This window comes from Octadecabacter sp. B2R22 (genome assembly GCF_018861045.1).
Taxonomy (GTDB): domain Bacteria; phylum Pseudomonadota; class Alphaproteobacteria; order Rhodobacterales; family Rhodobacteraceae; genus Octadecabacter.
The window spans coordinates 1294402-1350986 of sequence record NZ_JAHKQJ010000007.1 but is presented as its reverse complement, the minus strand read 5'-3'; the positions used below and the strand labels follow the sequence as shown (position 1 = coordinate 1350986).

The following is a 56585-nucleotide window of genomic DNA, read 5'->3' as shown; positions in this document are numbered from 1 at the left end:
ATTTGGCGTCAGACGTTTGATGCCAAACGACATTAACGAAATCTCGCGGAGGAGCGAACCTTGAGTATAGATACAAAGATTGTGGACGATCTGGTGGCGAACGATGTTTCGTTCGTGACGACCGTTCCCTGTAAACAACTTGCGGGCGTCATCGAAGAAGTCGAAGCCCGCGACGAGATTTTCCACATCCCGTCCAACAAAGAAGACGAAGGCATGGGCCTTTGTGCGGGTGCTTGGATGGGCGGTAAACGCCCTGCGATCATCATGCAGAACACCGCGATTGGTGTGACGATCAACACCTTGGCGACTTTGACCCAGTATTACCGGATGCCATTGCCGATGATCATTTCTTACCGTGGTGAGCTGCGCGAACCTGTGGCCTGTCAGGTTGAAATGGCTGTGCACACCAAAGCATTGCTGAACCAGATGCACATCCCGACCTATCATTTCCACAAGGAAAGCGATGCGGATGAGCTCGACGCGATCCTGAAATACACATTCATGTGCAACAAACCTGTGGCGATCCTGACGGATGCGTCTTTCTGGGGAGGCTATGGCGACCAATGATTAGATCCGAAATCCTAAAAGAAATCGCCCCGATCCTGCGTGACGAACTTGTCGTCTGTAACATCGGAATCCCGAGCCAAGAGCTGCACGCCATCGACGATCAGCCGACGAATTTCTACATGCTGGGCACGATGGGTTTGGCATCCAGCATCGGTTTTGGTCTGGCGCTGGCGCAGGATAAACTCGTGATCTCGATTGACGGGGACGGTTCTGTTTTGACCAACCTAGGCACCTTGCCGACGATCGGGAACAACATGCCGTCCAACTACATCCTGATGATCATCGACAACGGGTCTTATGGCTCAACAGGTGATCAACCGACTTATGCAGGCATGCGCACCGATCTGGCTGCCATGGCAAAAGCTGCGGGCTGTGAAAACGTGATCGAAGTGCAGGACGTGGACACAGGCGCCAAGCTGCAAGAGGTCATCGACAGCGGTAAGGGCACCGTGATGGTCGTCAAATGTGACAGCGGCAACGCCAAGATGCCTGTTATCACGATGGACCCAGTGGTCATCCGTGATCGCTTTATGAAAGCGGTTGCTAGCTAAGGCTGAGCGATAACATTCATAAACGGGCGGCGCGGTTGCGTCGCCCTTTTGCGTTTAAGAAAATGACCGTGCGGCCAAGATCATGAACGCCACGCCAAAAGCGATGCATAGAGGCGCGTAGTATGTTTCATCCAAACGGCGAAAGGGTTGTTCTGGCGAATTGCGTTTCCAAAACGGGGCATAAGCAACAGCGGCGCGGACTTGGAACACGAACGCGATGCCCAGAAGCCCCAGTGATTTCAGAGTGCCATCCGCAAACCACGGCCACGCGGCGGCAAACATCAAGGCGACAACAACCAGTGAACAGGCGGCAGCATTTGGCATTTTATCAATGCCTTCGGTGCCAACGACTGTGCGGGCCAATTCGGCCTCGTCTTTGATTGGCCACCAATACCCGAGCGCCCAAAGCAGATGCACTGCCGCAATGACAATCAGCCCTGCCGAGGCAAGCAATGCCAGTGCGGTCATTGCACCGCTTCAATTCTAACCGCTTCATAACGGTCAACGGGATCGCCCTGAATTTGATAACTGTGCAGCAAACCAAGCCCGACGTCAGGCAGGTAATAAAGCCCTTCGTGAACAACATAATCGGTGTTGGTGTAGGTCAGTTTTCCGGGGATCATATCGTAGGTGCAGTCCCCGATGGTAAGCGTGGTCATGGCCCCCCAAGCCTGTGTTTGCGTCTCGGGGTATTCGCTGGTTGGGCTGGTAACCGTCGTCTGATACGACCGAGAACTCGAGGCTTCAGGGACCGGCATTCCAGCGGGCGCAAAGGCATAGGTCATGGTGCGCACAGTATCAGGAATGTCGTTGCCGTTTGTCGTGTCGCTCAGGCCGATCAAATGGGTGCCTTGAGCCAGAAGGTTGCGATAGGTGTATCCGTCGGTCGCGATGCCGTCATTTTGCACGATCCCTTCCTCTATCAGCCTGAAGGTGTTGGTCGTGCCGTCAGATTCAGTGACGCGAATGCCCGTTTCAAGGTCTGCTGCAACGGGGCAGTCTGCGAGTGCGGGGCCGGCAGCCAGAAGGGTGACGATCAGAGAATACTTCATGGGCATGGCCTTTGTAGTGGAACGTTTGCATCAGTTTTGCAGGGCTTGCGACATTTGTCTAATGTCGTGTGTCCCCGCTGCCCACCCGTACCCCTTCCAATAGCTAGACCGCACTTGTTTCCTGCGACTTGTTGCGGATCAATCGGCTGATGAAAGCCGCAATAAACAGCGCAGTCATCACCAAGATCACGGTCGGGCCCGGGTCCGAACCAATCCAGAAGCTAAGGTATACACCCGCCAACAGCGAGGACGTCGAAACCAGCACAGACACCCACAGCATGTGTTTGAACTGTCGCGTCACAAGGAACGCAACCGCCCCCGGTGCGATCAGCAAGCCGATGGCAAGGATCAGGCCAACAGCCTTTAGCGTTGCGACGATTGTCAGCGAAAGGATGACCAGCAACCCGTAGTGCAGCAGGTTCACAGGCAACCCGATAGCGCGGGCTTGGGCGGGGTCAAAGGCATGCAGCAACAGGTCTTTCCAGCCAATCAACAAGGCCGCCGACACCAGTATGCCAATGATACCAGACGTCCAAAGATCGCTCGCGGTGACGCCCAACATGTTGCCAAACAAGATGTGATCCAGATGCACATTGGTTTCGATCTTGGTGTACAAAACCAAACCAAACCCAAACATACCCGAAAAGACCACGCCCATCACAGTGTCCTGTCGCACGCGACTGTTCGCATCAAGGTATCCGGTCAGCAGGGAACATACCATGCCCGCAATGAAGGCCCCGACGATCAACGGTAGCCCGACGATATAAGCGAGAACAACGCCCGGAAGAACGGCGTGGGATACTGCGTCGCCCATCAAAGACCAGCCTTTGAGCACGAGGAAACACGACAGCAACGCTGTCGGTGGTCCGATCAAAAGGGCGATGTAGAACGCACCGTGCATGAAAGGGAATTGGAACGGCAGGAAGAAATCAATCATATCCGTAACGCCTCGGCTGCGCGTCGGCGGTGGGCGATCAAACCGTGTTTAGGCGCAAAGAAGAACGCAGCAAGGAAGATCGCGGTTTGCAGACAGATGATCACGCCGCCCGTAGCACCATTCAAAAAGAAGGACAGGTATGCGCCGAAAAAGCTGGAGAGGGAGCCGATTAGGACAGCAATAATCAAAAGGCGCGGGAAACGGTCGCTGAGAAGATATGCGGTCGCGCCCGGTGTGATGACCATGGCGATCACAAGAAACGCACCCACGGTTTGTAGGGCGGCAACGCAGGCCGCAGACAGCAGAACAAAGAACAAGAACCGCAGACGTTCAGGGCGCAACCCGATGGAGCGCGCGTGGTTTTCGTCAAAAAAGGACACCATCAGGTCTTTCCACTTGGCGATCAGGACCACCAGACAGACCACACCGATCACGGCCAGTTGGATTGTATCGCTGGGCGTGATCGCAAGGATATTGCCAAGGATGATCGTTTGCACATCCACCGCCACAGGGGACACGGACACCATGAACAGCCCCAGCCCGAAAAAGCTGGTGAATATCAGGCCGATTACAGCGTCTTCTTTTAGGCCGGTGCGTTGGTTGAGAAACATCATCGCCGCCGCCGCCAGACCGCCAGACAAGAACGCCCCCAAGGCAAAGGGCAGGCCCAGCATATAGGCCCCAGCGACACCCGGTACGATGGAGTGGGACAAGGCATCACCGATTAAGGACCAGCCTTTAAGCATCAGATAACATGACAGAAACGCGCAAACGGCCCCGACCAACGCCGAGACGAACATCGCATTCAGCATGAAGGTATAGGTGAAGGGTTCCAGCAGCGCCGTCATTCTTTGTCAGCCTGTGTGCGTGTTTGGTCGTCGTAGATAACAAAGGGACGTTCATCGTCGGTGAGGATCGTAACTTTGCGTTCGTCGTCATCGTCATGCAGATCGTCGCCGCCCAGAACAAAGTGGCGCAGCACGCCGCCAAAGGCCGCTTCGAGGTTGTCTTTGGTGAAGACCTCTTCGGTCGGGCCAAAGTTCAAAACAGTTGCTTTGACCAATACGGTTTGATCGCAAAATTCCGGCACCGAGCCGAGGTTGTGGGTGCTGACCAGCATCACACGGCCTTCGTCACGCAGCTCACGCAGCAGTTTAATGATCGCTTCTTCGGTTTGCACATCAACGCCGGTAAAGGGTTCATCCAGTAGAATGACTTGGCCGTTCTGCGCCAAAGCACGGGCGAGGAAGACACGTTTACGTTGCCCGCCTGAAAGTTCGCCAATCTGACGGTCGCGAAAATCTGTCATGCCCACGCGGGCAAGGGCGTCTGTGACGGCTTCGTGGTCGGCGGGTTTGGGGCGGCGCAGCGGACCCATGTGGCCGTAGCGACCCATCATCACCACGTCTTCGACCAACACGGGGAAGGACCAATCGACTTCTTCTGCTTGTGGAACGTAAGCCACGATGCCCGCTTTGATAGCTTGGCGCACAGTTTGTCCAAGCACACCGATTTCACCCGCTGCGGCGGGCAGAAACCCCATGATCGCCTTGAACAACGTCGACTTACCCGCGCCGTTCACCCCTACAAGGGCCGCGATGGTCCCACGGGGGATCGCAAAGCTTGCGTCGCGCAGGGCGGTGACGCCGTTGCGGTAGGTTACCGTTAGGCCATCCGCATAAAGACCCGCATGGTTCTTGCTGGTCTGGTGCGGCGCAGGAGGGGGCAGGTTCATTGGGTCAATCCATCAGCAATTGTTTGTGTCGTGACGCGCAACAGGTCGAGGTAGGTCGGCACGGGGCCACCTTCCAGCGACAGCGAGTCGACATAGAGCACGCCGCCATAAGCCGCGCCAGTTTCGCGCGCCACTTGTTCGGCGGGGTCGGTGTTTACGGTGCTTTCACAGAACACAGCCGGGATGTCATTGGCGATCACTGTGTCGATGACGTTGCGCACCTGTTGTGGGGTGCCGGTCTGATCGGCGTTCATCGGCCACAGGTAGGCTTCCTTGAGGCCGAAATCACGCGCGATATAGCTGAACGCACCTTCGCAAGTGACGAGCCAGCGTTCTTCTTCTGGGATCGCCATGATCTGATCGCGCAGAGGACCGATTGCAGCGGTCAGTTCTTCTTTATAGGCAGCGGCGTTTGCCGCGTAAGTTTCCGCATTTTCAGGGTCATGTTCGCTCATCGCAGCTTCGATGTTGTCGATGTAAATCAGCGCGTTATCCAAGCCCATCCATGCATGCGGGTTTGGCAGGCCTTCATAGGATCCGCTGGAGATCGACAAAGGGGCGATACCGTCAGAAATCGTAGCGGACGGTGTATTCCCGACATTGTCGATGAACTGCTCAAACCAGAGTTCGAGGTTCAATCCATTCCACAAGATCAGATCAGCGCCAGAGGCACGCACCAAATCCTGAGGCGTTGGTTGGTAGCCGTGAATTTCAGCACCCGCCCGCGTAATGGATTCAACGGTTGCAGCGTCACCCGCAACATTGCGGGCCATGTCCGCGATCACGGTAAAGGTCGTGACGACCTTGAACTCGGCTGTTTCGTTTTCTGTGCTGCTGGACGTGACTGTCGTTGAAAAGAACCCCTGCGAGACCACAAGAAATGCGATGAGTACAAGGGCGGCAACGCCGAGCAGGATACGGGTCAGCATGAGAGAGACTCCAAAGAACTGTTACTTGGAGTTATGGACCCGTTTGTTGGGATGTCAATGCAGTTGCGAATTATTCGCAATAAAAGAAATGGGCTTAAAGTTGACCCGCGTTGCGATACCAGCTGCGAATGGCGGCGCGGTCTTCGTTGGACATGTAGGTGATGTTGGCAGGGGGCATGGCGTGGCTGATGCCAGCCTGAACATAGATGGCACGGGCATTGCGCGCGATATCGGCTGGTGTGTCCAACAGAACACCGCGCGGTGCCCAGAGCATGCTGTCCGAATAGCTTGGCTCGCGCGAATGACACATAGAACAGCGGCCCATGACGATATCATGAGCGTCGTCAAACCCGTCGGCTGCGGTGAAGGTTTCTTCATAGGGCGTTAGCGCGCGCGCTTCGGCGTCGTCATAGCTGTCCCACATGTTGGCCGTGGACAGCCAAGCGATGATGATCATCAACAAGGCCGTCGCGACCCATGTCCAGTGCGGTCCAGTTCCCGTCTTGTGCATGGTGTTAAAGTAATGGCGGATTGTGACGCCCGTCAGGAAGATCAGCGAGGCAATGATCCATGAATGGTCCGTCGCAAAGGACAGTGGGTAGTGGTTGGACAACATCAAGAAGATGACGGGCAATGTAAGGTAATTGTTATGGGTGCTGCGCAGTTTTGCGATCTTGCCGTATTTCGCGTCTGGCGTGCGGCCTTCTTGCAGGTCTTTCACCACGATGCGTTGGTTTGGCATGATGATAAAGAACACATTCGCGGTCATGATCGTCGCGGTAAACGCGCCCAGATGCAGCATCGCCGCGCGCCCCGTGAAGACTTGGTTGTAGCCGTAAGACATGATCACAAGGATGACAAACAGCAGCACCATCAGCAGCGTAGGGTTTTCGCCCAGCGCGGATTTACACATGAAATCATAAAGCAGCCAGCCGATGGTGAGAGACAGCGCAGAGATCACGATGCCCTGCCAAAGCGCGATGTCGGCTTTGGCGGCGTCAATCAGGTAAAGCTCTCCGCCGACCCAATATATGATCATTAACAGGGCTGCGCCTGACAGCCACGTCGAGTAGCTTTGCCATTTGTGCCATGTCAGGTGTTCAGGCAATCGGGCAGGGGCGACCATGTATTTGGTTGTGTGATAAAACCCGCCACCGTGGACTTCCCATTCTTCGCCGGACGCTCCATCGGGCATGTCGTCAGCTGGCTTTAGCATCAGGTCGAGCGCGATAAAGTAGAACGACGCCCCGATCCACGCCATTGCCGTAATTACGTGCAGCCAGCGGACCGAGAATGCGAGCCATTCCCATAAAATCACTGCGTCAAACATCTCTCGTCCCCGTTCATTGGTGGTGCTTGTTTCAACACCTATCTTTGGTTGCTTTGTTTTGCTATTCCGAAGTAACGCGTCGCTCTATCAAGAAATGCAAAACAATGTCCTATCTCGATAATATCCGAACCTTCGTCCGCGTCTATGAGTTGGGCAGTATGTCAGCCGCCGGACGGGACCTGCGCATCTCACCTGCAGTCACTTCGTCGCGAATTTCATCACTTGAAGAACATCTCAGCGTTCGATTGTTCCAACGCACGACCCGCAGCCTTACTGCGACGGAACAGGGGCGGGCGTTTTATACGGGCGCGGTTGCGGTGCTGGATGCTGTGGATGTCGCCGAAGGGCAGGTTGCTGGGATCACTGATAATCCGAAGGGCTCGCTTTATGTGGCGGCGCCTCTTGGGGTCGGGCGGCGGTTCTTGGCACCTTTGGTTCCGGAATTTGGGCGCGAATACCCATTGATCGATATTCGGCTGCGTCTTACGGATCGTACGGTTGATCTTACGACCGAAGGGTTGGACATTTCTTTCTTTTTGGGCGAGCCGGCAGACAGCAATTTGCGCATCAAACCTGTCGCAGATTGCGAACGGGTTTTGGTTGCCGCGCCATCCTATATTGAACAGCGCGGACACCCGACAGATGGGCAGGCGCTGATTGTTGAGGGGCATAACTGTTTAAATCTGCGCTACCCCGGCGCGCCCGAGTTCCAATGGCGCCTGCAAACCAAAGATGGCCCGCAGCGGTTCAGGGTGTCTGGGCGGTATGAGTGCGACGACGGTGATGTGCTGACAGAGTGGGCTTTGGCAGGCGAAGGTATCGCGCTCAAACCTGTGTTTGAGGTTGCCGAACACCTGAATTCGGGGGCGTTGGTTCCGGTCGCCGAAAAGACGCCGCCTGTGCCGATCCAAATGGCCTGTCTTTATACGCACCGCCGCAGGCAGGACCCAAAGACACGACTGTTCATGGATTTCATGACGATGCGGGTCGGGGCCGCCATGAAAGCTGCCCAAGCCAGCGTTCAGCTGCCGCGATAGGTGGAATAGCCGTAGGGTGATAGCAGCAGGGGTACATGGTAATGTGCATCTGCGTCGTCCATGCCAAAGCGGATCGGGATTTCACTCAGGAACTTGGTCTCGCCCGTGGCCTGACCTGTCGCCTCGAGGTAATCACCGCAAAAGAAGATCAGCTCATAAGTGCCGGTTTTGAAATCACCGACAGGAAGGATAGGGCTGTCCGTGCGGCCATCATCGTTCGTGACGGTTTCAGCGATCTTGGTGTGGCTATTGCCACTGACACGATAGAGCGCGACCTTGATACCTTCGGCGGGAACGCCGCGTGCGGTGTCTAGGACGTGTGTGGTCAAATATCCGGACATTTTGGTCTCCTTATTTGTGCATCCTATGCGCGGACTGCGTGGTCACAAGGCAAATGCAGCGATGTGGCGGGTCTTCTTGTGAAACAGTCTTTCAAGAATTGTCTGTAAATGCGAAGTCATTTTTTGATTTAGGATGCAACTGAGGGATAAGGGGCACCATGACAAACACCACAGGATACCCACGTGATTTGACGGGTTACGGACCAAAGGCACCAACGGCAAACTGGCCGAACGGGGCCCGCATTGCTGTGCAAATTGTCCTTAATTATGAAGAGGGTGGCGAGAACAACATCCTGCATGGGGATCCCGCCTCAGAGGCGTTCTTGTCGGAGATTGTGGGCGCTGCGGCATGGCCAGATCAGCGCCACGCGAACATGGAATCAATTTACGAATACGGTGCGCGGGCGGGTTTCTGGCGGTTGCACCGTATCCTGAACCACCTACCGGTTACTGTTTACGGGGTCGCGACAGCCCTTGCACGTGCGCCTGAACAACTCAAAGCGATGCAAGAAGCAGGGTGGGAAATTGCGTCCCATGGTCTGAAATGGATCGAACACAAAGACATGCCCGAAGACGAAGAACGTGCGCAGATCGCCGAAGCGGTGCGTTTGCACACCGAAGTCACGGGGTCCGCACCGCGTGGGTGGTATACGGGGCGATCAAGCGAAAACACGATCCGTCTGGCCGCGGAAACGGGGAAGTTCAAATATGTCGCGGATGCTTATGCGGATGATCTTCCTTATTGGTCAGAATTCGGGGACCGTGACCAATTGATCGTGCCCTATACGCTGGATTGCAACGACATGCGGTTCGCCACACCCCAAGGGTTCAACTCCGGCACGCAGTTCTTTGAGTATCTCAAGGCAACCTTTGATGTGCTTTATGCCGAAGGCGCGGACGGTCAGGCCAAGATGATGTCGTTGGGCCTGCATTGCCGCCTTGTTGGCCGTCCCGGACGTGCGCAAGCGTTGCAGCAGTTTATTGGATACGCAAACAGCCATGATGGCGTTTGGTTCGCCACGCGCGAAGAGATCGCCGATCACTGGGCCGCGACGCACCCGCATAAACGCTGGGATCGCCCATCGCAGATGGACCACGGTGAATTCGTCACAGCCTTTGGCGGGATTTTTGAGCACTCAGCTTGGATTGCGGATCGTGCTTTTGGGCTAGATCTGGGTCCGACCCATGACACGGCTGCGGGCGTGCATTCGGCACTGTGCCGGATGTTTCGCAGCGCGACCCGTGATGAACGGCTTAGCGTGTTGGTCGCACACCCCGACCTTGCCGGAAAACTTGCGGCGGCGGGGCGTTTGACTGCCGAAAGCACGGCGGAACAGGCTGGCGCTGGGCTGGACGCTCTCACGGATGAAGAACGCGAGACATTCCAAGCGTTGAACGCGCAATACGTCGCCAAACACGGGTTCCCGTTTATCATTGCCGTGCGCGATCACACCAAAGACAGCATTGCAGCCGCATTCCACGCGCGGATCGAACATGACACCGAGACTGAGTTCGAAATGGCGTGCCGTCAGGTGGAACGCATTGCCGAGCTTCGCCTCGCGGATCATTTCGCATGACTTTAATTTCGCCCCAACCTCTTACGGAGGATGCCTTTGCCCCGTTCGGAGATGTGCTGGACTGCACGGGCGAGCCTGACAAGATGATCAATCAAGGGATGTGCGGACGCTATCATGACCGCGCGGGACTGGACTTTGGTGACGGAACCGCAGGCATCAGCCTGTTCAATGCACAGCCCCGCAGCTTTCCTTACACATTGGATATGATGGAACGTCATCCGCTGGGCAGCCAAGCGTTCATTCCGATGACGCAGCACCCGTTTCTGGTGATCGTCGCCAAAGATCTGGACGGTGCGCCGGATCAACCGCAAGCGTTCCTTACCACCCCAGGACAAGGTGTAAACTATCATCGCAACGTCTGGCACGGGGTCTTAACGCCGCTGCATGCACCGGGGCTGTTTGCTGTCGTTGACCGCATCGGGGCGGGCGACAACCTTCAAGAATACTGGTTCGACGATCCCTGTATCGTCGCGCCGTAAAAAAGCCCGCAAAGACGGGTGTCACAATAAAAATGAATATAAAGGGACAAAGACAATGACGACGACAGACTATTCAAACCCGAACACCACGCCGCCTTTGGCGCAAGCGGTGCCACTCGGGCTTCAACACGTATTGGCGATGTTCGCCTCTAATGTAACGCCATCTATTATTGTTGCCGGGGCCGCAGGTTTGGCCTTTGGTGGACCAGAACAGATCTACTTGATCCAGATGGCCATGCTGTTCGCGGGTATCGCAACATTGTTCCAAACGGTCGGTATCGGTCCAATTGGTGCGCGATTGCCCATCATGCAGGGCACCAGTTTTGCCTTTGTTGGTGTCCTCGCAGGGGTCGCGGCGACAATGGGTCTAAGCGTTGCTTTGACGGCGTGTATCATCGGTGGCGTAGTCCACTTTTGCCTTGGTGCCGTGATCAAGAACCTGCGTTGGTTGTTCCCACCGCTTGTCACGGGCCTCGTGATTTTGGCAATCGGTCTTTACCTCATCCCCGTTGCGATCAAATACGCGGCTGGCGGTGCGGCGGATTTCCAGATGGCGGCTGAAAGCTTTGGCTCTCTCAAACACTGGTCTGTTGCTTTGACTGTGATCGTTGTGTCCTTGCTGGTGAAGTTCTTCACCAAAGGCACATTGTCTGCGTCCGGTATCCTGATCGGCCTGCTGGCGGGTTACGCCTTGGCATTCGCACTTGGCATGGTGAACTTTGCACCTGTTGGTGGCGCGGCTTGGTTCACATCTATTGCGCCACTGCCATATGGGTTTGAATTCAACCTCGGTGCTGTGATTGCAGTCACACTGGTCTCTATCGTGTCTGCGATCGAAACCGTTGGCGATGCGTCCGCAACAGCAAAAGCAGGCGCTGGGCGTGATGCAACGGACGAAGAAATCGCTGGTGCGACATATGCGGATGGCCTGGGCACAGCGATTGCTGGTGTTTTTGGCGGCCTGCCAAACACGTCCTTTAGCCAAAACGTCGGGATCGTCGGCATGACGGGTATCATGTCCCGTCATGTGGTGACGATTGCCGGTATTATCATGATCATCTGTGGTCTGGTCCCGAAAATCGGTGCTGTTATCGCATCCATGCCTTTGCCTGTTCTGGGCGGCGGTGTGATCGTGATGTTCGGCATGGTGGCGTCTGCCGGCTTGAACATGTTGACGGAGGTCAAAATGAACCGCCGCAACATGATCATCATTGCGGTGTCACTTGCCTTTGGTCTGGGTCTGAACCTTGTTCCAACAGCGGTTCAGTACCTGCCTGCCACGCTCAAAGTGTTGGCAACGTCGGCGGTTGCGCCAACTGCGGTTATGGCCGTGATCCTGAACTTGGTCCTGCCACAAGAAGACTAAGTCGCGATTGCGCTAAGACAATAGACAGGCCCCCGCAGCGATGCGGGGGCCTTTTCTGTTGGAGCGTGCCTAATTCGACATCGGTGAACATCTGCGCAAATAGGTTGATGCGTTCGCTTGGGCGGTCGCGGACAGCTGATTGCTCTAAAGCCCGGGGTGACGGTTCACGTCTTTATACAGTAAATATCGGAACGGACCGGGGCCGCCCGTATAGCAGGCCTGCGGGCAGAAGGCGCGTAGCCACATGAAATCGCCAGCCTCAACTTCGACCCAGTCGTTGTTGAGATTATAGACAGCCTTGCCCTGCAACACATAAAGCCCGTGTTCCATGACGTGGGTTTCCAAGAACGGGATCACGCCACCGGGTTGAAAGGTGACAATCGTAACGGCCATGTCATGGCGCATATCTGACGGGTCCACGAACCGCGACGTCCCCCATGCCTCGTTGGTGTCTGGCATGTAGTTGGGTTCGACGTCGGCGTCATTGGTCACAAGAGCAGGGGGGGCGTCGATACCATCCACCCATTCATAGGCCTTGCGAATCCAATGGAACCGGCAGGCCGTGTCGGTGTCGTTCTTGAACGACCACTGCGCCGTGACGGGGATATAGGCGTAGCTACCCTCGCTGAGGGTATGGCTGGTGCCATCAATCGTAAGCGTCGCGCCACCTTCGACAACAAACAAGACTGCCTGCGCCTCGTTGTCTGTGTCGGGGGTGTCGGAGCCACCGCCTGGTGCAACTTCGACGATATACTGGCTGAATGTTTCGGCAAAACCGGACAGGGGGCGTGCCAAAATCCAAGCGCGCGTTTTGTCCCAGAACGGCAGGTTGCTGGTCACGATGTCGCGCATCGTGCCTTTTGGGATGACTGCGTAACTTTCAGTAAACGTCGCGCGGTCGGTCAATAGCTGTGTCTGCGGCGGGTGGCCGCCGCTTGGTGCATAATATGTGGGTTTTGTCATATCTCTAAGATAAGGCCCCATTGGCTGCGGCCAAGGCCCAAACACACCACAACACTCGTTTGAAAAGATTGATAATACGCGGGCGCGGCGTAGCGTTGGATTAGACCCAAAGCACCGCGAGCAAAATCAGGCTTTGCCCACCCCAATAAAGAGCCCAGAGCAGCATCGCTGCGCCGCGCCGCTGAACGCCATGGAAAACAAACAATTCAAACCCGAGAATCGCGTCAGATGCGATAAAGAAAAGCGCACCGATGATTGCCAGACCCAACGGCCACGACACAGGCAGGCCGAGGGCTGACAGGCCCATCAGGATGATAACCCCCGAATAGACCAGCACGGGGCCGCGCAAGGCGCCAAGATGGGGCAGGAGACGCCAGACGATTGTTGCTGCGCTCGCAACCAAGGCCGCACTCGCAAGAAGCCGCCAAGGTTCAGCAAAAAGCGGTGCGATCCCGCCGCCCAACTGCCAAAGCAATACAACATAGGCCAAATGACCGATCAAAAATGCGATAAGGCCGAGTAGGAAGTTACGCTCACCATGACGAGACAAGAACAGATCGCCAAGCGTTCCAAACGCGAGCGCAAGGGTCAGTGCAATCGGGGCCTGTGACAAAAGGCTTATGACGGCCAACGCCCCGACGGCAGGAATTTTGACGCCACTGCGCACCGCACCCACAGGTACATGAACGAAATGCGCCCCATAGGTGAGCGCAGACAAAAGCGAAACAACGCCCAAGATCAGCAAGATATGCATGGGGGATACTTATCTAATTTTCCGGAAAACACCAATGGCAGTCCCTAGGGGAGTCCGTGTCTCCTTTAGTTTCAATGGCTTAATTTGTCCAACCCGTCAAAAGACCCTCGTTGATATCGTTACAGAATTTGAAGGCATGTCCAACCGGCTTTGCCGGGCAATGCTGACGTGCGTGTACGCAACAAAATCTGAATTCCAGCAAATCTGAACTGAGCAACCCTCCTTACGCCGTCCGGGTCCAATCGAATGCGTAAGGGGGGCTGAAATCGCAACCGGCGGATGCAGTCCGCTTGGTTCAGATCATCTGGAACAATAGCTGAATGCAGTTCGCCGTTCAATGAAAGAACGGTCATGAACCTCAACCAAAATAAAGAAAACCAAAGCGTTTCACGAAACGCATCTGCGCATCCGCGTTCGTTTTCATCAAAATTAAGTACTGACCTCTCGTCTGGGTGCCTTGACCAAAAGGAACAATTGCACCGGAATAAAGAAGTACTTGAAAAAAATGAAGAAAATGCATGTGACGATCAGTATCGCGCACGCAGTATGAATCGAAAGCTTGCGTATGAGCTTGGTGCAAGAAGCATCAGTAGGTGTGGTCTTGGAAAAGTATGTCGCACCATCGCGCCACCAAAAAATGGCCCAAGCTCTTCGCATATCCGTGTCTGGGAAGCGAAAGAAATCCAGGTGACAGGTCGGACCTTCGACGGAGAAGTCGTAACATCCAACACCTCTTTGAAATGCAAGAGCCCATCTTTGTGCCCAGTCTGCGCCCCACAGAGAGCTGCGGAACGAGCGGAGGTGCTTCAACCCCAACTTCGAAAGTTCCTACATCCGGTTTCGTATTTCGAAGAGCGAGCTGAAGCTAAACGAGAAAAGGGGCACTTGTACCGCGCTGATCCCGGTGAGGGCTTTGATCCAGTAGAAAGTCATGACATTTTTTTGGTGACAGTAACTTCGCATCACCAGCGTGATGATGACTGTAAGGTTTTACTAGATCTGCAGTCCTTAGCCTGGAGAAAAGCAACAGATAGATTGAAGAAACGCCATAATCGCCAGGGCAAGCGTCCGGTCTCTTATGTTGCAGGTTTGGATGCTACAGATTCCCTGCAGAATGGATTTCACAATCACACGCATGCTGTTCTGATGGTGCCGACAACGCATGAAGACACGCGTGGCGTCGCCGAAGATTTTGTCCGGGCATGGATGCGTGCGTGCGCTGATGTGGGGTTGCGATGCGATCGTACTGGCCAAGACGTTAAGTTGGTCGCAGCTGCACCTAAGCGGGGTGTTGGGCCAGAACAAATGGACTCTCTAGCGAGGTCTGTACGCTATGCGGTTACACCCTCCCTCATTTCGGAAGTCGTCGGTTCAGGGCAAAAAGTGCGGACCAAGAGCTCCGCAAGCATCACGCCAATGACACACCTATTTTTGGCAGCTGAACCGAATGTGTCGGCCCGGGATAGGTATATCCACGGAGCGAGGTGGCAAATCTACATGAGCGCAATGATGGGCCGAAAAGTAGTTAAAGTTACGAGAGGCATCGTGCTTAAGCCCGTTCGGGGCATTGTTCCGCCGGTTGAACGATTGTTTAATCTTCCGGATAGCTTTGCGAACATCATTGATAAGCGAAAGGCATGGGGCGTTCTGGATCTCGCGGTCAAGAGCGCGTACGCGCCGGGGTCACTGTTTGTCGACCAAGAACTCATAATTCAAACGTTGCAGCAAAACGGTATTTCACTGCCACGGCGAGATATTCTTCGGAGTATTAAGATGAGGCTTCGACGGCTGCCGTTTGATATGCCTTTGGATTATGTTCCCGCAAATCCAATCGAGGCTGCGCCTCGGGGGCTTGAGCTGATTGATTTAACTAGAGAGCGTGTCGCAAACTGGTCCGAGTATGCATTGCAATACGGAAGCGGCTGGGATCGCATGGACGTGCGAGAGTGGGTGGATGCGCAAAATGAGCGGCTAGATGAGCAGGAACGAAGACTTCGTATTCATGCTGACGATGCTGAATTTGAGGAAGACGAGTGTGTGGTTGAGCCTTGGTAGTCAAAAGCTATCTTGGGCTACCGGGATGGGGGGTAAGTTCGTCGCAAATGATTGATGGAGATGTACGCATGCAAACGCTTGATGAAATGATGGAAGAACAACGGAATTTCATCGGGCCAAAACTGCCACCACAGCCGCCGAAGATGCAACCGAATCTGACACCAGAACTTGAATCAGCTATGCAGGCTTACGCTGAAGAACTCATCAGAGATCACAAAGAACGGACTCGATTGCTTGACGAGGCGCGCGATCGTGATGCAAGGGTGCAGGGTGATGACTGACGTGAGAAAACACTTTCTGCGCAAAGCGCGAATATCAAGCTTCCGCTGTATGTAAGCGGGAGTGTAGCTCAGGTGGTAAGAGCGGGCACCTTATAAGTGTCGTCAGCGCGGGTTCAAATCCCGCCATTCCTACCAATTTCATTTCATAATCTCAGGTGCCACATGGCAATCTTTTCCCAGTCACGCGCAGACTTGTACGAATGCGCGCTAAAACGTCCACGCGACGACCTCGCCAACCTGGATAATAGCCGCAAATTTTAGCCGGGCGAAAGATACGTTGGTTGCTTTGGGCAAACGAAACTACTTTAATTCGACGTGCTGAAACTGAGGTAAAAAGCGGTGAAACTTTTTAAACGAGTCCCATTGTCGTGACATCTGTGCGGCGCGCGCGATTTCATATCCTAACTCACCTGTCAAACCTGCAGCATCACGATCGAGCAGGCGATCCAAGTAGGACTTTTCTCGAGCTGTGAGTTCGGGAACTTCTAGGTTCTCGATGTCGTTCCAATCAGTGGCCAAATAACAAAAACCATTCGGGGCTGCGGGTTCACCTTGTGCGTTTTGAATGAGAATTGTCACTGTAAACATCGGCGAACTATCTGCATAGTAGGTCTGCAGCATTGGGCGATAAGAAATTTGTCCACTTGGGTGCAATTCGGTAGCTCGATCACAAAGATGCTGAATACAGGCAGACAAATACTTAGACATGTCATTTTGCGACGTTAATGTGAAATTCTCTGGATGGAAGTTTCCGAATTCTCGTCCCAGGAGAGCATTCATTGCTGGAAAATGATGATCCTGGATTTCCTTAGACAATTCAGCTTTTAATTTTTCTGAAGGGAGGGATGCATCCAGCGCGACCCGCGCGATATCTCCAGGTGAAAGTGCCTGTAGAAGGGCTTGAAAATCGGCGAGCTGAGATCCGCGTTCCCTGGCTCCAGTGAAGTCAAACCAAACAATAAACTGATCAATATCTAGGTCGTGACCTATGTCATTAAGTTTTGCTGGTAGCTCAGCGGCAGTATGAGTTTTACATTGTGTGTTCTGTGTGGGAGCGTTGAACTGTTGTCGAAGTACAATGTTGCTTTCCAAGTCAAACGAGTAAAGCTTCGATATCCCGTTGCGCCTATACATAGCAATGTGATCGGTCATCTGCGGCCCACCCATCGAAATGTATGCACACCTCTCAATTTGAGTATTTGAAACTGTACAGCCAACCAAATCGACGAAGAGCTCCCTGTCGACATGTTTGTTCGGTCGGGTCGTATAATTGCTTGGCATCAGTCTATAACTCCAAGCTTTCGGGCCAAGTCAGTCCAAACTTGTTCACCGACTACTCCGGGCTTTTCGCTGGTGCTGAGACCAAGCAGCTCTGCTACACGTTCGATCTCTGCCTTATCTCTGCTGAAAGCTATTCGGCCTATCGGGGCTGTGCGCTTAATCTCTGGAAGGGTGGGAACAACCTTTCTTGCCTTACCGTTTGAATGTCGAACTGCTCTAGCAGAAGAGCTAAGTGATTGGGTTACTTGCGCGATGGAGAGTTTAGGGGCTGATTGAATTGGCGTATCGGTCGCGCTCTCGCGGCCTTTGGTTCGGTTCGTGTAATCTGTATGTGTCTTTATTCCCTCCATAGCAGCGTTAAGTCCAACGACGTAGGCACGGTCATCTAAATCTAAAGCCCCCTTGGTTGTGGATACGGGAAGCGTTCTAGCATCGTCGGACTCGAAGATTATTATGCCGGTGATTGATCGAAACTGTGGGTGGTATCTTGGAACATTCCCCATCCCCCAGCCAGTCACTGATGAGGTGTCTGCATATGTGATCACACGGTCATTGCAAACGACGGTAATCCCAGCCTTAAGGTCTCCTGCTTCTAAACCGTCATTTGAGGATATGGCTTCTTCCCGTTCATCTTCTTTGGTCAACTTCCGGAACAATCCAACAATGACTTTGACGTTGACCTTTTCTGCAACCGCTTCGTAGTAAAAAGGTGAAATCACTGCATCATCGAGTTTAAATTCTACTGGCAATGCCGGTATTTCTTTGTCGTTAACAAAGATCTTAAAACCTTTTGCAATTACATATGCGTAGTATCTCGAGATCTTTCTCGTGAGGTCGTCAAAGAAGCTTTGGGACGCGAACGTTCTCGAGATATTTGGCCAGAGCTTATTTGCGGAAATAGTGACGCCGAGCTCGCCGCCATCCGGTGGCGTTTCTTCCAGGTCTAGCGTCCAGTCAGGGTTTTCAGGGTTCATCCACGTTTCATCATAGTTAACACGGGTCGTGATCGTGTCGCTCTTCGAAACAACGGTTGAGTCAGCGCTAATCTTGAAAATTGATCGCTTCATTCCGATGCCGTACATACCAATCGTCGGCTTGTCGTTGTCAATATTTGGGTCATCTCTACCTAGCTTCAGGGCTGCGTCGATCCTATCAGCGGGTATGCCACCACAGTTATCCGTGATCTGAAATTCAGTTTCGGAAAAGCTGAGTTTGCAATGCAGACCTTTATAGGGCTCGCCGCGACGAAGTCGGATGTCATCAATCCGCTGACGAATTGCTCCATCAAGGCTGTTGTCGATTAGGTCTAGGACCGCATATTCTAGGCTGATATCACGCGGTAACATCTCGACGAAAAATCTTTTTGATGGCCCTGCTTCGATTGTTCTTATTGTCATTGGCCCGCCCTTAAATGTCGGAGAGTGAAATTCATGTTCTTCCTAGGTGTCGTCTGATGTTTTCCGATCGACACTTCTGACTATATATTCTAAGGAGTAACTATGGTAACTGTAATCGATCTCTTTGCTGGCTGTGGCGGCCTCTCACTTGGTGCTGCCCGAGCCGGCTTGTCGCCAAATTTGGCTGTCGAACTGGATGATCATGCTGCTGCCGCTCACTCAAAGAATTTCCCACACTGTAAAACTGCCAAGCTTGACCTGTCAAAAGTTGATTCCGCAGCGATCAACTCGCTCTATAGCGGTAGGCCAGACCTTGTGATTGGCGGACCGCCATGTCAAGGTTTTAGCTACATAGGTAAACGAAATCAAAGTGATCCAAGAAATGACCTTCTTGATCGGTTTTTCCAAATTGTATCTGATCTGAAGCCTCGAGCTTTCATGATGGAAAATGTTCCTGGGCTGCTCAGCAAGTCTAGTTTTCAGCTACTCGAACGAGCTCTGCAACGGGTGCCAAGCAGTTATGTTGTTCTGACGCCTTCTGTTTTGGATGCAGCAGATTTCGGAGCGGCGACGCGTAGAAAACGTGTTCTGGTGATCGGCTACGATCCGACTGATGTTGATCCAATTTCATTTGGAATGATCAATAAAAACCGACGTGCCCCTGCGACAGTGAGCCAAGCATTGGAGGGTTTACCAGAGCCGGGAACTACAGATGTCGCCGAAGTTGGGCTGGTTGATAGTCCATATGTGAGGTTCATCAATCGCAGGTCTGTAGATTTGGGTGACGCTTGCAAACTTAACGCACACTCTGATTGTCGTGTAAGCGGCTTTGAGGCGACGAAGCATTCGCCAGAAGTAGAGAGTCGGTTCTCAGCCACTCCACAAGGTAAAACGGAGAAGGTAAGCCGGTTTTTTCGATTAAACCCCAACGAACCTGCTCGGACGTTACGTGCTGGAACAGGTGTTGATAAAGGTTCTTTTCAATCCGCTCGCCCGATCCATCATGTGTCCCCACGTGTGGTCTCGGTGCGTGAAGCAGCAAGGATTCAGGGGTTTCCTGATTGGTTCGACTTCCACCCCACTAAATGGCACTCGCATCGGATGATTGGAAATAGTGTGAATCCTTTGTTTGCTGAGGCGATCCTGACTTCGATTGCACGCTCACTTGGGGTTCCTGGATGAGAGCGCGAGCGACTTGATCAGCAAAACATAAATGCGGAAAGGCGGATCACTTAGGCGCTGACGTCAGACAATGTATAGCAAACGTCTACTTTCACTGACATCCCCACTTACCCTTCTGCGGCCGCTTCTTTGGGCACGGGTCCGGGTGTCCCGGTCGAACGGCGGTAATAGGGCGCAGCGCTAGCGAGCACTGTTACGACGGATCGAAAGCACATTGCTGAGAGCGCGGTTTCAGCAATGTGCAAAAGTTTTGGATGGCCTTTTTGATAAATGATCATCTCCTCTAAATCTGCAGGGTTGATGGTGCTGCCGATCTCTTCGGAGCAGTTTGGGCTGCATATGACGATCCCGCGAAGGGCTTGTTATAAGCTGGGCTCATCATCCGGCTCGACTGCGTCCAGATCATCAGCAGCGTCGATGAGGATTTTCATGGCCTCAAGTACTCTTGGAACCCCCGCAATTGATACACCAAGCTTATCGGCCACCACATCGAAGATGCGCTGAATTCCATCTTTCACCTTGTCGATTGTCTTTTTGAATTTGGCACGGTCTGCATTCAGCCTTTTGCGATCCTCATTCAATTTCTGGCGATCTCTCGCGATGATTGCGCGATCTTCCTCAATTTCCTTGCGAGCAGCCTCGTTCTCATCTTCGGCATCATCGAGAGTATCAGACTGAGTGCGTAAAGCGCGGGCTTCCAATTCCAGTGCCTTTGTCTCAGTCTGGTTCTTTTCAATGACATCAGCGGTGGCTCTTGCCGCGATCTTCTCAGCTTGCCACCTCGCACGCGTTTTACGGGTTCTTTTAGGGCCATCACGGGTCAAGGCACATGGAGCGCCGACAGCTTCATAGAAGTCATCCTGCCAACCGCTCATAGCCGCCTGATAGCCTTTGTTGGCAACCTTGTTGATCGCTTCGCCTGTCAGGCCCTCGGATTTGGCTTTCTTGGCAGCATCAGCTTTGGCGACTTCCCCAGGGTGGAGCGCATTTGCAAATGCTCCTGGGTCATCGTCTGGAAGAATGTATGCGTGCAGGTGGGGGTATTCCTCGTCGGTGTGTTCGATAACGGTTTTGAGTTTGTCCCCGAAAAGATTTTTCAAATGATTGGTGTTGAGTTTCTTCCATTTCTCATACAACCGGCGTGTCTCACCGGTCCCATCTTTGTCGAGGTCAGCAATGCGGACTGGGAAGGAAGAGATCACTGTCATCAACGTATTCCGGTCTTTTCTGATCGCTCGATAACGTACTTTGCCCTTTATCTTTACTTCGACCTTTCGCTGGTCGAGCATCTCATCATGCAGGGTTTTCAGCGTTGGAAGGTCAACACCATAAATTATGGTGGGTGGCTTTGGATCGTCGATGTGAGTGGAAAATTTGGCTTCACGAATGGCTTCAGCCAGCACTTGTTCGATGCTGTTACCCTGACGGTTAGGCTTGATGCTGAATGCCTGCATATGTGCGAACTGTGGTCCCATAGACCATTAGATACGCGCAAGCTGTGAAAGTGCGAAATGCTACTTCATAACTTTCAGAAATCTGGAAATCATTACTCTATAGTGGACTGACTATAGAGTTGCGATTTGACCCAATGGGGCCACAAATCGGTTTTGCGAGCAAAACTAAACAACTCATCGTTCGGCCATTCCATGGAGGCCCCGTCTGGGGAGCCTGTCTGGCGATCACTCACGTGAAGTGTTGGGCGTCGTTCACACTCCCCAAACCCCTGTGCCCTGGCGGGGCCTTCGCTCCGCCTTTATCTATTACAATCTGAAGCTGTCTGGGACCATCGATGGCGTACACATCACTTCAATCAAGCGCAGAGCGATTGCACGATTTTGCCGATCGAGCGTACGCAGGTCTGACGTCTCGAATGTTCCGGCCTTATTCTCTACGCATGCAACGATACTCGCGCAGATACCGGACACACCCGTGTTTTGCCCCGCCAAATCGCGCATCTTTTGCATGTCATGCTCGAACGTTAGCATTAATTCATCTTGGCGTTTTTCGTTTGCCATTTCTTCGGCATCAATGTCGTACATTTGTTGTCACTTTCTGTTGTTGTACTGATTCAATATGAGGCCGTTTTTGTAAATCAATACCGCCACAGCATTTTTCCGCGCTTATCGACAATAGAACAGTGATCTGAAAAACTCGTGACCGTGGTTTTCTTGAGCACTCACGGCCCTTAGCGGACATTCGCCGTAGGTTCGGTTATTGCGGCGCGGCTTCTCTAAAGCGGACATTGACAGGCTCTTGCAGCATTTTACGCACATGGATGGCCGCAAAGCGGGACGAAGTGACCGTTTTCTGCTCCGGCCTTAACGTCTGCTTACTCGTGTTTTAAGCTTTAGCCGTGACGGTGGTGGATATGGATATCTAAAGATGAAGTTTGCAGTTTTAGCTGATATACACGGAAACTCATTTGCCCTCGAGGCAGTGCTTCAGGACATGGATGCTCTTGGGGTTACAGATGCTGTGAATCTTGGAGATTTCTTTAGTGGGCCCATCGACGCTGCAAAGACTGCGTCTATTCTAATGGAGCGTGATTTTGCATCGGTTCGAGGTAATCATGACAGATACCTCATCGAACAAGACCCAACTAATATGGGGCCTTCGGACCGAGTGGCCCTAGATCAATTGTCGGAACAACACCTGCAATGGATAGCTGATCTTCCAACAACGCGGACTGTCTTTGACGACGTCTTCTTGTGCCATGCAACCCCAAGAAGCGACTCGACCTATTGGCTTGAACGAGTGGAAAATAATGGAGTTGTACGTCCAGCAAGCTTGGCGGAAGTGAAGGCGGAGGCAGATGGCGTGGACGCGAGCCTCATCCTGTGCGCGCACACTCACATTCCGCGATGCGTTCGTTTGCCGGATGGTCGTGTTATCGTGAACCCCGGCAGTGTTGGATGTCCGGCGTACGACGATGACATGCCCGTCTACCATTATATGCAGACGGGCACACCGAACGCTTCTTATGCGTTGCTAGAAAGGCACCATGGTGAATGGAACGTCACTTTCCGTTCTGTTCTCTACGATGCCAAGCAAGCCAGTGATTGCGCTCTCTTAAACGAACGGCGCGATTGGGCACGAGCTTTGCAAACTGGTTGGTTTGAAGAGTAATCTTCTCAATGCACCAAATATTGGCCACACGCTTGGAGAACCTAAGTATTCAAGACGTAAGCCGACATTGGTGCCATACGCAGCATCGGGTACTCTGGGCTCTCCTGACACCTTCGCCGCGTGATCCACTAACGGCTGGTTCAGGATCAAGTGCCTTTCGCTGCACCGCGCATGAACAGTTAAAGTGCGGACGAAGCCGCCGTTAGCGCCTCTTCAAGCCATCAACTAAAACCGAGAGTTCGCTGACTGATAGTTCATTGATTAGGTGGGTTTCGGCACCTAACGCACTTGCGAATGCAATAAGAACGCAATGCGTCAATTCTAACGGTGGAGGAGTATTGCTATCGTCGACCAGTAATACCAGTCGACGCCCGTCTCGGAGGAATGTCAGGTTCTCGACGCGGCACATACCATCGGTGAAACGCTTCTCACTCATCACCTCGAGTTGTTGAGGCGAGATAAACACTCCTTCGGGAGGAACAAACCGACCGTTCTCAACTATTTCTGGCCCCATATAGAAAATGACGCCCTCGGCAACACTTAGACCAGCAGAGGCTTGATCATCCCTCAATGGAATGGGACCAGCTAGAAATCTGTCATAAAGTTCCTCTACGAGAGCGATACGACTTTCATCAACGAAACCTACAATTTCAATCTCAACCGACGCGTGGTTTTCTGAGCGAGCTTCTCCAGCTATGAGAATTGACACAGCCAAGGCGCAGGTCGACAATGTAAGCGGCAAACTAAAAGACTTCATAGGGAAACAGTGATGCGTATTGTCACATACGTCAATGGCCGGTGTGGGCTCACAGCCGACTGTCGCTGCGGTGGAAAGTGCCACGTGTTGCCGAACGTCTGCTTTCTCACACGGTGAGCTAATACTTCGCAACTGCGGCGAACGTCCGGTTTCCGCCCTCCCTGTATTCACCTTACCGCCTGCGGCTCGGACATCCTGGTTGCCAGCCTCACGGAGCGAGCACAGATGAACGCGTCCTGATCGCTGACCCTTGGCTCCAAATTGTGAACCAGCAAGAATGATTTAGAATCTAATGGGGTTGCACCTCCTCCCATTTGCTTTTATATCAAATGGAGAAAAGGAGCGAACATGGCGAATCCAGGTGATCTTGTGAAGTGCATGGCTAACGTCTTGGGCGAGACGGATGTCTTTGTCCGGGCTTTCGACCGTTCGCTTTCTGAAGCGGGGCTTCGGAAAAAGGTCGGAAGAGGCAGCTCTGCCGCCATGATGGACTCTCACGATGCTGCAAATCTGCTGATCGCTATTGCAAGCGGTGGACCTGCAAAAAGTGCTGCTGAATCCTTTAAGAAATACAGTGTCCTCACAAGTCGTGTTCAACGCAACTCAGTACGTCACGGCCGGTCTATGGTAACGGTATTTGACTATCGTGAACCAGCTACCGCAGCCGGGATGGGACTGCCGGCAATCAACAACTTGAGTCTTGATCATTCATTGGTCGATATGATTGATGCACTGATTTTTTCTGCTCAATCTGGCGCGCTGGAGAAAGCTGTAGGCGACCGACGACCTGATAGTTCAATCAACGGGCTTCGGAGTGAAGGGACATGGGAATTGTCGGTCAGGTTGACCGGACCGGAGCCTTCTGCCGAAGTTAGCATTGGTTGCGACGATTTGTTGGAAACAATCATATACGGAACTTCTGAAAAATTTGATCCACCCGGTGATCTCCGGAGGGAATTTACTATCACACACCAAACTATCGTAGGTTTGGGGCAGATTTTGCGGACATGACGATGACAAAGAATTTACAACAGCTAAGAGCAATCCCAGCCGCGCTTCGGCGTGCTGATGCAGCCGTATATTGCGGCGTCAGCGCGACTTATTTCGTTAAGATGGTGGAGAACGGTGTTTTTCCTCAACCGCGTGTGTTGGGGGAGGGTGTCAAGGTATGGCTTCGAAACGACTTGGACGACGCATTGTTTTGCTTACCAGAGGCGGATGAGGTTCAAGCCTATAACCCATGCGATCGGTTGATCGCATGAGAAAGCGTAAGAACCCGTTCCCCGGCGTGACGCGAGTCACAGATAGGCACGGCAAAGTACGATGGCGTTACCGCCGGAAAACACACTCGTGCTACTTACATGGAGACTACGGATCCGTTGAATTTCGCAAGGCATATGAAAATGCTGTTGCGGGCATTGCCAACGAAAAGAAATTGAGAGCTGAGCCTGGCACCATGAATTGGCTGTGCGAGCAGTACTTGATGTCAATTAAATATGGCAACTTAGCTGACTCGTCGAAGAAGGTTCTGAGAGGAGAGCTGGACTGGTTGATGAAAGCAGTTGGTGGTCTGCCTTTCAAATCATTTGAAAAGCGCCATATCGAAGCAGTCATGAAGCGAAAGGAGGGGCCTGCGGCGGCCAACAAGGTCAAAAAGAACTGCAGTCGTCTTTTCAACTTCGCAATTGATGAAGGGTTTGGGCTCGAAATCAACCCTGCCCGCCGTGCCGTAAAGCGTAAAGAAAACAGTCTCGGTTTTTATACCTGGTCTGATGAGGACATTGCTGTTTTTCGTAGAAAACACTCAAGCGGGACCAAACCACGACTCGCGTTGGAGTTGGCGCTGAATACCGGTGCCGCTCGACAGGACTTGGTCCGATTGGGTTGGGGGAACGTCAAGAATAGCACAATCAGCTATGCGCGTGGAAAAACGACCGTAGCAACCACGTTGCCGATCCTTCCAGATTTGCAGAAGGAGCTAGACCTAGTCTCGCGAGATCAGTTCCTGTTTCTGACGCATTCCGGCGGACGTGCTTACAAAGCTGAAAGTTATGGCAACTGGTTTAAAGCTCGGACAGTTGAAGCGGGCTTAAATATTCCGAGTGCAAACTCCCATGGCCTCCGTAAAGCCGGCGCGACCAGGCTCGCTGAGCACGGGGCTACGGAATGGGAAATCGCATCTTACCTGGCTCATTCGGATACGAGTCAGGCTGCAGAATACGTTGTTACGGCGAACCGAGCTAAGATGGCCGCGAGCGGAATGGCGAAGCTATCAAGTACTGAAAATTAACAAGCAATGTCCAACCTTACTAGGTGGTTGGACACCCAGAAAAGAAAGATAAGGAAACTCAATATGTTGAAAGCACCAATGGCAGTCCCTAGGGGAATCGAACCCCTCTTTCCAGGTTGAAAACCTGGCGTCCTAACCGATAGACGAAGGGACCGCTCGTTGGTGAGGGCGTATTTAGGGAAACCTCTTCAGACACGCAAGTAGTTTCTTTGCATTAAATTGCAGAAAATTTCACGAGGCTGGTGCAGCGTCTTCCAGACGCAGTTGTGGGCTCTGTCGGCCCTGCCATGTGTTGATTTCCAAACGACCCGCAAGGTGGAACCGTGCGCCGTTATGGCCTTGTAGCATTGGGCCTATGGGACCATCCATCGCACCAAAGGCGATCGCATCGATGCGTGCGGAAATTCCGTCCCCAAAAGTCACCTTCAAGTGGTTCGCGCCAACAACCTTGGTGAAATTGATGGTGCAGTCGGGAAAGACAAAGCGCGGGGCGGCTGCTCCGGCGCCAAAAGGCCCTGCTTGTTCGATTTGCTCGATAAGTTCCACCGTTGCGGCACCGGGCATGAGCAACCCATCCACCTTGAGGTCAGCTGGCCCGATATCGCCAGCCCCCTGTTTACCAAGCAGTTCCGACAGGCGCTCCATCGCGGCATCAAGTTTATCGCGCGCCACGGTCAGTCCGGCGGCCATTTTATGCCCGCCGCCCTTGATCAAAAGCCCCTCAGCGGCACAACGCTGAATCGCAGCCCCAAGGTCGATACCCGTAACAGATCGGCCAGACCCCTTACCTTCGTCCCCATCCATGCCGATCACAATCGCGGGGCGGTTGGTCGCTTCCTTCAGGCGCGAAGCAACAATGCCGACAACACCGGGGTGCCAGCCTTCTCCGGCAGCCCAAACAAGGGGCCCAGTTTTGCCGCGAGTCTCGATCTGCTCAAGGGCCATGTCACGAACGGCTGATTCGATGTCGCGGCGCTCCGTGTTGAGCTGGTCCAACCTGTCTGCCATGGCTTGGGCTTCGCGAGGATCCGTCGTGGCCAACAGGCGCGCGCCAAGGTCCGCCTTGCCAATGCGACCGCCTGCGTTAACGCGGGGCCCAAGCAAGAACCCAAGGTGATAAGAACTGGGGGCTGTGTCCATTCGTGCCACGTCTGCCAGTGCCGTTATGCCGACCCTTTGACGTCGCGCCATCACCGTAAGTCCCTGACGCACAAAGGCACGGTTTACCCCGACAAGCGGTGCAACGTCCGCCACAGTGCCGAGCGCAACCAGGTCCAGAAGTGACATCAGGTCGGGTGTCTTCTTCCCGGCCTCACGTAGCTGACGGTTTGCTTCTACCAGCGCGAGGAACACAACACCAGCGGCACAAAGATGGGCCAGATCGCCGCTTTCATCTTGTCTGTTCGGGTTCACCACGGCCAACGCATCGGGCAGGGTTTCCCCACCTAAGTGGTGATCGAGAACAAGGACGTCGGCGCCCTTGGCGGCCTCAATCGGGCCATGAGACAGCGTGCCGCAATCGACGCAAATAATAAGGTCGTTGTCTTTGGCGAGGGCGGCCATTGCCTCATCGTTGGGGCCATACCCCTCGTCGATCCGGTCTGGGACATAAAGCGTCGGGCGCAGGTCAAACCCGCGTAACCAGTCGATCAACAATGCGGCAGACGTGCCACCATCAACGTCATAATCTGCAAAGATCGCAATTCTCTGGCGGGCCTGAGCCGCTGCTACAATCCGTGCCGCAGCGGGTTCCATGTCCTTCATGGATCGTGGGTCCGGCATCAAGTCGCGTAAGGTCGGAGCCAAGAATGCAGCCGCCTCGGTCGAGGGCACTCCACGCCGCACTAGTGTGCGGCAAACAGGCAAAGGCAGGCCAGTGTCCTGCACCATGGCTTCGGCCAAACGGTCATCTTCGACGCTGGGGCCAACCCAACAGCGCCCAGAGCTGGACTCGGAAACATCAAGAAATGCGCGGGGGGTACTTGGGCTATCATTCATCGCAGCCAATCCTAAGCTCCTGTTGCCAGATTCGCCACGTCCCATCTTCTTTGGTTCTTAAGTATCCTCGCCGAAGGCTGCCCGAAATTCGTAGAATTTCGGGCCACCCGCCCGCTGCAAGCGCAGATCGTCAGATCTTAAACAGGGTTGCGATATGTCATGCGGCGCACGGAACCCGTTTTGGATCGCATCAGGATCGTTTCGGCCGTCAAGAAACCTGGCTCGCGTTTGATGCCCTGCAATAGGGATCCATCAGTCACGCCCGTAGCTGCAAAAATCACGTCAGACGTCACCATGTCATCACGAGTGTAGACTCGGTCAAAGTTGGTGATGCCAGCCTTCGTTGCGCGACCACGTTCATCGTCATTGCGGAACAAGAGTTTGCCAAACATCTGCCCGCCCATGCATTTCAGTGCCGCAGCCGCCAGAACGCCTTCGGGTGCGCCGCCGCTGCCCATGTACATGTCGATACCTGTCGTGGCAGATTCAGCGCAGTGCATTACGCCAGCAACGTCTCCGTCTGTGATCAGGCGAATGGCAGCGCCAGTGCCGCGCAGTTCGGCGATCATCGCTTCGTGGCGGGGGCGTTCCAAAACGCAGACTGTAATATCATCGGTCGAACACCCTTTAGCCGCTGCAAGTGCTGAAACACGCTCGCTTGGGGACATGTCCATGGTCACGACGCCGTCGCGAAAGCCCGGGCCAATTGCCAGTTTGTCCATATAGACGTCAGGTGCGTGCAACATCGATCCGCGCGGGCCCATGGCGATCACGGTCAATGCGTTTGGCATGTCTTTTGCTGTGAGTGTCGTGCCTTCCAGCGGGTCCAGCGCAATATCAACACCCGGGCCTTTGCCTGATCCGACTTCTTCGCCGATGAACAACATCGGTGCTTCGTCGCGTTCGCCTTCGCCGATGACAACCACGCCCGCAATGTCGAGCTTGTTGAGCTGCTCGCGCATGGCGTTAACTGCCGCTTGGTCGGCGGCTTTTTCGTCACCGCGCCCGATGAGGGTCGCGCTGGCCAAGGCCGCGGCCTCGGAAACACGGGCAAGGCCAAGGGAAAGCATACGGTCATTAAAATCAGCAATTGGCATGAAAAGATCCTTTGTTTGTTCCTGTCGGCTTATCGGGTTGCCTTAGGCAGATGCAACACTGTGAGCGCTAACACCTGGCGGCTATTTCTCTGGCGCCTCAATTTCGATCCTGCGTGCCGACATCGCGAGGCCAGTCAGGGCGATTAGGCCGATCAACACAGCCACGCTGAGGATGGCTCGAATGTCCGCATAGGGCAGTTGCCCTACGTCGTTTGCATTGATCGCACCGATCCATAAAGCGGATGCAAAGGCTAATCTCCCCACGAAACTTTTGAGAGACAGCCAAGTTGCACGACTGTCATCGCTCAGCAGGGGTTGAATGCGACCCAAAATGAACGGGCGCGATAAGGCATCGGGCACCATGCGCAGCATTAAGAACACCAACACGATCGCACTTTCGGTCAAAGCCATGACGCCGGATATCGCGATTTGTAGGCCAAAGGCCGCCAACAAGAGAAGGGGTAGGCCGAACGCACGGCGCAGACGCAGGGCGAACAACGACGCAATGACGGAAATGCCCATCATTAAGGCAGTGATGACCCCGCTGACCAACGGCGCGGATGCTGCGAACCCGATGTCATTGAGTGTCGCAAGGATAAACGGTTGGCCAAACACAAATGGCAAATGGCTGAACCCATACATCAGCACGGTGAGTGCAAAGAACCATAGCAGGACTGGATTACGAAAGTTCGCGCCCAGATGGGACACACGCAGCAGCTCCGCGCCTTCAGCCATGGCCGTTTCGCGCGGTGGCTCAACAAATCGCAACGTGACCCAGATCAGGCCCAGCAGCGCGACTGCGCTGGCTCCGAACGGTAAAGCGGGCGAGATCAACGCCAATACGCCGCCGGTGACCGCAGACACGGCGAGGGCAATGAAAGAATACCGCCACGCGATCACTTCTTGGGTCTCAACCTCGTCGGCGCGGTCAATCGCGGCCAGACTTTCGTAAAGCATGGCTTCATCCGTGCCGCTTGCAAAAGCAGCGCCCATACCAATCAAGACCTGCCCCAAAGCGAAAACCACAAAACTGTCGCCTATCGCCAGTAAAGCGGTGCCTGTAACTGCCGCGCAGGCGCTGGCGATCAGAGTAAAACGGCGCCCCAACCGATCCGACATGTAGCCAGACGGGACCTCCAGCAGCGTCGTCGCAACGTCATAGACGGCATAAAGCAATATCGCTTGAGCGCCCGACAGGATGTCTTGAAAATACAGAAACCAAACGGCTTGCCAAAAGGTCAAGCTGCGCAAGAAACGTGACCAGCGATAGAGCGTGATATTGCGGGTGAGGGCGGTCTTCATGCCCTCACACTAGCAGCAATTGCGGGTAACGCTATTCGACTTCTTCGATGCGAATGGCGACGGGGTCACCTTGCACAACGGATTTGTCCATTGCGCTAAGGGCTTCGTCCAAGGCTGTGCGGGTGACTTTGTGGGTGACGATCAACACAGGCGCTGCCGTGTCGGCATGGCCGTATTGGCGCATCCGATCGATAGAGACACCGGCATCGCCCAAGACCGCAGCCACTTTCGCAAGCGCACCGGGTTTGTCGACGAGCTGGAAGCGCAGATAGTAGGGCGCGGGAACGGCTGCTTTCGCAGGGCGCGCCTTACGAAGGGTTGTGGCCGGTTGGCCAAAGGTCGCCAGACGCAAGCCACGTGCGATATCAATGACATCAGACATCACAGCACTGGCGGTTGGGCCTTCGCCCGCGCCTGCACCGCGCAATACGATTTGGCCTACGCTGTCGCCTTCGATAACCACCATATTGGTGCCGCCTTCAAGTTGCCCTAGAGGCGAGCTTGCTGGAACGAGACATGGAGACATCCGTTGTTCAAGGCCGCGGCCCGTCATCTGGGCTACACCAAGCAGTTTGATACGGAACCCCATGTCGTGGGCCGCGTCGATGTCCTCAAGGGTGATCGCCTGAATGCCTTCAAGTTCGACCGCATCGAAATCAACTTGTGTGCCAAACGCAACCGAAGACAACAGCGCCAGTTTGTGGCCAGCATCAATACCGCCAACATCCAGATTTGGGTCTGCTTCGAGGTAGCCGAGCTTGTCGGCCTCATCAAAAAGCGCATTGTAGCCCTGACGGGTCGCCTGCATCTGGGTGAGGATGTAGTTACAGGTGCCGTTCATCACACCCATAACACGGCTGATGTCATTGCCCGCCAGACCTTCGGTCAGGGCTTTCATCACGGGGATGCCGCCAGCGACGGCGGCTTCGTAGCGAATGACTTTGCCAGCGGCTTCGGCGGCTTCGGCCAAGGCCTGACCGTGGTGGGCGAGCATGGCTTTGTTTGCAGTGACCACATCTTTGCCTGCCGCGATCGCCGCTTCTGTGGCGTCTTTGGCAGGGCCTTCGTCGCCGCCCATGAGTTCAACAAAGACATCAACGTCATCACGTTTTGCCAGTGCGACGGGGTCGTCTTCCCATGCGTAATCAGTCAGCGGCACACCGCGGTCTTTGTCTTTTGATCGCGCGGACACGGCTGAAATCGCAATGGAGCGCCCAGTTCGTGCCTCAAGCAGGGCTGCGTGCTGGCGAATGATACGCACAACACCCACGCCAACAGTTCCAAGGCCAGCGATACCAAGACGAAGAGGAGTGGTCATAACGGGCGTCCTTTTAAGAAGATTGGCCGAAGCGGTGATTTACAGCCTGTTAGCGCGAGCGGGGCAAGACTTCAACGCACACCGCGCAGCATTCTCGCGCGAATGGCAGGCGCAATGACGGGCCCACGCAAGCCCGCTGCGCGCCCGCGCAGGTTTGCAAGGCGCGGCGAAATTTCTGTTTCGACCTCAGCGGCGCCCTGATCAGCGGCTTCTGCTTGCAATAAAAGTGGCCCAAGGGGGATCAGATCGGGTGCTGCGCCCTGCACCAGTTCGGGCGCGATTGTGCCGTCAAGCTCCGGAAATTGGGTGCAAGCGGACAGGGTCATCAACAGGAAGGCAGTCAAACGCATAAGGTATCCGATAAAGTTGGCCAGACCATAGATGTGCACGTGCGTGTGAACAAGGTGCGCAGTCGTCGGGCGGCGCGGCTTCGCCGCACATGATTGTAGGTGTGCGTGGCAGATGTGAACCAATCTCGGCAAGCGGATTTATTTGTGGGCAGGGTGTGAAGAGCCGCGTTTAGAGCAGAGGTGACTCCGGTGACATTCGAGCAATGGGGAAACAAGGGAGATGACGATGAAAGTTGGATTTATTGGATTGGGATAAGTTGGCGGAAAGCTCGCGGGGGCCATTTTGCGCAACGGGTTTGATCTACGTGTGCATGATCTTGATACCGATGCGGTCACTGGGCTCAATATCACCGCACCGGGTTTTCCAGCTGAAATAGACGATAATGAGCCCGAAGAACCGGGTTATGAGGTCGTGCCACCACGCTAATCGCTTTTCTTGGGCGCCTTGCAGCTTTAAAGGGAAGCGATCCAATGGAGGCAAACATGTCAGAACAAGACCCCATCGCGACCCTTTCTGCCTCGGCAGGGCGTCGAATTTTCGCTTACGGGACGGTTTTTGCCCTTGGCGCGCTGTTGATCTTGCTGGCGTTCAAGCAGCCGCCTTCTTTTGGGTGGCAGTTATTCCTTGTCCTGCTCGGCGCAGGGGCACTGGTTGTCGCCGAACGACTGCGCCGCGCGACTTTGGTTGGGCTGGTCCTGACCGAAACAGACCTGCGCGATACAACGGGTCATGTCCTGACGCGGCTTGATAACATTGCAGCGATTGACCGTGGTGCATTCGCCTTCAAACCGTCGCACGGATTTGTATTGCGCCTTCGCGAAAGTGGCGAGCGCGCTTGGGCACCCGGCCTGTGGTGGCGGTATTCAAAGCGTATCGGCGTGGGCGGCGTCACGCCGTCTGGTTCAGCCCGCTTTATGGCCGAACAGATCGCGCTTCGCGTTCAGCGATAAGCACACCACACCAGACCAATCTATCGGTTTTAGCTGTCGCCTGGGCAAATACGACCGCTGTCCGTGCCGTTGACGCTGTAACATAGGTTATTTGGCGACCAACGGTGGCGGGTATAGGTGGTGTTCTCAAAGGTGAACCCCTCAAGGCCGATTGCGTAGTAGGGCGCAAAGTCAACTGAGGTTTGCACAACGATGAGAATCTCGTTGTTTGGCATGATCGGGATGTCGGTTTTGACCAAACCGATCGTTGCAATTGAGGTGTCGTTATAATCGTCTCCACCGCCTTTGGCGCGGGACCAGACAACGCTGTGCGAGTCTGTATCGGCATCGTAGTCGATCACGCTTATACGCAGGCGCGTCAGGTTTGGAGACGACGTGAGGAAACGGTGCATTAGCCATGTATTCGTCATAAACGTATTGGTGATGTAGTCCGTTTGACGGCTCAGTGAGTCCGCGATCGTATAGTTGGCCTTTAGATTGATGGACTGATTTCGAAACGCGTCGAAGAAAACGAATGTTGCCATGACGACCACAAACAGCGTCGGAAACATGATCACCGATTCAATGACGACAGATCCTTCATCGTCGCGCCGCAACTTGGCTAAGCGATTTTTGATGAACTTCAACATGTTAGAGCGGCTCCATCACGAAGGCTGACGTCGCAACTAGGCGGTAGTAGCGGTCACTGTCGTCGTCGGCCATGCGCGACAGAAACCAACCAAGCCCGTAGTCTGGGAACATAGGTGCGGCGCGGGCGCAGGCGCGCACGAACATCATTTGGTTCGGAAGACCATTGTTAAACTCGATATCGCGCGCAAAGGGATCGGAACTGTCGATGCATTCTGGAACGGGGTCTACTTTACCTGCGCCTACACCATTGGTTGTTCGCAGATCGACTGTGACCATCTCCAGACGCAGTCTATCGGTGCATACAGGGATAAGGCCGGCAGCATTGCATACCATGACTTTCAAATCATCCTCGTCGATGATGCTACCCGTGTTCAAGCGGACTTCTCGGATAGCCATATCCAAGCCGCGTTCAAGCATCACGTGACGGGTTGTCAGCAGGCCGAGTTCGAACGCCGAAATCGTCAGGATCATGAACGGGATGAACATGATGCAAAATTCGATCGTTGGTCCGCCGTCTTCGCCGCGGCGGAATCCCCGAAGGAAACGTCCAATTGAAGTGAAACCATGTGTCATCACAGTGGTCCTTACTGGGTCAATTTGAGAGCGCGAATGTCAGACGCGATAGAGGAGAACGCATCGGTGATGTCTGCGCCGTCCACATCGAAGTAGTGGCTCGGAGAGCTGGCACAATCCGAAAGCGCTGTCTGGCCGCCGTATGGCGCTTCAAACGCAACTGTATAGATAATGATGCCTTGATCGCGTGCTGCCTCACAGATGTCGGACAGGCGATCATCTGCCTCGCCGCTATCTACGATATCGTAGTCGATTGAGGAATCTGCGTCGTTGTAGTCGGCATAGTAAATCACAATAGGGTCACCGTATGCATCGTATAGGTAGTTACCGTATTCGTCGCGTGCCCAGGCCGTACCTGCACTGTTCGGAATAGCGCCATGGCTTTTCGCACGAGACAGCAGGTCGTTGTTTACGCGGTTGTATTCCCACGTCGCAAACAGCTCCTGCCAAGACGCTTGGTGGACGTTGTTTGTATAGCGGTTCCCCATGCCTTCGACGGTCGTGAGGATAGATCCAGCTTCCCGCGCGGCAACGTATTCGGCGTTAGACGAGAAACCCTGCGGATAGGTTCTAAAACGTGTCGAGTTGGAGTTCGTGCCGACGTAGAAACGGTCGTCCTCATAGTAATATGGCGTTCTAAGTCCATCGTACTGGACAGAAATGTAGCTGCGGTGGACGTCCTCAAGATTCATGTCTTCGTAATCTGTCTGGTAGTTGTCGAGGTCAAACCAGATATAAGACATGTTGTTCTTGAAGCGATCATACAGGTCGTACTGCTGCGTGTTCGAGCCGTCGGTCATCAGAACGATGACTTTTGCGATGTCGCCCTGGTCGTGGGCTTGAGGGCGACCGTCCGCGATGGCTGGAACACTTGAATCGCTGTCAGCCGCCAGTGCAGTCACGATGGCCTGTGTGCTTGGGTCAAGCAGGGCGACGCCCCACTTCATGCCCATATCAATGGCCGTGTTGCCATATGGTTCAAGGGCATCAATCGCGTCATGCAACAGGTCTTCGTCTGTCGACAGCGGAACGATGGCGTTCATATCATTCTCGTGGTCGTGGCACCATGGATTCCCAATCGGCTCAGCGTCGGAAGAATACCAATCAGGGTCAAAGTGCGCCACGTGCGGGTAAGCGAAATCCAGATCAAGCTCAGTTGTTTCAAAGAGCGCGTCATTTTCGAACAATGGGCACGTTGAATAGTGATGAGTGCGATCGATAAGCAGATTACCGGTGTTAATGATATCCTGCCCAGGGTTCACAACCGCAGAGTATGGAACGATGGATATTGTGATCAGCCCGTTTGGCGCATTGGTGTTGTTTGCCAATACGGTCGACACAAATGTACGTGCCGCTGGGCGCAGGTTCTCGATACGTTCGTTGCGCGACATTGAGCCGGAGACGTCCAAAATAAGGGACACTTCGACGTCGGTCACACGTTCTTCGGCAGTGGAGGCACCCACAACGGTGAAAGTCGACAGGCCGGCGTTAAACGGGGTCAAAAAGACGTTGGGTAGGTCAAAGAAAAACAGTGGCATGTCAACTTTGGCGTTGGCTGTTACAACACGGTAGTTGATGCCCTCTTCGACGATCGGGTCGCCGTCCAAGAAGTCGATCATTCCAGCCTTGGTGAAATAGTCGATAACAATATCGGCGGGTGCTTCCGTCTGATCGAGGTCCGCAGCAGCAAGTGTCGCGCGGTCCAATGTGGCTTGCAGTTTTGCACGCGTTGTCTCGAAGCGCATCAAGTCAACGGCCATGCCGCCAAATGTCAAAATCAACACAAACAAAATCAGCGAGAAGATGATCATCGCGCCTTCGTCGTCTTTGCGGAAACGTCCAAGATGCCGTGACACGGCGTTTTGGGTCGTTTTGATTGGGTTTAACATATGTTTCATCTCATTATCCTCAAAGCCCCGACGCGAAATGCGGAATCGGACTCGTCCTACTGGTTGAAGTCCTTAGAACATTGGCAAATGGCAGAATTAGGGCGAATTGCGGCGACAACTGGTTAACACGTCGCCATTTCTGGGACGGTTCAACCCTTTTTCTCGGATTGTCGTCAGTTCGAAGACGATTGGATGGCCCGTGGGGGGGCGGTTTGGGACCGTCCGCCTTCTGGATTGACGAGGCAGGCAGAAAATTTCTTACCGCCAAATTAAATTGCCCAATTTTTAAGCGAATCGTGGTTAAGCTGATTTCACCGCTCAAGGTTGGTTAACCTGGCATCAGGATTTTCCGCTTAGGCGGTCGGTGTATAAGTCATGAAAGGACCCCTCGTGAGCACCCAAACTGAACACGTGAAAGAACCCTCTTTTCGCGAAAGCGTTGATATTATGTTTAACCGCGCAGTCGCGCTTATGGACTTGCCGTTAGGGCTCGAAGAAAAAATCCGCGTCTGTAATGCGACCTACACGGTCCGTTTCGGGGTACGTCTGCGCGGTAAGATTGAAACGTTTACCGGTTATCGTTCCGTGCACTCCGAACATATGGAACCTGTGAAAGGCGGCATTCGCTTTTCCACGGGCGTGAACCAAAACGAGGTTGAGGCATTGGCCGCCTTGATGACTTACAAATGCGCATTGGTCGAAACGCCCTTTGGCGGATCCAAAGGTGGCTTGTGCATTGACCCGCGCGAATGGAATGAGGACGAGATGGAGCGGATTACACGCCGCTTCGCTTATGAGCTCGCCAAGCGCGATCTGATTCACCCATCCCAAAACGTGCCTGCGCCGGATATGGGCACGGGCGAACGTGAAATGGCTTGGATCGCGGATCAGTATCGCCGCATGAACACGACGGACATCAATGCGGCGGCCTGTGTCACAGGTAAACCGACCAATGCCGGCGGTATTCAGGGCCGCGTCGAGGCAACGGGGAGGGGCGTGCAATATGCGCTTCAAGAATTCTTCCGCCACCCGGAAGACATCAAGAAGGCGGGCCTTTCGGGCAAGCTGGACGGTAAACGTGTTGTCGTTCAGGGGTTGGGCAACGTGGGCTATCATGCCGCGTCGTTCCTGCGCTCAGAAGACGGCAGCCTGATCACGGGGATTATTGAACGCGATGGTGCCCTGTCTGATCCCAATGGGATCGACGTCGAAGCTGTCCATGCATGGATCGTCAAACACGGTGGCGTAAAGGGCTACCCTGATGCGACATATGTTGAAGACGGCGCGTCGGTTCTGGAGCAGGATTGCGACATTCTGATCCCAGCTGCTCTCGAAGGGGTCATCAACCTGACCAATGCCGCCAATATCAAAGCGCCGCTGATCATTGAAGCCGCGAACGGGCCGGTTACGGCGGGCGCCGATGATATCCTGCGAGACAAGGGCACGGTTATCATTCCGGATATGTATGCCAACGCGGGCGGTGTGACGGTGTCCTATTTTGAATGGGTCAAAAACCTCAGTCACATCCGGTTTGGTCGCATGCAGCGTCGCCAAGAAGAAAGCCGCCACGAATTGATCGTGGGAGAGCTTGAACGCCTCAGCAAGCATCTGGGCGATCAATGGTCGATGACGCCGGACTTTAAGGGCAAGTATCTGCGTGGCGCGGACGAGTTGGAACTCGTGCGTTCTGGGCTGGATGACACGATGCGCACGGCCTACCAAGCCATGCGTGAGGTTTGGCATGCCCGCGATGATGTGCATGATCTACGCACGGCAGCCTATCTGGTGTCGATTGACCGCGTCGCCAAAAGCTATCGCGCAAAAGGTCTTTAGCACCCCCTTTGACGTCAAAAACGAGGGCAGGCGCATGCGTCTGCCCTTTTTTCGAGGGGTGTTGCTGTGCCCTTGGAGTTTTGACTTTACCACTTGGCGCTGGGCAGGTCGCGGTCAGAACCGCTTTTGTCGAAATGCGGCATTGCGGTTGCCGCTGGCTTGGCTAGGGTTTGGAGCAAGCAAGGGGATGTTATGGGATTGTTCAGCGGCTATTCCGGACTAAAGGTCATCAAAGAAGGGCTGATGGGGCACAAAGGGTGGAAACCTGTTTGGCGCAACCCAGACCCTAAGCCTGAATACGATGTGATTGTCATCGGTGGCGGCGGCCATGGATTGTCGACAGCTTACTATTTGGCAAAAGAACACGGCATCACCAATGTTGCGGTACTCGAAAAGGGCTATCTGGGCGGCGGCAATGTGGGCCGTAATACAACGATCGTTCGGGCAAACTACCTGCTTCCTGGAAATTCCGAATTTTACTCTCATTCCCTGAAGCTCTGGGAGGGGATGGAACAAGATCTCAACTACAACACGATGATGTCGCAACGCGGTGTGCTGAACCTGTTTCACTCTGACGGCCAACGTGATGCCTTTGCGCGGCGCGGCAATGCGATGATCAACCAAGGCGATGATGCAGAGCTTTTGGACCGTGAGGCCGTGCGCGAGCATGTTCCGTTTATTGATTTCGATAACGTCCGGTTTCCTGTCTACGGCGGCCTTTTGCACAAACGGGGCGGCACGGCGCGCCATGATGCCGTTGCGTGGGGCTATGCGCGCGGCGCAGACCAGCGCGGCGTCGATCTGATTCAGAATTGCGAAGTGACGGGCATTGATATCGAAGGCGGTGTTGTCAAAGGCGTGCAGACCACGCGCGGTGCGATCCGCGCCAAGAAAGTTGCAATCGTTGTCGCTGGCCGTTCGGGGGAGGTCGCGCAGATGGCGGGCCTGCGCCTACCAATTGAAAGCCACATCTTGCAGGCGTTTGTGTCCGAAGGGCTGAAGCCGATCCTTGATACGGTTGTCAGCTTTGGCATGGGGCACTTCTACATCAGCCAGTCGGACAAAGGCGGGTTGGTGTTTGGCGGGGATCTGGACTTTTATGCCTCCTATGCGGCGCGGGGCAATCTGCCCATGGCCGAACATGTGATGGATGCTGCGATGACGCTGATGCCCGCTATTGGCAAGGCAAAGGTCCTGCGGTCATGGGGTGGCATAATGGACATGTCCGCTGACGGATCGCCCATTATTGATAAGTCAGGGATCGAAGGGCTCTATCTCAATTGCGGTTGGTGCTACGGCGGGTTCAAGGCCGTGCCTGGGTCAGGTTTTTCGTATGCTCATCTTATTGCCCAAGATCGCCATCATGAGCCCGCAGCCAAATTCCGCCTCGATCGGTTCCGTACGGGCGTCGGGCTTTTGGATGAAGAGGGCACGGGCTCTCAACACAACTTACACTAACTCAACTTAAATTCACTATTGGAGAGACACCTAAATGCGTTTCGTTACTACCTTCTTATTTATTCTCGGCCTTGCAGCGTGCCAGACAACGACAATGTCAACAACAACGACTCCGACTGAGCCTTCACCTGCAATGATTGCATCTGGTGACGAGATCGTTGCGAGGCTCAGTAGTCGCCAAGGGCAGCAGCTCTCTCCAGATGTGACCTTTGGACCGACGTCCCGCTCTGGAAATACTGTCACAGGTGTGCTCGTTGTAAACAAGAGGCTTTCGGACATCTTGCGCCAATACCGCCGCGGTGAATTGCAGGGCTACCTTCGCAGCGTTCTCCGGGATGGCCAATGTGAGGATGCGCTGTCTCGTGAGTTCATTGATGCTGGTGGCAGGTTCCGGATCAATATGACGGACCCAAGCAATACAATCATCGCAACCACAACGATTTCCAACTGCTAAGAAAAACTCATGCGCCTGCCTTGCCTCATATGCGGAGATCGGGACCGCAGCGAATTTTTCGACCAAGGCGCGGCTGTTGCTTTGGATCGTCCTGCGAGTGATGCTGGGGCGGGCGCGTGGGACGAAGAGGGCACTGGCTCACAACATAATCTTCATTAGTGAAATTTCTAAAAGGAGCATCTAAATTGGTTTTCATTCGTCGTATCGTTTCCGTTCTAGGTCTAACCGTTTTAGCGGCGTGCACCGCAGTGCCGCAGTCAGAGCCATGCCAAAACCCACAGGCATGCCTTATGTCTGGATTGATGGTGCAAGGCATGGCGCCGGCGATTGGGCAGGATTTTGGCGGAGGTGTAACCTTGGGCAATGTTCAAGCCGCTGGTGCACTTGTGGTGTTTGATCTGAAATTGCCAATTGGCGCGGCGGGTTTGGAAACTGTCCAGAAACGCGCACTGCATGACGTCGCCTCTCAGGGCTTTGTTACGGGGTTTTGCAACAAAGCCTCAGGCGATGCAGATGTGTTCCAGTTCGGCAACGCCTACCAAGTCCGCACCGTTGGCAGTGACGGCATCGTCATTGGTGCATCGACCCTGCGAAGTTGCGGAGGCTGATATGCGTTTGCCTTGTCCTTTGTGCGGAGAACGGGACCGTCGCGAGTTTTACTACCAAGGGGCCGCTGTGACCTTGGACCGCCCAGCGCGGGAAGCGGGCGACGCTGCATGGGATGATTACCTGCATAATCGTGACAATCCAGCTGGGGACACCCGTGATCTTTGGCACCATGAAGCGGGCTGCGGTGCGTGGATCGTGGTGCACCGCAACACGGTCACGCACGAAGTTTATGGCGCAGAACTGGCACAAAAGGCAAAGCCATGAGGGTTCAGGGCAAAGGTCTAAATGCGAACGGCGCACCGTTGACGTTCACGTTTGACGGGCAAGAATATCAGGGGCGTGAAGGCGATACCTTGGCGGCGGCATTGCTCGCCAATGGGCAGCGTTTGGTGGGCCGCTCGTTCAAATATCATCGCCCGCGTGGGGTACTGTCGGCCGGATCAGAAGAGCCAAACGCTCTGGTGACCATCGGGAAGGGCGCTGGGCAAGACCCTAACATCCGCGCCACCACACAGGAACTATATGACGGGCTAGAGGCGCGATCACAAAATGCTTGGCCGTCATTGAAAAACGACGTCATGGCGGTGAACGACCTGATGTCCCCGTTTTTGAGTGCTGGGTTCTATTACAAAACATTTATGTGGCCCAAAGCGTTCTGGGAAAAGGTCTATGAACCCATCATTCGGCGCGCCGCTGGGCTTGGCGCTTTGTCGGGTGAAACCAACGAGGACACCTACGAAAAGGCCTTTGCGCATTGTGATGTGCTGGTGATTGGCGCGGGGCCTGCTGGGATTATGGCGGCTTTGACGGCGGCACGCGCTGGGCTGGATGTTATCCTCGCGGACGAGGACAGTCGCATGGGTGGCCGTTTGTTGGCCGAAACCTATGACGTGGATGGGCAGGCAGGGGCTGATTGGGCGGCGGAACAGATTGCCGCGTTGAACGCCATGGAAAACGTGCGCCTCATGCCGCGCACGACCGTCACAGGGGCCTATGATCAGGGGACCTACAGCGCGCTCGAACGGGTCGGGCATCACCGTGCCGACCGGACAGGCCCGCGCGAGTGTTTTTGGCGGATCGTGGCAAAACGTTCGATCCTGTGTGCTGGTGCATTGGAACGTCCCATTGCGTTCCCGAACAATGATCGCCCCGGTATCATGACAGCGGGCGCGGTGCGCAGCTATTTGAACCGATGGGGCGTGGCGCCGGGGCAGGCGGTCACAGTGTTTGCCAACAATGACGACGCCCACCGCACGGCGCTGGATTTCATCGACGCTGGAGTGACGGTGGCTGGTGTGATCGACAGCCGTGACAGCGCACATGCACTGGGCGATTACCCTTTGCTCAAAGGCGGGCAAGTGATCGCCACGAAGGGGCGGCATGGGCTGACATCGATCACGGTTCAGCACGCGGGCGGCACCGAAGAAATCGCGACAGATTGCCTTGCGATGTCGGGCGGTTGGAACCCGGCTGTGCATTTGACATGCCACATGAACGGGCGCCCCACTTGGTCTGATGACATCCTTAGCTTTGTTCCCACCGAAGGGTCCGTGCCGAATATGTCCGTTGCGGGGGCGGCGAATGGTGTCTTTTCCACGCTCGGCTGTCTTCAAGATGGGATCGATACTGCGCAAGGCATCTTGGCCGATCTTGGGGTGAATTCTACTGATGTAGAAACGCCAAGCGCCGATGACACGCCGTACAGGATCGAACCGCTGTGGCAAGTCGAAGGGAAAGGCCGCAAGTGGCTGGATTTTCAGAATGACGTGACCGTCAAAGACATCCGGCTTGCGGCGTTGGAAAATTTCCGCAGCGTGGAACACATGAAACGCTACACCACGCAGGGCATGGCGACGGATCAGGGCAAAAATTCGAACGTTGCGGCTTTGGCGGTGCTGGCGGATGCGACTGGACGGGGCATTCCTGAAACGGGCACGACGACCTTCCGCCCGCCGTATTCGCCCGTTGCAATTGCTGCTATGGGGGCTGGATCACAAGGGCACGGGTTTGCACCTGAACGGTTGATGACTTCGCACCACGCCACTACCAGCCGAGGCGCGCCGATGATCGAGGCGGGACTGTGGTATCGCCCCAGTTATTTCCCGCGTTCTGGTGAGGAAACTTGGCTTGAAAGTTGCAACCGCGAGGTCGCGATGGTGCGCGGCGCAGTCGGGATTTGTGATGTTAGCACCTTGGGCAAGATCGACATTCAAGGGCCGGACGCTGCTGCGTTTTTAGATTTCGTCTACTGCAATACGTTTTCCACGCTGAAGGAAAACCGCGTGCGATATGGGTTGATGCTGCGCGAGGACGGCCATGTGATGGATGACGGCACCACGGCGCGTTTGGGGCCAAACCACTATGTGATGACGACGACGACCGCGGCAGCGGGCCAAGTCATGCGCCACCTTGATTGGGTGTCTCAAGCGCTGCGGCCTGATCTTGATGTCCGATTTGCCAGCGTGACCGAACAATGGGCGCAATTTGCTGTTGCTGGCCTGAAATCACGGGATTTGTTGAACACGATTTTGGACGATGAAATCGACAATGACAGCTGGCCGTTCATGGCGTGCGGGTCCGTTGGGATCAGCGGTGTTCAGGGGCGGTTGTTCCGCATCTCGTTTTCGGGGGAACATGCTTATGAAATTGCCGTCCCGTCCCGTTATGGCGCGTCCCTTTTCGGGCAGTTAACTGCACAAGCCGAAGCCATGGGTGGCGGCGCTTACGGAATGGAAGCGCTCAACGTTATGCGGATCGAAAAGGGGTTCATCACCCACGCGGAAATCCACGGTCGCACAACTGCGTTTGATATCGGGTTTGACCGGATGGTGAGCCAGAAGAAAGACTGTATCGGCAACGCCGCCTCGCGCCGCGAAGGGTTGCTTGATTCTCAGCGCGAACAGCTTGTTGGCCTAAAACCTGTCGAGGCGGATGGAAAACTCACCTCTGGTGCGCATCTTTTCGTCGAAGGGGCGGATGCTGTGCGTCTGAACTCTCAGGGCTATGTCACGTCGGTATGTTTTTCGCCGACCCTTGGCCACGACCTTGGCCTTGCGTTCATCAAAGATGGGCCGAACCGATACGGTGAACATGTGATGTTGGTGGATCACCTGCGCGACGTGCGGACCCTATGCGAAGTCTGTCACCCTGGGTTCTTTGATCCAGAAGGGGGACTGGCCCGTGGTTAAACTGATTGCGAAATCTCCGTGCATGGGGCTGCTGCCCAAAACGATCGGCGCTGTTGATCTGGCCGAAGTCGAACCCGCGTCGATCACATTGATCGCGCCATATGCGGGACAGACGAAAGCCGTATCCGCCGCTTTGAAGGACGCTTTAGGGGTAACGTTTCCCGCCCCCAACCGCGCCGTTGGCACGGGCGCACGGGCCGTTTGGTGTGGCATTGGGCAGGCTTTGCTGATCGGGGCGAACTGCCCAGATCTAAAAGGTGCCGCCTGTATCGATCAATCGGACGCTTGGGCGATTGTGCGGATTGACGGTGTTGATGCCGCCGCTGTCTTGGCACGGCTCACGCCTGTTGATTTGCGGAACAGTCAGTTCAAATCCGGCCACACGGCACGCACCTTGGTTGGTCACATGACCGCGAGCATCACCCGTGTTGGCGCGCATTCATTCGAAGTGATGGTCATGCGCTCCATGGCTGCAACGCTGGCGCATGAGCTTGAACAGGCCGCTGAAAACATGGCCGCACGGGCGAATGCCTAGCAAACGATCATTAACGCTTCGACGAGCACCTCAACGCCGGTGTCCCGTAACGCGTCGATGACCAATTTTTGGTCTTCGTTCAGCGGCCATTCGGAAACAGATATCTGACGTAATTTCGGCAAGCTGCGCAGGACAGAGAAATCATCGGGCAGCGTTGCATCCACGAAGTCCAGTCGCTCAATTGACGGGTGATTGCGCAATCCTGCGAGGGACGTCACGTCGGCACCGTCCAGATTTAGATCTTTGAGCGAGCGCAATTCTTGCACAAACGAAAGATCACCAACAAAATTTGCACCAATGGCAAGTTCTTCAAGATGTCGCAGCTGGCCGATAGGGCTAAAGTCGTCGACTGATAGGCCTTGTGCATGCAAAAGGCGCAGGTTCGGGAAGTTGCTAAGGCCGCTCAGATCGCTCACTTGGGTCACCCCGATGTGGAGCTCTTTCAATTGCGACATTGCGGCGATGTCCGACAAATTGCTGAAATTTGTGTAGCTCGTCATGAGTGCTGTAACGTGGCTCATTTGTGCAACGGGGGTGTAATCTTCGACCAATTGACTGTCGAGGTTCAGCCGCCCGCATTCGGACCGCACACAGTCGTCGATCACTGTCCGCCCAAGCAAGAGACGTTCTTCTCTTGTTGTGACCTGAGAGCCGGGGTCGGTCATTTGGCAGGATGACAAAACGGCAAAGGCGACTGTTAAGGGGATTACTCGCATCTGAAATAAGCTTTCTTTCTTATAATTCCGCCAGCATGGCCCCCCACAGCCCCCCTTACAAGTCCAGCGCGGTTTATGGGCGTGATATGGCAAACGTATGCTGGGATCTTTTATTGATTGACGAGTCAATTAAAAACAACTTAACGTCCGGACATTAGTAATAGGGGGCGGCATGCCGAAACTTGGAATGGAACCGATCCGCCGCGCGGCTTTGGTGCAGGCGACGATTGATGTGATCGGCGCGCAAGGGTCGCTGGACGTCACCGTAAGCCAGATCGCCAAAGAGGCAGGAATGTCTTCGGCTTTGGCGCACCACTATTTTGGTGGGAAGGATCAAATCTTTCTCGCTGCGATGCGCCACATCTTGCGCGATTTCGGGACCGAGGTGCGCAGCAAGCTACGTGCGGCCCATACCCCGCGCGCCCGCGCCGAGGCCTTGATTTCTGCCAATTTCGCGCCGTCCTGTTTTGATCCGGCGACGGTGAGCGCTTGGATGACCCTTTATGCGCAGGCGACAACGCAGCCAGAAATGCATCGCCTATTGCGGCTGTACCAGCAGCGGTTGCTGTCAAACCTGACCCATGCACTGCGTCCGTTATCGTCAACGCCTGTTGAGGATGCCGAAACGTTGTCGGCCTTGATTGATGGGCTGTATTTGCGGGCGGCTCTCGCCCAAACCAGTGACCCCAAACATGTCGAGGCTACCGCACTGCGCGCCCTTGAGCGTCTCACAGGAGCTTGATCATGACCTCGCAGAATATCCTTATCATCATGGTCGATCAGCTGAATGGAACTTTGTTTCCAGATGGTCCAGCAGATTGGCTACATGCCCCGAACCTGAAGAAACTGGCCGCCAAATCCGCCCGTTTCAAAAATGCTTATACCGCGTCGCCACTGTGCGCGCCGGGGCGGGCGTCGTTTATGTCGGGGCAATTACCATCCCGTACGCAAGTCTATGACAACGCAGCGGAGTTTGCATCCTCTATCCCTACCTATGCACACCATCTGCGCCGCGCAGGATATCAAACCTGTCTGTCCGGAAAGATGCATTTTGTCGGACCAGATCAGTTGCACGGGTTCGAAGAACGGCTGACCACAGACATCTATCCGCCTGACTTTGGTTGGACGCCGGATTACCGAAAACCGGGTGAACGCATCGATTGGTGGTATCACAATATGGGGTCGGTTACGGGGGCAGGGGTCGCCGAAATTACCAACCAAATGGAATACGATGACGAGGTTTGCTACAACGCGACCCGAAAGCTTTATGATCTTGCACGGGGGCATGATGCCCGCCCGTGGTGCCTGACGGTTTCGTTTACCCACCCCCATGACCCATATGTGGCCCGCAAGAAATACTGGGACCTCTATGAAGATTGCGAACATCTGCTGCCCGAGATCGGCCCGATCCCCTATGAGGATCAAGACGCCCATTCCCAGCGTATCTTAGATGCCAACGATCACGAGAATTTCGAGATTACCGAGGATCAAGTGCGCCGTGCGCGCCGCGCCTATTTCGCCAATATTTCCTATCTGGATGATAAAATTGGTGAGGTTTTACAAACGCTTGAAGACACCCGCCAAGAGGCGACCATCCTGTTTGTGGCTGATCACGGTGACATGCTGGGCGAACGCGGACTTTGGTTTAAAATGTCATTCTATGAAGGATCTGCGCGGGTGCCTTTGATGGTCTGTGGCCCAGACGTTCCTGCGGGTTTAATCGACACGCCTGTATCCAATATCGATGTGACGCCAACGCTGTGTGATCTTGCGGGTGTATCCATGGAAGAAGTCATGCCGTGGACCGAAGGCATGTCTCTCGTGCCGTTGGCAAACGGGGTTGAGCGGAACGAACCGGTGGCAATGGAATACGCCGCCGAAGGGTCATATGCCCCATTGGTGTGCCTGCGGTATGGGAAATGGAAATACACGCGCTGTGCGCTCGACCCAGATCAATTATTTGAAATTGAGGCCGACCCCCATGAGCTGAACAACCTTGCGGAAGTTGCAAAACATCAAGGTACTTTGGACCAATTGCGTGCCAAATCCGAAGCGCGTTGGGATCTTGATGCCTTTGACGCGGCCGTTCGCGAAAGTCAGGCCCGTCGCTGGGTGGTTTATGAGGCTTTGCGCAACGGCGACTATTACCCATGGGACCACCAGCCGCTGCAAAAAGCGTCTGAACGCTACATGCGCAATCACATGGACCTGAATGTTCTTGAAGAAAATCAACGCTTTCCCCGCGGAGAATAAAATATGCCTTATGATATCCAACCCACAGCCAGCCATTTCATTGACGGCCAATATGTAGAAGACACGGCTGGCACGCCGATCCCCGTGATTTGCCCCGTATCCGAGGAACAAATCGCGTTAGTGCATGCCGCGACCCCTGCGATCATCGAACAGGCCTTGGCGGCTGCAAAACGCGCCCAAAAAGCATGGGCCGCGATGAGCGGAACGGAACGTGGCCGCGTGCTGCGCCGTGCAGCCGACATTATCCGTGAGCGTAATCGCGACCTGAGCATTCTTGAAACCAACGATACCGGTAAACCGTTGCAAGAAACACTTGTTGCAGACGCCACGTCTGCTGCGGGCGCATTGGAATATTTCGGCGGATTGGCTGGCGCCCTAACCGGAGAGCACATCCAGTTGGGCGATGATTTTGTCTATACACGCCGCGAAGCGCTTGGCGTTTGTGTCGGCATTGGCGCTTGGAACTACCCAACCCAGATCGCTGCTTGGAAAGGCGCACCTGCGTTGGCTTGCGGCAATTCGATGATCTTTAAGCCATCAGAAATGACGCCGCTTTGCGCATTGAAGGTCGCCGAAATCCTGCACGAGGCCGGCGCGCCTGCTGGCATTTATAATGTCGTTCAGGGCATGGGCGATGTTGGTGCGGCACTGATCACCGATCCGCGTGTTGACAAGGTCTCGCTGACAGGATCGGTGCCGACGGGCCGCAAGGTATACGCCGCAGCGGCAGAAGGTATCCGTCATGTGACAATGGAATTGGGCGGCAAATCCCCCATCGTGATTTTCGATGATGCAAACCTTGAGGACGCCGTTTCTGGTGCGATCTTAGGGAACTTCTACAGTTCTGGTCAGGTCTGTTCCAACGGCACGCGGGTTTTCGTGCAAAGCGGCATCAAAGAGGCATTTCTTAAGCGCCTGACCGAACGTCTTAAGGGTGTCAAAATGGGCGACCCGCTGGATGAATCTGTGAACTTCGGGCCGATGGTATCAGGGCGTCAGATGGAAATCGTGCAAGGGTTCATTGCCAAGGGGTTGGAACAAGGCGCGCGTTTGGTTGCGGGTGGAAAGCGTGAGGGTACGCAAGGTTACTATCTGCAACCCACTGTTTTTGCTGATGTTACAGATGATATGACAATCGCCACGGATGAGATTTTCGGCCCCGTGCTCAGCGTTCTAGACTTTGATGACGAAGCGGATGTTCTGAAGCGCGCGAATGCCACGGACTTTGGGCTCGCGGCGGGGGTCTTTACTCAAGACCTGACACGCGCGCACCGCATGGTCGCAGGGTTTGAGGCGGGAACGACCTACATCAATACCTACAACCTTGCCCCTGTTGAGGCCCCATTTGGCGGTACAAAACTGTCCGGCGTTGGCCGCGAAAATTCTAAGGCGGCGATTGAGCATTATAGCCAAATGAAATCGGTCTACGTTGGAATGGGCCCAGTTGAGGCACCGTTCTAAATGGAGGCAGATTACGTCATAATCGGAGCAGGCAGCGCTGGCTGCACGATGGCATTCCGGCTGACCGAGGCGGGCAAGTCCGTCATGGTGATTGAAACGGGCGGCAGTGACATCGGCCCTCTTATCAATATGCCAGCGGCACTGTCTTATCCGATGAACATGAGCCTGTATGATTGGGGGTATCGGTCTGAACCCGAACCCAATCTTGACGGGCGCGAATTGGCCTGTCCGAGGGGCAAGGTTGTTGGCGGATCAAGTTCGATCAACGGCATGATCTATGTGCGCGGCCATGCCCGCGACTATGATCATTGGGCGGATCAAGGGGCGGATGGCTGGGCTTATGCCGATGTGCTGCCCTATTTCAAACGCATGGAAGACTGGCACTCAGGGGGTCGCGGTGGTGATCCTGACTGGCGCGGCAAAGGTGGCCCGTTGCACGTCACCCGTGGACCTGGAACGAACCCGCTGACCCGTGCGTTCATCAAGGCCGGTGGTCAAGCGGGCTATCAGTTGACGTCAGATTACAATGGCGAGCAGCAAGAAGGGTTCGGTCCCTTTGATGCGACGATCTGGAAGGGTAAACGTTGGTCGGCTGCGTCTGCCTATTTGCGACCTGCACAGGCGTCCGGAAAGTGTGAAGTTGTACGCGGCACGGCAGCGCGTGTGATACTGAACGCCGGTCGGGCGACTGGCGTGGCGCTGACCGATGGCCGAGAAGTGATGGCCCATAACGAAGTCATCATCGCGGCCTCGGCGATCAATTCGCCAAAGCTTTTGATGTTGTCGGGGATCGGGCCGGCTGAACATCTGGCTGAACATGGGATCGAGGTGGTCGCTGACCGTGCTGGGGTCGGTCAAAACCTTCAGGACCACCTTGAACTCTACGTGCAGATGGCCGCGAAGGGGCGACACAGCCTTTACAAATACTGGCCAATCTTGCGCAAAGCCTTGGTCGGTGCGCGCTGGTTCTTTACAAAATCAGGCGTGGGTGCATCAAATCAGTTCGAAGCCGCTGGTTTCATTCGGTCGCGTGCGGGATTGGACTATCCTGATATTCAGTTTCACTTCCTTCCGATTGCTGTGCGCTATGATGGCGGTGGCGCGCGCGAAGGGTTTCAGGCCCACGTTGGGCCGATGCGCTCAAAATCACGTGGCGAGGTTACGTTGACGTCTAACGATCCTGACGACGCGCCGCGGATTTTCTTTAACTATATGTCGCATCCGGATGACTGGGATGAATTTCGCAACTGTATCCGCCTGACCCGAGAGATTTTCGGCCAAGATGCATTTGCACCTTATCGCGGCGAAGAATTGATCCCCGGTGTGGATGCCCAAAGCGATGACGCGTTGGATGCGGTCATCCGCGAACATGTCGAAAGCGCGTATCATCCCTGCGGTACTTGCAAAATGGGCCGCGCGGATGATCCGACGGCGGTGGTTGACCCAGAAGGGCGGGTCATTGGCGTTCAAAACCTGCGCGTTGCGGACAGCTCGATCTTTCCGCGCATCACCAACGGGAACCTGAACGCGCCGTCAATCATGGTGGGTGAGAAAATGGCCGATCACATCTTGGGCAAGGCACCTTTGCCACCTGCGAATGATGAACCGTGGCTGCATCCAAATTGGCAAACCGAACAGCGTTAACCTGTTGTTTAGGAAATACTTGCAAAGGCGTATTAGGTCCCACTATGTAGTGGGATGCTTCGATTAACCTACTTATTGTTGTGTCTTGCGACGCCCTGTCTTGCTGATGTTCAAGGCCCTGTTCATGTCGTGGATGGGGATACTTTTCATGTTGGGGATGCCCGTGTGCGCTTGCATGGCATCGACGCGCCCGAGGTTGACCAGACCTGTACCCATCCTCAACGGGGTGAATGGGCCTGCGGTGCGTTCGTGCGTGACGAACTTCGGGATCGGTTCGAAGGGCAGATCGCAACCTGTGAAGAAGTCGACGTTGATCGATACGGTCGCATTGTTGGGCGTTGTTTTATCGATGGGCGCAACGTGAACGAAATCATCGTGTCCGACGGCCTTGCCGAGGCGTATCGTCAGTATTCTATGGATTACGATCTGGCGGAAAAGGCGGCTCAGGTGCGTGGGCTCGGACTGTGGTCGAGCGACATGCAAACCCCGGCGGAATTTCGTGCTGAACAACGCACGATGGGCGAAGGTTTTGTTTCCCCCAATTCAAGCTGCATCATCAAAGGCAATATATCGGGCTCGGGCCGGATCTATCACATGCCGCACAACGGCGATTACGATAACACGCGCATCAATGAAGCCAACGGTGAGCGCTGGTTCTGCACCGAGGCCGAGGCCCGCGCAGCTGGCTGGCGCGCGGCACGAAATTAATTCCAGAGTTCGTTTTTCTTTGATCCAGATCAGAGTTGAGCTTTTTGAACCAGTCTAGCTTGGTTTCGAAACATACTGGAGGATCAAGAAATGTCTCATACACCCCATGAACTGCACGAAGAATTCCCTGAGTTTGGCGACAAAATCAGCGCCCTGAAACAATCAGATGCGCACTTTGCAAAGCTCAGCGAAGCCTACCACGAAGTGAACCGTGCCGTGCACCGCGCCGAAACTGACATTGAGCCGACAGATGACGCCCATATGCAGCAGATGCGCAAAGAGCGGATGAAGTTGAAAGACGAAATCTTTGCGGCGTTAAACGCTTAGTCAACCTGATACGGCAGCATGCCACGCTCGTTCGGGTCGACTCTGAGTTGCCGTTCCAATGGTGGCACAGAGCGATGCGGACAGGCGCGGCGTTCGCATATTCGACAGGAAATACCAATCGGTTCAAAGGCTTCTGCTTGATCTGTCATCATATGGTCGGCGTAAACCAATGCGCCCGCGTGTTTGACTTCGCAGCCCAGCCCAATGGCATATCGCCGAGTCGGTGTGCCCCATGACCCGCCAGGTTTGCTGACATCACGCGCAAGGCAAAAATACCGCACGCCGTCTGGCGTTTCAGCCAATTGTCGCAGCCAACGGCCTGGTGTTTCAAAGGCACCATGCACATTCCACAACGGACAAGCGCCGCCAAACCGCGCGAATTGCAGCGTTGTTGCCGAGTGGCGTTTGGTAATGGTGCCTGCAGGATCAACACGCACAAAGAAAAACGGGATGCCTTTGGCCCCAGGGCGCTGCAAGGTTGATAGGCGGTGGGCGACTTGTTCCAGTGAGGCACCGAACTGATCCGCCAACCGCTCCAGATCGTGGCGGGTGGATTGTGCGGCAGCCAAGAACGCGCCGTAAGGCATGAGGGCCGCACCGGCAAAGTAGTTTGCCAAGCCGACCATCGCGATGCTGCGGGCTTGGGGGGACTGGAATTTCGCGAAGTCCAAAGTCGCGTCTAGCAGCTTTGCTTGCTTAATTAACGCGACCTGTAAAAGCAGCTGAAACCGTTGGGTTGTCGGGGCGGCTTTGGTGGAAAGGGTCAATGTCCGGCTGGCTGGATCATAATGGCGAATGGCGTCAGCGCTGGACGACGGATCGTCCTTTAAAACCACGCGGACGCCGCTTTCGGCCAAGGCTTTGCGGGCGGCAGTTTCGATGTTTCCACCGTCATTTTCGGCGGCTTTGAGTGCAAACCGCTCTGCGGCGCGGTCCACGGCGTCGATGTAGTTGTCGCAATAATGAAAGAAATCCCGAACCTCTTCCCAGGGGGAGGGTTGAAGGCGGCTATCTTCGCGGCCCAACGCCTCATCCAAGGACGCGAGGCGCTCATGGGTTTGACGATAGGCGCTGTGCAAATCAAGGAAAGCACGAGCGAGTGCTGGGGCGTTGGAGGCCGCGAGCCTGAGATCGGCGAGGGGTGGTGTGGGGCCGCTAAAAACCGGATCGGCAAGCGCTTCACGCATATCACCGACCAAGCGGGCTTCGTCGCCGGATTGCAGTTCGGTGACATCAAACCCGAACTCCTGCGCAAGGGCCAGAACGACGGTCGTCGACACGGGACGGTTATTGTTTTCCATCTGGTTGAGATAGGGCAGGGACACGCCAAGCTTTTCGGCGAAGCCCTTTTGCGTCAGGCCAATACGGCCCCGCAGCTCGCGCAGTTTTGCACCAGCATATAGTTTTTGTGCGGCCATGATCTCCCCCTTTGCAAAGCAGTTAATAGACTTTGCAAAGTCACGAGTCGAGGGCTAGAGGATTTCGGCAGCGACACGACGCGCGCGCCTGATCCCCCAAATGCCGCAGACAACAGATGCCAGCGTGGTCAATAACATCAACACGATCAGTGGGCGTGCGCCGGTTTCAGGGCCCAGAATGAATCCTGCGATTACGGACAATGCAGCCCCGCCACCGATCATGAACGCGCCGCCAAGACCTGCTGCGGACCCCGCAAGGGCGGGGCGCACCGAAAGCATCCCAGCATTTGCGTTTGGTAGAAGGATGCCGTTGCCCAGCCCGATGAAGATCATGAAGCCAAAGAAAACAAGGGGATGAACAAAGCCAGCCAAGTCACTCAAAAGCAAAAGCGCCATACCAATGGCTGTTATCACGGCCCCGTACAGGACCATTTTGTTGACACCGATCCGCACCGAAAAACGCCCGGACACGCCATTGCCAACCAAATAGCCTACAGCCGGCGCGCCAAAGTAGATGCCAAGTTGTGATGGGTCGAGTTTGAAGACCTCGGAGCCGACGAAGGGTGCGCCCCCAAGGTATGCAAAGAAGGCGCCTGATGAGAATGCGGCGGCCAGACAGTAAGCCCAGAACCTCTGCGACGTCAGCAGGTCAGGGTATTCACGGACCTGCGCTGCAAATCCGCCTTCACGTTTGGTAAACGTCTCGCCTTGATCGAAGAAGCACAGCAGCAACAGAAGAAATCCACTGCCTGCAAGCAGCAAGAAAGACGCCTGCCAGCCAAAGACCTCGTCAAGAACGCCGCCTGCTGCTGGCCCCAGCATGGGCACGATCGACATGCCCATTGTCACGTATCCGATCATCGATGCCGCCTGATCCTGAGGAACCATATCGCGCACGACCGCACGGCTGATGGCAAATGCCGTTGCGATCGCTGTTTGGAGTAGGCGGCAAATCAAGAACACCGTGAAGTTTGGCGCAAGCACAGCGCCGAGGCTGGCGAGGGTAAAGATTGCGACCGTACCAAGGACGACAGGTCTGCGGCCATAGCGATCCGAAATTGGCCCGATCAAGATTTGGACGATGGCTGTTGTTGCCAGATAGGCCGAGACCGACAGCTGTATTAGGCCATACTCAACGCCGAAATGCTCGGCCATTGAGGGCAGCGAGGGTAGGAACACGTTCAACGACAATGCCCCGACGCCGGCCATGAGGATCAAGGTCGCGATATGGGGCGGAGTTGTGCGGTCCAGAAAACGGACAATCGGTGCGGAGTTTGCGGCTTTTGACATGATGAATACCTATGCCTGTCCTTTGGAAAGGTCTATGGCTTGCGAAAGAAACACGTGGTGCAAATTTTGCAGGTTTGCAATTTCGATAGCTTGCTAATCACGAATTTTGCAAATTTGCGGAATGAGACTCGGAACTCAGCCCGAAAGAGGTTAGTTTACGCGTCAAATTAAAGGGACAATTCCATGACAGACATCCTTAAAGAGCTTGAAACCCGTCGCGAAGCAGCGCGCATGGGCGGTGGGCAGAAACGCATCGACAGTCAGCACGCCAAAGGGAAACTGACGGCACGCGAACGCATTGATTTGCTGTTGGATGAAGGGTCCTTTGAGGAATACGACACGTTCGTTTCCCACCGTAGCATCGATTTCGGTATGGAAAAGACGCGCCCTGCAGGGGATGGCGTTGTTACAGGGTGGGGCACGATCAACGGGCGCCAAACCTATGTTTACGCACAGGACTTTACGGTACTGGGTGGATCGGTTTCGGCGACGCACGCTGCTAAGATCGTTAAAATCATGGACATGGCGATGCAAAACGGCGCGCCGATCATCGGGATCAACGATTCCGGCGGTGCGCGTATTCAGGAAGGTGTCGACGCGCTCGGCGGATACGGCGACATTTTCCAACGCAATATTATGGCATCCGGCGTTGTGCCGCAGATCAGCTTGATTATGGGGCCATGTGCGGGTGGCGCGGTTTACTCGCCTGCGATGACCGACTTTATCTTCATGGTTAAAGACAGCTCCTACATGTTTGTCACCGGTCCAGACGTTGTTAAAACCGTGACCAATGAGGTTGTTACCGCCGAGGAATTGGGTGGGGCGAGCACGCATACCAAAAAGTCCTCTGTTGCTGATGGTGCGTTTGAAAACGACGTCGAAGCGATCGCCGAAGTGCGCCGCTTGTTTGACTTCTTGCCGCTTAATAACCGTCAGAAGCCGCCAGTACGCCCATTCTTTGATGAGGTTGATCGCGTCGAGGAGAGCCTTGATACGTTGATCCCTGACAACCCGAACCAGCCGTACGACATGAAAGAGCTGATCCATAAAGTCGCCGATGAAGGCGACTTCTATGAAATTCAGGCGGATTTCGCGGGCAATATGCTGACAGGGTTCATTCGCCTTGAAGGGCAGACTGTTGGCGTTGTGGCCAACCAGCCAATGGTTCTTGCGGGCGTTCTGGATATCGATAGCGCGCGTAAGGCGTCTCGGTTTGTGCGGTTCTGTGATGCTTTCGAAATTCCGATCCTGACCCTTGTGGATGTTCCAGGCTTCTTGCCGGGCGTGACGCAGGAATATAACGGCGTAATCAAACATGGCGCGAAACTGTTGTTCGCCTATGGCGAAGCGACGGTGCCAAAAGTCACAGTCATTACCCGCAAGGCTTACGGCGGGGCTTACGTTGTTATGTCGTCCAAACACATGAAGGGTGATTTGAACTACGCGTGGCCAACGGCCGAGATCGCTGTGATGGGGGCCAAGGGCGCAACGGAGATTATCCACCGCGCTGATCTTGATGACCCTGAAAAGACGGCGGCTCATACCAAAGACTATGAGGACCGTTTTGCGAACCCATTTGTTGCAGCGGAACGTGGTTTCATCGACGAGGTGATTACACCACGCAACACGCGTCGTCGTTTGTGCCGTGCCTTTGCCGGTTTGCGCGGAAAACAGGCGCAGATGCCTTGGAAGAAGCATGACAATATCCCACTTTAATCCTCAAATGCCCGCAGCAATTTTTGGATTGATTTGTGGTTTCTTGATCTCAACCACATCGGTTGCTGCGGCAGATGGCATTCAAGTGCCATCTGGGCAGGCGTTGTCTTTTCTCGAGTTCATCTCGGAGATGGACGGAGACATTGTGCGGTTCCGGTTCCTGGCGCCGCAAATCGGCGATGCGTTTACGTACATGGATGTCGCGAATGATTTTCAGGTTGTTTGCGACGAACAAGTCATGCCTGTGTTGGGCGCAAATGGCCTAGAGCCACGTCAAATCGTGCTGTCGATGTCAGCAATGGATATTCCATTTGGTGAAGATAATCCTGACGTTTTGCAGTTTTTCGAGATTTTTCGGCCCGAAAATGACACCTGTATCTGGGAGGAATATTGATGCATCCACAATATGTTGCGCGGCAAAGCTCACCCAATGGGGGTTTTGTAGCGGCTGAGTCACAGGCTTGGGCGTCGATTTCCGGATCGTATCTTTTGCGCCGCCGTTCTTGTAGTTTTCCACGAGGTTACACCCAAGTGGCCTACCCTCAAAATGCACGGGGGAACCGACGCAATGCCGGTCCAACTCGTGTGGAAAACAGAGACAGGAGACAAACATGTCTAAGAGCATCAAGAGCCTTTTTGCCGTGTCCCTGCTTGCCGTTATGGCAGCATGTGGCGCGAACAACGCAAGTGACGTCGAAGAATTCGTGGTCGTTGACCCGGTTCCAGTCACGATCGAGCCGACTTTCACCGGCAAGTACAACTAATCGACGTTCGGGGCAGGCGGCGACGCCTGTCCCAACTCACGCGTCCGTTTCTCGGGGGGCTGCGTGATGGAAAAGCACCGCGGATTTCCAAGCCGCCTTCCGAGCTCCGATTTTCA

57 protein-coding genes, 2 tRNA genes and 2 pseudogenes (2 of these 61 only partly in view) are annotated in these 56585 nt (G+C 54.6%); 34 read left to right on the top strand and 27 right to left on the bottom strand.

The features are described 5' to 3' along the window. The 3 genes in view from hisD to comE are tightly spaced (at most 40 nt apart) and all read left to right on the top strand, a layout consistent with a single transcriptional unit that may run on beyond the window. Nucleotides 1-20, top strand: the end of a protein-coding gene (gene hisD, locus KO486_RS12175; RefSeq protein ID WP_216037490.1) for a histidinol dehydrogenase. 1288 nt of this gene lie to the left of the window's left edge; 20 of the gene's 1308 nt are visible here — the last part of the coding sequence; its start codon lies off the left edge, out of view; the stop codon is at nt 18-20. 40 nt (nt 21-60) lie between these two features. Further along, the gene (gene comD, locus KO486_RS12170) at nt 61-567 is read left to right on the top strand and encodes a sulfopyruvate decarboxylase subunit alpha (RefSeq protein ID WP_216037489.1); all 507 of its coding nucleotides are present in this window, start codon (nt 61-63) and stop codon (nt 565-567) included. Continuing rightward, nucleotides 564-1118: a sulfopyruvate decarboxylase subunit beta gene (gene comE, locus KO486_RS12165; protein ID WP_216037488.1), complete on the top strand. Its 555-nt coding sequence runs from the start codon at nt 564-566 to the stop codon at nt 1116-1118. The genes comD and comE overlap by 4 nt, the downstream gene beginning before the upstream one ends. A gap of 54 nt (nt 1119-1172) precedes the next feature. Here comE and KO486_RS12160 read toward each other — a convergent pair whose 3' ends face one another. From KO486_RS12160 to KO486_RS12130, 7 genes are all read right to left on the bottom strand, one after another. Continuing rightward, nucleotides 1173-1586: a DUF3995 domain-containing protein gene (locus KO486_RS12160; protein WP_216037487.1), complete on the bottom strand. Its 414-nt coding sequence runs from the start codon at nt 1584-1586 to the stop codon at nt 1173-1175. Beyond that, on the bottom strand, nt 1583-2170 hold the full coding sequence (locus KO486_RS12155) for a hypothetical protein (RefSeq protein WP_216037486.1): 588 nt from the start codon (nt 2168-2170) through the stop codon (nt 1583-1585). Before KO486_RS12155 ends, KO486_RS12160 begins: the two co-directional genes overlap by 4 nt. Nucleotides 2171-2273: 103 nt before the next feature. After that, nucleotides 2274-3107, bottom strand: coding sequence for a metal ABC transporter permease (locus KO486_RS12150; protein ID WP_216037485.1), 834 nt, complete (start codon nt 3105-3107; stop codon nt 2274-2276). Next, complete coding sequence (locus KO486_RS12145) at nt 3104-3955, bottom strand: metal ABC transporter permease (protein WP_216037484.1); 852 nt, start codon at nt 3953-3955, stop codon at nt 3104-3106. The genes KO486_RS12150 and KO486_RS12145 overlap by 4 nt, the downstream gene beginning before the upstream one ends. Beyond that, on the bottom strand, nt 3952-4842 hold the full coding sequence (locus tag KO486_RS12140; protein WP_216037483.1) for a manganese/iron ABC transporter ATP-binding protein: 891 nt from the start codon (nt 4840-4842) through the stop codon (nt 3952-3954). Before KO486_RS12140 ends, KO486_RS12145 begins: the two co-directional genes overlap by 4 nt. Continuing rightward, nucleotides 4839-5771 (bottom strand): metal ABC transporter substrate-binding protein, encoded by a 933-nt coding sequence (locus KO486_RS12135; protein WP_216037482.1) that lies wholly within the window; start codon nt 5769-5771, stop codon nt 4839-4841. The genes KO486_RS12140 and KO486_RS12135 overlap by 4 nt, the downstream gene beginning before the upstream one ends. A 94-nt stretch (nt 5772-5865) precedes the next feature. Further along, nucleotides 5866-7101 (bottom strand): urate hydroxylase PuuD, encoded by a 1236-nt coding sequence (locus KO486_RS12130; protein WP_216037481.1) that lies wholly within the window; start codon nt 7099-7101, stop codon nt 5866-5868. A gap of 104 nt (nt 7102-7205) precedes the next feature. Between KO486_RS12130 and KO486_RS12125 the strand changes: the two genes are divergently transcribed. Beyond that, nucleotides 7206-8138: a LysR family transcriptional regulator gene (locus tag KO486_RS12125; protein WP_216037480.1), complete on the top strand. Its 933-nt coding sequence runs from the start codon at nt 7206-7208 to the stop codon at nt 8136-8138. Here the strand turns inward: KO486_RS12125 and uraH are convergent. Then, complete coding sequence (uraH, locus tag KO486_RS12120; protein WP_216037479.1) at nt 8123-8479, bottom strand: hydroxyisourate hydrolase; 357 nt, start codon at nt 8477-8479, stop codon at nt 8123-8125. The two genes, KO486_RS12125 and uraH, sit on opposite strands and share 16 nt — an antisense overlap. A gap of 158 nt (nt 8480-8637) precedes the next feature. Here uraH and puuE point away from each other — a divergent pair, with 158 nt between their 5' ends. The 3 genes from puuE to KO486_RS12105 are packed head-to-tail and all read left to right on the top strand — an operon-like array spanning nt 8638 to nt 11901. Beyond that, nucleotides 8638-10056: an allantoinase PuuE gene (gene puuE / locus KO486_RS12115; protein ID WP_216037478.1), complete on the top strand. Its 1419-nt coding sequence runs from the start codon at nt 8638-8640 to the stop codon at nt 10054-10056. After that, nucleotides 10053-10535 (top strand): ureidoglycolate lyase, encoded by a 483-nt coding sequence (locus KO486_RS12110; protein ID WP_216037477.1) that lies wholly within the window; start codon nt 10053-10055, stop codon nt 10533-10535. Before puuE ends, KO486_RS12110 begins: the two co-directional genes overlap by 4 nt. A gap of 55 nt (nt 10536-10590) precedes the next feature. After that, a complete protein-coding gene (locus KO486_RS12105) occupies nt 10591-11901 on the top strand; it encodes a nucleobase:cation symporter-2 family protein (protein WP_216037476.1) in 1311 nt (436 codons plus the stop codon). Between the two features lie 144 nt (nt 11902-12045). On the opposite strand, the gene KO486_RS12100 is transcribed toward KO486_RS12105, so the two are convergent. After that, nucleotides 12046-12864 carry a bifunctional allantoicase/(S)-ureidoglycine aminohydrolase gene (locus KO486_RS12100; protein WP_216037475.1) on the bottom strand — a complete coding sequence of 273 codons (819 nt, stop codon included), beginning with the start codon at nt 12862-12864 and terminating at the stop codon, nt 12046-12048. 100 nt (nt 12865-12964) lie between these two features. Continuing rightward, a complete protein-coding gene (locus KO486_RS12095; RefSeq protein ID WP_216037474.1) occupies nt 12965-13618 on the bottom strand; it encodes a lysoplasmalogenase in 654 nt (217 codons plus the stop codon). Nucleotides 13619-13969: 351 nt separating this feature from the next. Between KO486_RS12095 and KO486_RS12090 the strand changes: the two genes are divergently transcribed. The 3 genes from KO486_RS12090 to KO486_RS12080 all read left to right on the top strand — a co-directional run bounded on the left by KO486_RS12090 (nt 13970) and on the right by KO486_RS12080 (nt 16089). Beyond that, nucleotides 13970-15673: a protein rep gene (locus KO486_RS12090; RefSeq protein ID WP_216037473.1), complete on the top strand. Its 1704-nt coding sequence runs from the start codon at nt 13970-13972 to the stop codon at nt 15671-15673. Nucleotides 15674-15720: 47 nt separating this feature from the next. Next, the gene (locus KO486_RS12085) at nt 15721-15954 is read left to right on the top strand and encodes a hypothetical protein (protein WP_216037472.1); all 234 of its coding nucleotides are present in this window, start codon (nt 15721-15723) and stop codon (nt 15952-15954) included. A gap of 57 nt (nt 15955-16011) precedes the next feature. Next, a tRNA-Ile gene (locus KO486_RS12080) sits at nt 16012-16089 on the top strand. A gap of 165 nt (nt 16090-16254) precedes the next feature. Here the strand turns inward: KO486_RS12080 and KO486_RS12075 are convergent. Both KO486_RS12075 and KO486_RS12070 read right to left on the bottom strand, forming a co-directional pair. Continuing rightward, complete coding sequence (locus KO486_RS12075; RefSeq protein WP_354667495.1) at nt 16255-17235, bottom strand: O-methyltransferase; 981 nt, start codon at nt 17233-17235, stop codon at nt 16255-16257. Then, entirely contained in the window at nt 17235-18632 is a 1398-nt protein-coding gene (locus KO486_RS12070; protein WP_216037470.1) for an ATP-binding protein, read from the bottom strand. The genes KO486_RS12075 and KO486_RS12070 overlap by 1 nt, the downstream gene beginning before the upstream one ends. A 102-nt stretch (nt 18633-18734) precedes the next feature. On the opposite strand from KO486_RS12070, the gene KO486_RS12065 reads away from it, so the two are divergent. Then, nucleotides 18735-19814, top strand: a complete 1080-nt coding sequence (locus KO486_RS12065) for a DNA cytosine methyltransferase (protein ID WP_216037469.1) — start codon at nt 18735-18737, stop codon at nt 19812-19814. A gap of 362 nt (nt 19815-20176) precedes the next feature. Here KO486_RS12065 and KO486_RS12060 read toward each other — a convergent pair whose 3' ends face one another. Beyond that, complete coding sequence (locus tag KO486_RS12060; protein ID WP_216037468.1) at nt 20177-21289, bottom strand: plasmid recombination protein; 1113 nt, start codon at nt 21287-21289, stop codon at nt 20177-20179. A gap of 285 nt (nt 21290-21574) precedes the next feature. Further along, nucleotides 21575-21853 (bottom strand): hypothetical protein, encoded by a 279-nt coding sequence (locus tag KO486_RS12055; protein WP_216037467.1) that lies wholly within the window; start codon nt 21851-21853, stop codon nt 21575-21577. Nucleotides 21854-22196: 343 nt separating this feature from the next. Between KO486_RS12055 and KO486_RS12050 the strand changes: the two genes are divergently transcribed. Beyond that, nucleotides 22197-22940: a metallophosphoesterase family protein gene (locus tag KO486_RS12050; RefSeq protein WP_216037466.1), complete on the top strand. Its 744-nt coding sequence runs from the start codon at nt 22197-22199 to the stop codon at nt 22938-22940. 202 nt (nt 22941-23142) lie between these two features. Here the strand turns inward: KO486_RS12050 and KO486_RS12045 are convergent, their stop codons facing one another. Next, nucleotides 23143-23697, bottom strand: coding sequence for a hypothetical protein (locus KO486_RS12045; protein ID WP_216037465.1), 555 nt, complete (start codon nt 23695-23697; stop codon nt 23143-23145). Nucleotides 23698-24045: 348 nt separating this feature from the next. Between KO486_RS12045 and KO486_RS12040 the strand changes: the two genes are divergently transcribed. Together KO486_RS12040 and KO486_RS12035 are read left to right on the top strand one after the other, a co-directional pair. Continuing rightward, nucleotides 24046-24708 carry a hypothetical protein gene (locus KO486_RS12040; protein ID WP_216037464.1) on the top strand — a complete coding sequence of 221 codons (663 nt, stop codon included), beginning with the start codon at nt 24046-24048 and terminating at the stop codon, nt 24706-24708. Nucleotides 24709-24955: 247 nt separating this feature from the next. After that, entirely contained in the window at nt 24956-25987 is a 1032-nt protein-coding gene (locus KO486_RS12035) for a tyrosine-type recombinase/integrase (RefSeq protein ID WP_216037463.1), read from the top strand. Between the two features lie 79 nt (nt 25988-26066). On the opposite strand, the gene KO486_RS12030 is transcribed toward KO486_RS12035, so the two are convergent. From KO486_RS12030 to KO486_RS12005, 6 genes are all read right to left on the bottom strand, one after another. After that, nucleotides 26067-26141 (bottom strand) — tRNA-Glu (locus tag KO486_RS12030). 77 nt (nt 26142-26218) lie between these two features. Next, nucleotides 26219-27985, bottom strand: coding sequence for a single-stranded-DNA-specific exonuclease RecJ (recJ, locus tag KO486_RS12025; RefSeq protein ID WP_216037462.1), 1767 nt, complete (start codon nt 27983-27985; stop codon nt 26219-26221). Nucleotides 27986-28122: 137 nt separating this feature from the next. Further along, nucleotides 28123-29082 carry a class II fructose-bisphosphatase gene (glpX, locus tag KO486_RS12020; protein ID WP_216037461.1) on the bottom strand — a complete coding sequence of 320 codons (960 nt, stop codon included), beginning with the start codon at nt 29080-29082 and terminating at the stop codon, nt 28123-28125. An 81-nt stretch (nt 29083-29163) separates the two neighbouring features. Then, the gene (locus tag KO486_RS12015) at nt 29164-30384 is read right to left on the bottom strand and encodes an MFS transporter (protein WP_216037460.1); all 1221 of its coding nucleotides are present in this window, start codon (nt 30382-30384) and stop codon (nt 29164-29166) included. A gap of 31 nt (nt 30385-30415) precedes the next feature. Next, entirely contained in the window at nt 30416-31702 is a 1287-nt protein-coding gene (locus KO486_RS12010; protein WP_216037459.1) for a homoserine dehydrogenase, read from the bottom strand. 71 nt (nt 31703-31773) lie between these two features. Beyond that, entirely contained in the window at nt 31774-32052 is a 279-nt protein-coding gene (locus KO486_RS12005; protein WP_216037458.1) for a hypothetical protein, read from the bottom strand. Nucleotides 32053-32278: 226 nt separating this feature from the next. On the opposite strand from KO486_RS12005, the pseudogene KO486_RS12000 reads away from it, so the two are divergent. Both KO486_RS12000 and KO486_RS11995 read left to right on the top strand, forming a co-directional pair. Next, a pseudogene (locus KO486_RS12000) lies at nt 32279-32386 on the top strand (NAD(P)-binding domain-containing protein); the annotation flags it as partial. Between the two features lie 149 nt (nt 32387-32535). After that, complete coding sequence (locus KO486_RS11995; protein ID WP_252734654.1) at nt 32536-33003, top strand: hypothetical protein; 468 nt, start codon at nt 32536-32538, stop codon at nt 33001-33003. 29 nt (nt 33004-33032) lie between these two features. On the opposite strand, the gene KO486_RS11990 is transcribed toward KO486_RS11995, so the two are convergent. The 3 genes from KO486_RS11990 to KO486_RS11980 are packed head-to-tail and all read right to left on the bottom strand — an operon-like array spanning nt 33033 to nt 36104. After that, a complete protein-coding gene (locus KO486_RS11990) occupies nt 33033-33632 on the bottom strand; it encodes a hypothetical protein (RefSeq protein WP_216037456.1) in 600 nt (199 codons plus the stop codon). Between the two features lies 1 nt (nt 33633). Further along, complete coding sequence (locus KO486_RS11985) at nt 33634-34206, bottom strand: pilus assembly protein (RefSeq protein ID WP_216037455.1); 573 nt, start codon at nt 34204-34206, stop codon at nt 33634-33636. Between the two features lie 11 nt (nt 34207-34217). Beyond that, nucleotides 34218-36104 (bottom strand): TadE/TadG family type IV pilus assembly protein, encoded by a 1887-nt coding sequence (locus KO486_RS11980; protein ID WP_216037454.1) that lies wholly within the window; start codon nt 36102-36104, stop codon nt 34218-34220. Nucleotides 36105-36485: 381 nt separating this feature from the next. On the opposite strand from KO486_RS11980, the gene KO486_RS11975 reads away from it, so the two are divergent. From KO486_RS11975 to KO486_RS11945, 8 genes and pseudogenes are all read left to right on the top strand, one after another. Then, a complete protein-coding gene (locus KO486_RS11975) occupies nt 36486-37928 on the top strand; it encodes a Glu/Leu/Phe/Val dehydrogenase (protein ID WP_216037453.1) in 1443 nt (480 codons plus the stop codon). A gap of 192 nt (nt 37929-38120) precedes the next feature. Continuing rightward, complete coding sequence (locus KO486_RS11970) at nt 38121-39386, top strand: sarcosine oxidase subunit beta family protein (RefSeq protein ID WP_216037452.1); 1266 nt, start codon at nt 38121-38123, stop codon at nt 39384-39386. A gap of 94 nt (nt 39387-39480) precedes the next feature. Continuing rightward, nucleotides 39481-39840, top strand: coding sequence for a hypothetical protein (locus tag KO486_RS11965; protein ID WP_216037451.1), 360 nt, complete (start codon nt 39481-39483; stop codon nt 39838-39840). Nucleotides 39841-39849: 9 nt separating this feature from the next. Further along, nucleotides 39850-39963, top strand: a pseudogene (locus KO486_RS16475) (sarcosine oxidase subunit delta); the annotation flags it as partial. 167 nt (nt 39964-40130) lie between these two features. Beyond that, a complete protein-coding gene (locus KO486_RS11960) occupies nt 40131-40448 on the top strand; it encodes a hypothetical protein (protein ID WP_216037450.1) in 318 nt (105 codons plus the stop codon). A gap of 1 nt (nt 40449) precedes the next feature. Further along, nucleotides 40450-40713, top strand: coding sequence for a sarcosine oxidase subunit delta (locus tag KO486_RS11955; RefSeq protein WP_216037449.1), 264 nt, complete (start codon nt 40450-40452; stop codon nt 40711-40713). Beyond that, nucleotides 40710-43637 carry a sarcosine oxidase subunit alpha family protein gene (locus KO486_RS11950; RefSeq protein ID WP_216037448.1) on the top strand — a complete coding sequence of 976 codons (2928 nt, stop codon included), beginning with the start codon at nt 40710-40712 and terminating at the stop codon, nt 43635-43637. The genes KO486_RS11955 and KO486_RS11950 overlap by 4 nt, the downstream gene beginning before the upstream one ends. Continuing rightward, the gene (locus tag KO486_RS11945) at nt 43630-44172 is read left to right on the top strand and encodes a sarcosine oxidase subunit gamma (RefSeq protein ID WP_216037447.1); all 543 of its coding nucleotides are present in this window, start codon (nt 43630-43632) and stop codon (nt 44170-44172) included. Before KO486_RS11950 ends, KO486_RS11945 begins: the two co-directional genes overlap by 8 nt. On the opposite strand, the gene KO486_RS11940 is transcribed toward KO486_RS11945, so the two are convergent. Beyond that, nucleotides 44169-44837, bottom strand: coding sequence for a hypothetical protein (locus KO486_RS11940; protein ID WP_216037446.1), 669 nt, complete (start codon nt 44835-44837; stop codon nt 44169-44171). The genes KO486_RS11945 and KO486_RS11940 overlap by 4 nt on opposite strands. Nucleotides 44838-45060: 223 nt before the next feature. Between KO486_RS11940 and betI the strand changes: the two genes are divergently transcribed. From betI to KO486_RS11910, 6 genes are all read left to right on the top strand, one after another. Continuing rightward, the gene (gene betI, locus KO486_RS11935) at nt 45061-45630 is read left to right on the top strand and encodes a transcriptional regulator BetI (protein WP_216037445.1); all 570 of its coding nucleotides are present in this window, start codon (nt 45061-45063) and stop codon (nt 45628-45630) included. Between the two features lie 2 nt (nt 45631-45632). After that, the gene (gene betC / locus KO486_RS11930) at nt 45633-47141 is read left to right on the top strand and encodes a choline-sulfatase (RefSeq protein ID WP_216037444.1); all 1509 of its coding nucleotides are present in this window, start codon (nt 45633-45635) and stop codon (nt 47139-47141) included. 3 nt (nt 47142-47144) lie between these two features. Continuing rightward, entirely contained in the window at nt 47145-48602 is a 1458-nt protein-coding gene (gene betB, locus KO486_RS11925) for a betaine-aldehyde dehydrogenase (protein WP_216037443.1), read from the top strand. Further along, a complete protein-coding gene (betA, locus tag KO486_RS11920; RefSeq protein ID WP_216037442.1) occupies nt 48603-50246 on the top strand; it encodes a choline dehydrogenase in 1644 nt (547 codons plus the stop codon). It begins immediately after the preceding gene. Between the two features lie 54 nt (nt 50247-50300). Further along, a complete protein-coding gene (locus tag KO486_RS11915; protein ID WP_216037441.1) occupies nt 50301-50954 on the top strand; it encodes a thermonuclease family protein in 654 nt (217 codons plus the stop codon). Between the two features lie 90 nt (nt 50955-51044). Continuing rightward, on the top strand, nt 51045-51281 hold the full coding sequence (locus tag KO486_RS11910; protein WP_216037440.1) for a YdcH family protein: 237 nt from the start codon (nt 51045-51047) through the stop codon (nt 51279-51281). Here the strand turns inward: KO486_RS11910 and KO486_RS11905 are convergent. Together KO486_RS11905 and KO486_RS11900 are read right to left on the bottom strand one after the other, a co-directional pair. Further along, nucleotides 51278-52699, bottom strand: coding sequence for a helix-turn-helix transcriptional regulator (locus KO486_RS11905; protein ID WP_216037439.1), 1422 nt, complete (start codon nt 52697-52699; stop codon nt 51278-51280). The two genes, KO486_RS11910 and KO486_RS11905, sit on opposite strands and share 4 nt — an antisense overlap. Before the next feature lie 54 nt (nt 52700-52753). Then, the gene (locus KO486_RS11900) at nt 52754-53989 is read right to left on the bottom strand and encodes a multidrug effflux MFS transporter (protein ID WP_216037438.1); all 1236 of its coding nucleotides are present in this window, start codon (nt 53987-53989) and stop codon (nt 52754-52756) included. 183 nt (nt 53990-54172) lie between these two features. On the opposite strand from KO486_RS11900, the gene KO486_RS11895 reads away from it, so the two are divergent. From KO486_RS11895 to KO486_RS11880, 4 genes are all read left to right on the top strand, one after another. After that, nucleotides 54173-55705: an acyl-CoA carboxylase subunit beta gene (locus KO486_RS11895; protein WP_216037437.1), complete on the top strand. Its 1533-nt coding sequence runs from the start codon at nt 54173-54175 to the stop codon at nt 55703-55705. A 7-nt stretch (nt 55706-55712) separates the two neighbouring features. Beyond that, a complete protein-coding gene (locus KO486_RS11890; RefSeq protein WP_216037436.1) occupies nt 55713-56099 on the top strand; it encodes a DUF6497 family protein in 387 nt (128 codons plus the stop codon). A gap of 217 nt (nt 56100-56316) precedes the next feature. Beyond that, complete coding sequence (locus tag KO486_RS11885) at nt 56317-56469, top strand: hypothetical protein (protein WP_216037435.1); 153 nt, start codon at nt 56317-56319, stop codon at nt 56467-56469. Between the two features lie 66 nt (nt 56470-56535). Then, nucleotides 56536-56585 carry the start of a hypothetical protein gene (locus tag KO486_RS11880; RefSeq protein ID WP_216037434.1) on the top strand. Its footprint extends 322 nt past the window's final position, so only the first 50 of its 372 coding nucleotides appear in the window; the start codon lies at nt 56536-56538; its stop codon lies beyond the right edge, outside the window.

Bases quoted from the DNA above. Each gene is read 5' to 3' on its own strand.
- KO486_RS12110 (WP_216037477.1), top strand. From the start codon at position 10,053: ATGACTTTAATTTCGCCCCAACCTCTTACGGAGGATGCCTTTGCCCCG.
- uraH (WP_216037479.1), bottom strand. From the start codon at position 8,479: ATGTCCGGATATTTGACCACACACGTCCTAGACACCGCACGCGGCGTT.
- KO486_RS11895 (WP_216037437.1), top strand. From the start codon at position 54,173: ATGACAGACATCCTTAAAGAGCTTGAAACCCGTCGCGAAGCAGCGCGC.
- KO486_RS12040 (WP_216037464.1), top strand. From the start codon at position 24,046: ATGGCGAATCCAGGTGATCTTGTGAAGTGCATGGCTAACGTCTTGGGC.
- KO486_RS11990 (WP_216037456.1), bottom strand. From the start codon at position 33,632: ATGTTGAAGTTCATCAAAAATCGCTTAGCCAAGTTGCGGCGCGACGAT.
- KO486_RS11965 (WP_216037451.1), top strand. From the start codon at position 39,481: ATGTCAACAACAACGACTCCGACTGAGCCTTCACCTGCAATGATTGCA.
- puuE (WP_216037478.1), top strand. From the start codon at position 8,638: ATGACAAACACCACAGGATACCCACGTGATTTGACGGGTTACGGACCA.
- KO486_RS12060 (WP_216037468.1), bottom strand. From the start codon at position 21,289: ATGGGACCACAGTTCGCACATATGCAGGCATTCAGCATCAAGCCTAAC.
- recJ (WP_216037462.1), bottom strand. From the start codon at position 27,985: ATGAATGATAGCCCAAGTACCCCCCGCGCATTTCTTGATGTTTCCGAG.
- betI (WP_216037445.1), top strand. From the start codon at position 45,061: ATGCCGAAACTTGGAATGGAACCGATCCGCCGCGCGGCTTTGGTGCAG.
- KO486_RS11955 (WP_216037449.1), top strand. From the start codon at position 40,450: ATGCGTTTGCCTTGTCCTTTGTGCGGAGAACGGGACCGTCGCGAGTTT.
- KO486_RS12135 (WP_216037482.1), bottom strand. From the start codon at position 5,771: ATGCTGACCCGTATCCTGCTCGGCGTTGCCGCCCTTGTACTCATCGCA.
- betB (WP_216037443.1), top strand. From the start codon at position 47,145: ATGCCTTATGATATCCAACCCACAGCCAGCCATTTCATTGACGGCCAA.
- KO486_RS12130 (WP_216037481.1), bottom strand. From the start codon at position 7,101: ATGTTTGACGCAGTGATTTTATGGGAATGGCTCGCATTCTCGGTCCGC.
- KO486_RS12145 (WP_216037484.1), bottom strand. From the start codon at position 3,955: ATGACGGCGCTGCTGGAACCCTTCACCTATACCTTCATGCTGAATGCG.
- KO486_RS11960 (WP_216037450.1), top strand. From the start codon at position 40,131: ATGTCTGGATTGATGGTGCAAGGCATGGCGCCGGCGATTGGGCAGGAT.
- KO486_RS12155 (WP_216037486.1), bottom strand. From the start codon at position 2,170: ATGAAGTATTCTCTGATCGTCACCCTTCTGGCTGCCGGCCCCGCACTC.
- KO486_RS12090 (WP_216037473.1), top strand. From the start codon at position 13,970: ATGAACCTCAACCAAAATAAAGAAAACCAAAGCGTTTCACGAAACGCA.
- KO486_RS12010 (WP_216037459.1), bottom strand. From the start codon at position 31,702: ATGACCACTCCTCTTCGTCTTGGTATCGCTGGCCTTGGAACTGTTGGC.
- glpX (WP_216037461.1), bottom strand. From the start codon at position 29,082: ATGCCAATTGCTGATTTTAATGACCGTATGCTTTCCCTTGGCCTTGCC.
- KO486_RS11885 (WP_216037435.1), top strand. From the start codon at position 56,317: ATGTCTAAGAGCATCAAGAGCCTTTTTGCCGTGTCCCTGCTTGCCGTT.
- KO486_RS12085 (WP_216037472.1), top strand. From the start codon at position 15,721: ATGATTGATGGAGATGTACGCATGCAAACGCTTGATGAAATGATGGAA.
- KO486_RS12035 (WP_216037463.1), top strand. From the start codon at position 24,956: ATGAGAAAGCGTAAGAACCCGTTCCCCGGCGTGACGCGAGTCACAGAT.
- KO486_RS12105 (WP_216037476.1), top strand. From the start codon at position 10,591: ATGACGACGACAGACTATTCAAACCCGAACACCACGCCGCCTTTGGCG.
- KO486_RS11940 (WP_216037446.1), bottom strand. From the start codon at position 44,837: ATGACCGACCCCGGCTCTCAGGTCACAACAAGAGAAGAACGTCTCTTG.
- KO486_RS12055 (WP_216037467.1), bottom strand. From the start codon at position 21,853: ATGTACGACATTGATGCCGAAGAAATGGCAAACGAAAAACGCCAAGAT.
- KO486_RS12050 (WP_216037466.1), top strand. From the start codon at position 22,197: ATGAAGTTTGCAGTTTTAGCTGATATACACGGAAACTCATTTGCCCTC.
- KO486_RS11910 (WP_216037440.1), top strand. From the start codon at position 51,045: ATGTCTCATACACCCCATGAACTGCACGAAGAATTCCCTGAGTTTGGC.
- KO486_RS12150 (WP_216037485.1), bottom strand. From the start codon at position 3,107: ATGATTGATTTCTTCCTGCCGTTCCAATTCCCTTTCATGCACGGTGCG.
- KO486_RS12070 (WP_216037470.1), bottom strand. From the start codon at position 18,632: ATGACAATAAGAACAATCGAAGCAGGGCCATCAAAAAGATTTTTCGTC.
- KO486_RS11900 (WP_216037438.1), bottom strand. From the start codon at position 53,989: ATGTCAAAAGCCGCAAACTCCGCACCGATTGTCCGTTTTCTGGACCGC.
- KO486_RS12075 (WP_354667495.1), bottom strand. From the start codon at position 17,235: ATGCCAAGCAATTATACGACCCGACCGAACAAACATGTCGACAGGGAG.
- betC (WP_216037444.1), top strand. From the start codon at position 45,633: ATGACCTCGCAGAATATCCTTATCATCATGGTCGATCAGCTGAATGGA.
- KO486_RS12095 (WP_216037474.1), bottom strand. From the start codon at position 13,618: ATGCATATCTTGCTGATCTTGGGCGTTGTTTCGCTTTTGTCTGCGCTC.
- KO486_RS12100 (WP_216037475.1), bottom strand. From the start codon at position 12,864: ATGACAAAACCCACATATTATGCACCAAGCGGCGGCCACCCGCCGCAG.
- KO486_RS12005 (WP_216037458.1), bottom strand. From the start codon at position 32,052: ATGCGTTTGACTGCCTTCCTGTTGATGACCCTGTCCGCTTGCACCCAA.
- KO486_RS12140 (WP_216037483.1), bottom strand. From the start codon at position 4,842: ATGAACCTGCCCCCTCCTGCGCCGCACCAGACCAGCAAGAACCATGCG.
- KO486_RS11915 (WP_216037441.1), top strand. From the start codon at position 50,301: ATGCTTCGATTAACCTACTTATTGTTGTGTCTTGCGACGCCCTGTCTT.
- KO486_RS11890 (WP_216037436.1), top strand. From the start codon at position 55,713: ATGCCCGCAGCAATTTTTGGATTGATTTGTGGTTTCTTGATCTCAACC.
- comE (WP_216037488.1), top strand. From the start codon at position 564: ATGATTAGATCCGAAATCCTAAAAGAAATCGCCCCGATCCTGCGTGAC.
- KO486_RS11985 (WP_216037455.1), bottom strand. From the start codon at position 34,206: ATGACACATGGTTTCACTTCAATTGGACGTTTCCTTCGGGGATTCCGC.
- KO486_RS11950 (WP_216037448.1), top strand. From the start codon at position 40,710: ATGAGGGTTCAGGGCAAAGGTCTAAATGCGAACGGCGCACCGTTGACG.
- KO486_RS12125 (WP_216037480.1), top strand. From the start codon at position 7,206: ATGTCCTATCTCGATAATATCCGAACCTTCGTCCGCGTCTATGAGTTG.
- KO486_RS12015 (WP_216037460.1), bottom strand. From the start codon at position 30,384: ATGAAGACCGCCCTCACCCGCAATATCACGCTCTATCGCTGGTCACGT.
- KO486_RS12045 (WP_216037465.1), bottom strand. From the start codon at position 23,697: ATGAAGTCTTTTAGTTTGCCGCTTACATTGTCGACCTGCGCCTTGGCT.
- KO486_RS12065 (WP_216037469.1), top strand. From the start codon at position 18,735: ATGGTAACTGTAATCGATCTCTTTGCTGGCTGTGGCGGCCTCTCACTT.
- KO486_RS11995 (WP_252734654.1), top strand. From the start codon at position 32,536: ATGTCAGAACAAGACCCCATCGCGACCCTTTCTGCCTCGGCAGGGCGT.
- KO486_RS12160 (WP_216037487.1), bottom strand. From the start codon at position 1,586: ATGACCGCACTGGCATTGCTTGCCTCGGCAGGGCTGATTGTCATTGCG.
- KO486_RS11980 (WP_216037454.1), bottom strand. From the start codon at position 36,104: ATGAAACATATGTTAAACCCAATCAAAACGACCCAAAACGCCGTGTCA.
- KO486_RS11905 (WP_216037439.1), bottom strand. From the start codon at position 52,699: ATGGCCGCACAAAAACTATATGCTGGTGCAAAACTGCGCGAGCTGCGG.
- betA (WP_216037442.1), top strand. From the start codon at position 48,603: ATGGAGGCAGATTACGTCATAATCGGAGCAGGCAGCGCTGGCTGCACG.
- KO486_RS11970 (WP_216037452.1), top strand. From the start codon at position 38,121: ATGGGATTGTTCAGCGGCTATTCCGGACTAAAGGTCATCAAAGAAGGG.